The 55,657-nt window shown below is 66.0% G+C and carries 56 protein-coding genes (2 of these 56 cut by a window edge); 24 read left to right on the top strand and 32 right to left on the bottom strand.

Going from position 1 to position 55,657, the window contains the following annotated elements; genetic code table 11:
• The 3 genes in view from BLS74_RS27845 to BLS74_RS27835 are tightly spaced (at most 57 nt apart) and all read left to right on the top strand, a layout consistent with a single transcriptional unit that may run on beyond the window.
• Positions 1-425, top strand: partial view of a hemerythrin domain-containing protein gene (locus tag BLS74_RS27845; RefSeq protein ID WP_093110369.1) — the 3' portion only. The gene continues 118 nt to the left of window position 1, outside the view; 425 of the gene's 543 nt are visible here — the last part of the coding sequence; its start codon lies off the left edge, out of view; its stop codon occupies positions 423-425.
• Between the two features lie 57 nt (positions 426-482).
• Positions 483-1,490 carry a DUF6198 family protein gene (locus BLS74_RS35255; RefSeq protein ID WP_244504034.1) on the top strand — a complete coding sequence of 336 codons (1,008 nt, stop codon included), beginning with the start codon at positions 483-485 and terminating at the stop codon, positions 1,488-1,490.
• 30 nt (positions 1,491-1,520) lie between these two features.
• A complete protein-coding gene (locus tag BLS74_RS27835; protein ID WP_093110368.1) occupies positions 1,521-1,997 on the top strand; it encodes a bacteriohemerythrin in 477 nt (158 codons plus the stop codon).
• A gap of 3 nt (positions 1,998-2,000) precedes the next feature.
• Here BLS74_RS27835 and ubiM read toward each other — a convergent pair whose 3' ends face one another.
• The 3 genes from ubiM to BLS74_RS27820 all read right to left on the bottom strand — a co-directional run bounded on the left by ubiM (position 2,001) and on the right by BLS74_RS27820 (position 4,676).
• A complete protein-coding gene (gene ubiM / locus BLS74_RS27830; protein WP_093110367.1) occupies positions 2,001-3,221 on the bottom strand; it encodes a 5-demethoxyubiquinol-8 5-hydroxylase UbiM in 1,221 nt (406 codons plus the stop codon).
• A 168-nt stretch (positions 3,222-3,389) separates the two neighbouring features.
• Complete coding sequence (locus BLS74_RS27825; protein ID WP_139191759.1) at positions 3,390-3,746, bottom strand: TraR/DksA family transcriptional regulator; 357 nt, start codon at positions 3,744-3,746, stop codon at positions 3,390-3,392.
• A gap of 180 nt (positions 3,747-3,926) precedes the next feature.
• Positions 3,927-4,676, bottom strand: coding sequence for a DUF4336 domain-containing protein (locus tag BLS74_RS27820; protein WP_093110365.1), 750 nt, complete (start codon positions 4,674-4,676; stop codon positions 3,927-3,929).
• 499 nt (positions 4,677-5,175) lie between these two features.
• Between BLS74_RS27820 and BLS74_RS27815 the strand changes: the two genes are divergently transcribed.
• The 3 genes from BLS74_RS27815 to BLS74_RS27805 all read left to right on the top strand — a co-directional run bounded on the left by BLS74_RS27815 (position 5,176) and on the right by BLS74_RS27805 (position 7,819).
• Positions 5,176-5,541, top strand: coding sequence for a hypothetical protein (locus BLS74_RS27815; RefSeq protein ID WP_093110364.1), 366 nt, complete (start codon positions 5,176-5,178; stop codon positions 5,539-5,541).
• Between the two features lie 101 nt (positions 5,542-5,642).
• A complete protein-coding gene (locus tag BLS74_RS27810; protein WP_093110363.1) occupies positions 5,643-5,954 on the top strand; it encodes a hypothetical protein in 312 nt (103 codons plus the stop codon).
• Positions 5,955-6,232: 278 nt separating this feature from the next.
• Positions 6,233-7,819, top strand: a complete 1,587-nt coding sequence (locus BLS74_RS27805; protein ID WP_139191758.1) for a sialidase family protein — start codon at positions 6,233-6,235, stop codon at positions 7,817-7,819.
• Positions 7,820-8,683: 864 nt separating this feature from the next.
• On the opposite strand, the gene BLS74_RS27790 is transcribed toward BLS74_RS27805, so the two are convergent.
• The 14 genes from BLS74_RS27790 to BLS74_RS27725 form a co-directional block, all read right to left on the bottom strand.
• Positions 8,684-9,883 (bottom strand): NnrS family protein, encoded by a 1,200-nt coding sequence (locus BLS74_RS27790; RefSeq protein ID WP_093110359.1) that lies wholly within the window; start codon positions 9,881-9,883, stop codon positions 8,684-8,686.
• Positions 9,883-10,947, bottom strand: coding sequence for a hypothetical protein (locus tag BLS74_RS27785; RefSeq protein WP_244504033.1), 1,065 nt, complete (start codon positions 10,945-10,947; stop codon positions 9,883-9,885). Before BLS74_RS27785 ends, BLS74_RS27790 begins: the two co-directional genes overlap by 1 nt.
• Positions 10,948-11,033: 86 nt before the next feature.
• Positions 11,034-11,327, bottom strand: a complete 294-nt coding sequence (locus BLS74_RS27780; RefSeq protein WP_244504032.1) for a metal-sulfur cluster assembly factor — start codon at positions 11,325-11,327, stop codon at positions 11,034-11,036.
• Between the two features lie 80 nt (positions 11,328-11,407).
• Positions 11,408-11,875 carry an RrF2 family transcriptional regulator gene (locus tag BLS74_RS27775; protein ID WP_093110357.1) on the bottom strand — a complete coding sequence of 156 codons (468 nt, stop codon included), beginning with the start codon at positions 11,873-11,875 and terminating at the stop codon, positions 11,408-11,410.
• 22 nt (positions 11,876-11,897) lie between these two features.
• Positions 11,898-14,210, bottom strand: a complete 2,313-nt coding sequence (locus BLS74_RS27770) for a nitric-oxide reductase large subunit (RefSeq protein ID WP_093110356.1) — start codon at positions 14,208-14,210, stop codon at positions 11,898-11,900.
• Between the two features lie 36 nt (positions 14,211-14,246).
• Positions 14,247-14,540 carry a DUF2249 domain-containing protein gene (locus BLS74_RS27765; protein WP_093110355.1) on the bottom strand — a complete coding sequence of 98 codons (294 nt, stop codon included), beginning with the start codon at positions 14,538-14,540 and terminating at the stop codon, positions 14,247-14,249.
• Positions 14,541-14,655: 115 nt separating this feature from the next.
• Positions 14,656-14,829, bottom strand: coding sequence for a putative zinc-binding protein (locus BLS74_RS27760; protein WP_280142668.1), 174 nt, complete (start codon positions 14,827-14,829; stop codon positions 14,656-14,658).
• A gap of 18 nt (positions 14,830-14,847) precedes the next feature.
• On the bottom strand, positions 14,848-15,465 hold the full coding sequence (locus BLS74_RS27755) for a PAQR family membrane homeostasis protein TrhA (RefSeq protein WP_093110354.1): 618 nt from the start codon (positions 15,463-15,465) through the stop codon (positions 14,848-14,850).
• Positions 15,466-15,477: 12 nt separating this feature from the next.
• On the bottom strand, positions 15,478-16,377 hold the full coding sequence (locus BLS74_RS27750) for an acyltransferase (protein WP_244504031.1): 900 nt from the start codon (positions 16,375-16,377) through the stop codon (positions 15,478-15,480).
• A gap of 171 nt (positions 16,378-16,548) precedes the next feature.
• Positions 16,549-17,100: a hemerythrin domain-containing protein gene (locus tag BLS74_RS27745; RefSeq protein ID WP_244504030.1), complete on the bottom strand. Its 552-nt coding sequence runs from the start codon at positions 17,098-17,100 to the stop codon at positions 16,549-16,551.
• Entirely contained in the window at positions 17,097-17,723 is a 627-nt protein-coding gene (locus BLS74_RS27740; protein WP_093110352.1) for a nitroreductase family protein, read from the bottom strand. The genes BLS74_RS27745 and BLS74_RS27740 overlap by 4 nt, the downstream gene beginning before the upstream one ends.
• A gap of 126 nt (positions 17,724-17,849) precedes the next feature.
• A complete protein-coding gene (locus BLS74_RS27735) occupies positions 17,850-20,255 on the bottom strand; it encodes an adenosylcobalamin-dependent ribonucleoside-diphosphate reductase (RefSeq protein WP_093110351.1) in 2,406 nt (801 codons plus the stop codon).
• 296 nt (positions 20,256-20,551) lie between these two features.
• Positions 20,552-21,970 carry an oxygen-independent coproporphyrinogen III oxidase gene (gene hemN / locus BLS74_RS27730; RefSeq protein ID WP_093110390.1) on the bottom strand — a complete coding sequence of 473 codons (1,419 nt, stop codon included), beginning with the start codon at positions 21,968-21,970 and terminating at the stop codon, positions 20,552-20,554.
• A 446-nt stretch (positions 21,971-22,416) separates the two neighbouring features.
• Positions 22,417-22,935 carry a universal stress protein gene (locus BLS74_RS27725; protein ID WP_348272441.1) on the bottom strand — a complete coding sequence of 173 codons (519 nt, stop codon included), beginning with the start codon at positions 22,933-22,935 and terminating at the stop codon, positions 22,417-22,419.
• A gap of 372 nt (positions 22,936-23,307) precedes the next feature.
• Here BLS74_RS27725 and BLS74_RS27720 point away from each other — a divergent pair, with 372 nt between their 5' ends.
• The 11 genes from BLS74_RS27720 to BLS74_RS27670 all read left to right on the top strand — a co-directional run bounded on the left by BLS74_RS27720 (position 23,308) and on the right by BLS74_RS27670 (position 38,777).
• Positions 23,308-25,221 (top strand): type IV pili methyl-accepting chemotaxis transducer N-terminal domain-containing protein, encoded by a 1,914-nt coding sequence (locus BLS74_RS27720; protein ID WP_093110389.1) that lies wholly within the window; start codon positions 23,308-23,310, stop codon positions 25,219-25,221.
• A gap of 6 nt (positions 25,222-25,227) precedes the next feature.
• Positions 25,228-25,911, top strand: coding sequence for a response regulator (locus BLS74_RS27715; protein WP_093110349.1), 684 nt, complete (start codon positions 25,228-25,230; stop codon positions 25,909-25,911).
• A 164-nt stretch (positions 25,912-26,075) separates the two neighbouring features.
• Positions 26,076-27,365 carry an MFS transporter gene (locus BLS74_RS27710; protein WP_093110348.1) on the top strand — a complete coding sequence of 430 codons (1,290 nt, stop codon included), beginning with the start codon at positions 26,076-26,078 and terminating at the stop codon, positions 27,363-27,365.
• Positions 27,362-29,014 carry an MFS transporter gene (locus tag BLS74_RS27705; protein ID WP_093110347.1) on the top strand — a complete coding sequence of 551 codons (1,653 nt, stop codon included), beginning with the start codon at positions 27,362-27,364 and terminating at the stop codon, positions 29,012-29,014. The genes BLS74_RS27710 and BLS74_RS27705 overlap by 4 nt, the downstream gene beginning before the upstream one ends.
• A gap of 27 nt (positions 29,015-29,041) precedes the next feature.
• Complete coding sequence (locus BLS74_RS27700) at positions 29,042-32,860, top strand: nitrate reductase subunit alpha (RefSeq protein ID WP_093110346.1); 3,819 nt, start codon at positions 29,042-29,044, stop codon at positions 32,858-32,860.
• Positions 32,857-34,389: a nitrate reductase subunit beta gene (gene narH / locus BLS74_RS27695; RefSeq protein ID WP_093110345.1), complete on the top strand. Its 1,533-nt coding sequence runs from the start codon at positions 32,857-32,859 to the stop codon at positions 34,387-34,389. The genes BLS74_RS27700 and narH overlap by 4 nt, the downstream gene beginning before the upstream one ends.
• A gap of 2 nt (positions 34,390-34,391) precedes the next feature.
• Positions 34,392-35,087 (top strand): nitrate reductase molybdenum cofactor assembly chaperone, encoded by a 696-nt coding sequence (gene narJ / locus BLS74_RS27690; protein ID WP_212733710.1) that lies wholly within the window; start codon positions 34,392-34,394, stop codon positions 35,085-35,087.
• Positions 35,084-35,818: a respiratory nitrate reductase subunit gamma gene (gene narI / locus BLS74_RS27685; RefSeq protein ID WP_093110344.1), complete on the top strand. Its 735-nt coding sequence runs from the start codon at positions 35,084-35,086 to the stop codon at positions 35,816-35,818. Before narJ ends, narI begins: the two co-directional genes overlap by 4 nt.
• A 20-nt stretch (positions 35,819-35,838) precedes the next feature.
• Positions 35,839-36,663: a peptidylprolyl isomerase gene (locus tag BLS74_RS27680; protein ID WP_093110343.1), complete on the top strand. Its 825-nt coding sequence runs from the start codon at positions 35,839-35,841 to the stop codon at positions 36,661-36,663.
• 19 nt (positions 36,664-36,682) lie between these two features.
• The gene (locus tag BLS74_RS27675; protein ID WP_093110342.1) at positions 36,683-37,411 is read left to right on the top strand and encodes a carbonic anhydrase; all 729 of its coding nucleotides are present in this window, start codon (positions 36,683-36,685) and stop codon (positions 37,409-37,411) included.
• A gap of 157 nt (positions 37,412-37,568) precedes the next feature.
• A complete protein-coding gene (locus BLS74_RS27670) occupies positions 37,569-38,777 on the top strand; it encodes an NAD(P)H-dependent flavin oxidoreductase (protein ID WP_093110387.1) in 1,209 nt (402 codons plus the stop codon).
• 23 nt (positions 38,778-38,800) lie between these two features.
• Here BLS74_RS27670 and BLS74_RS27665 read toward each other — a convergent pair whose 3' ends face one another.
• From BLS74_RS27665 to BLS74_RS27645, 5 genes are read right to left on the bottom strand one after another with little or no spacing between them, the layout of a single operon-like run.
• On the bottom strand, positions 38,801-39,202 hold the full coding sequence (locus tag BLS74_RS27665; RefSeq protein WP_093110341.1) for a ribonucleotide reductase subunit alpha: 402 nt from the start codon (positions 39,200-39,202) through the stop codon (positions 38,801-38,803).
• A complete protein-coding gene (locus tag BLS74_RS27660) occupies positions 39,199-39,588 on the bottom strand; it encodes a cupin domain-containing protein (protein ID WP_212733709.1) in 390 nt (129 codons plus the stop codon). Before BLS74_RS27660 ends, BLS74_RS27665 begins: the two co-directional genes overlap by 4 nt.
• A 30-nt stretch (positions 39,589-39,618) precedes the next feature.
• Positions 39,619-40,263, bottom strand: a complete 645-nt coding sequence (locus BLS74_RS27655; protein WP_093110340.1) for a hemerythrin domain-containing protein — start codon at positions 40,261-40,263, stop codon at positions 39,619-39,621.
• Positions 40,260-40,703, bottom strand: coding sequence for a group III truncated hemoglobin (locus BLS74_RS27650; RefSeq protein WP_093110339.1), 444 nt, complete (start codon positions 40,701-40,703; stop codon positions 40,260-40,262). Before BLS74_RS27650 ends, BLS74_RS27655 begins: the two co-directional genes overlap by 4 nt.
• A complete protein-coding gene (locus BLS74_RS27645; RefSeq protein ID WP_139191757.1) occupies positions 40,690-40,956 on the bottom strand; it encodes a hypothetical protein in 267 nt (88 codons plus the stop codon). The genes BLS74_RS27650 and BLS74_RS27645 overlap by 14 nt, the downstream gene beginning before the upstream one ends.
• A gap of 273 nt (positions 40,957-41,229) precedes the next feature.
• Between BLS74_RS27645 and BLS74_RS27640 the strand changes: the two genes are divergently transcribed.
• The 3 genes from BLS74_RS27640 (at position 41,230) to BLS74_RS34030 (ending at position 42,486) form a co-directional block, all read left to right on the top strand.
• Positions 41,230-41,607 carry a YbaN family protein gene (locus BLS74_RS27640; RefSeq protein WP_244504029.1) on the top strand — a complete coding sequence of 126 codons (378 nt, stop codon included), beginning with the start codon at positions 41,230-41,232 and terminating at the stop codon, positions 41,605-41,607.
• A 46-nt stretch (positions 41,608-41,653) separates the two neighbouring features.
• Positions 41,654-42,127 (top strand): pyridoxamine 5'-phosphate oxidase family protein, encoded by a 474-nt coding sequence (locus BLS74_RS27635; RefSeq protein ID WP_093110336.1) that lies wholly within the window; start codon positions 41,654-41,656, stop codon positions 42,125-42,127.
• A gap of 176 nt (positions 42,128-42,303) precedes the next feature.
• The gene (locus tag BLS74_RS34030; protein WP_139191756.1) at positions 42,304-42,486 is read left to right on the top strand and encodes a hypothetical protein; all 183 of its coding nucleotides are present in this window, start codon (positions 42,304-42,306) and stop codon (positions 42,484-42,486) included.
• A 520-nt stretch (positions 42,487-43,006) separates the two neighbouring features.
• Here the strand turns inward: BLS74_RS34030 and BLS74_RS27630 are convergent.
• Entirely contained in the window at positions 43,007-43,507 is a 501-nt protein-coding gene (locus tag BLS74_RS27630) for a universal stress protein (protein WP_093110335.1), read from the bottom strand.
• Positions 43,508-43,540: 33 nt separating this feature from the next.
• Positions 43,541-44,416 carry a Rossmann-fold NAD(P)-binding domain-containing protein gene (locus BLS74_RS27625; protein WP_170855735.1) on the bottom strand — a complete coding sequence of 292 codons (876 nt, stop codon included), beginning with the start codon at positions 44,414-44,416 and terminating at the stop codon, positions 43,541-43,543.
• 137 nt (positions 44,417-44,553) lie between these two features.
• Here BLS74_RS27625 and BLS74_RS27620 point away from each other — a divergent pair, with 137 nt between their 5' ends.
• A complete protein-coding gene (locus tag BLS74_RS27620; protein WP_093110333.1) occupies positions 44,554-45,282 on the top strand; it encodes a Crp/Fnr family transcriptional regulator in 729 nt (242 codons plus the stop codon).
• On the opposite strand, the gene BLS74_RS34595 is transcribed toward BLS74_RS27620, so the two are convergent.
• Positions 45,276-45,425, bottom strand: coding sequence for a hypothetical protein (locus BLS74_RS34595; protein WP_170855734.1), 150 nt, complete (start codon positions 45,423-45,425; stop codon positions 45,276-45,278). The two genes, BLS74_RS27620 and BLS74_RS34595, sit on opposite strands and share 7 nt — an antisense overlap.
• A 30-nt stretch (positions 45,426-45,455) precedes the next feature.
• On the opposite strand from BLS74_RS34595, the gene BLS74_RS34590 reads away from it, so the two are divergent.
• Complete coding sequence (locus BLS74_RS34590) at positions 45,456-45,614, top strand: hypothetical protein (protein WP_170855733.1); 159 nt, start codon at positions 45,456-45,458, stop codon at positions 45,612-45,614.
• 18 nt (positions 45,615-45,632) lie between these two features.
• On the opposite strand, the gene BLS74_RS27615 is transcribed toward BLS74_RS34590, so the two are convergent.
• Together BLS74_RS27615 and BLS74_RS27610 are read right to left on the bottom strand one after the other, a co-directional pair.
• Entirely contained in the window at positions 45,633-48,095 is a 2,463-nt protein-coding gene (locus BLS74_RS27615) for a response regulator (RefSeq protein WP_093110332.1), read from the bottom strand.
• Entirely contained in the window at positions 48,092-49,795 is a 1,704-nt protein-coding gene (locus BLS74_RS27610) for a SpoIIE family protein phosphatase (RefSeq protein ID WP_093110331.1), read from the bottom strand. The genes BLS74_RS27615 and BLS74_RS27610 overlap by 4 nt, the downstream gene beginning before the upstream one ends.
• Before the next feature lie 467 nt (positions 49,796-50,262).
• Between BLS74_RS27610 and BLS74_RS27605 the strand changes: the two genes are divergently transcribed.
• Positions 50,263-50,736, top strand: coding sequence for an SET domain-containing protein (locus BLS74_RS27605; protein ID WP_170855732.1), 474 nt, complete (start codon positions 50,263-50,265; stop codon positions 50,734-50,736).
• Between the two features lie 379 nt (positions 50,737-51,115).
• Here BLS74_RS27605 and BLS74_RS27600 read toward each other — a convergent pair whose 3' ends face one another.
• Entirely contained in the window at positions 51,116-51,271 is a 156-nt protein-coding gene (locus tag BLS74_RS27600; RefSeq protein WP_170855728.1) for a hypothetical protein, read from the bottom strand.
• A 252-nt stretch (positions 51,272-51,523) separates the two neighbouring features.
• Between BLS74_RS27600 and BLS74_RS27595 the strand changes: the two genes are divergently transcribed.
• The gene (locus BLS74_RS27595; protein WP_093110330.1) at positions 51,524-51,868 is read left to right on the top strand and encodes a hypothetical protein; all 345 of its coding nucleotides are present in this window, start codon (positions 51,524-51,526) and stop codon (positions 51,866-51,868) included.
• Positions 51,869-51,985: 117 nt separating this feature from the next.
• On the opposite strand, the gene BLS74_RS27590 is transcribed toward BLS74_RS27595, so the two are convergent.
• From BLS74_RS27590 to BLS74_RS27575, 4 genes are all read right to left on the bottom strand, one after another.
• Entirely contained in the window at positions 51,986-52,417 is a 432-nt protein-coding gene (locus BLS74_RS27590) for a YybH family protein (RefSeq protein WP_093110329.1), read from the bottom strand.
• Positions 52,418-52,861: 444 nt separating this feature from the next.
• The gene (locus BLS74_RS27585; protein ID WP_139191754.1) at positions 52,862-53,980 is read right to left on the bottom strand and encodes a hypothetical protein; all 1,119 of its coding nucleotides are present in this window, start codon (positions 53,978-53,980) and stop codon (positions 52,862-52,864) included.
• Positions 53,981-53,992: 12 nt separating this feature from the next.
• Positions 53,993-54,952, bottom strand: coding sequence for a hypothetical protein (locus BLS74_RS34860; protein WP_093110327.1), 960 nt, complete (start codon positions 54,950-54,952; stop codon positions 53,993-53,995).
• A 354-nt stretch (positions 54,953-55,306) separates the two neighbouring features.
• Positions 55,307-55,657, bottom strand: the end of a protein-coding gene (locus tag BLS74_RS27575; protein WP_093110326.1) for a winged helix-turn-helix domain-containing tetratricopeptide repeat protein. Its footprint extends 1,413 nt past the window's final position; the window shows 351 of its 1,764 coding nt (coding positions 1,414-1,764); its start codon lies off the right edge, out of view; the stop codon is at positions 55,307-55,309.

Below are 55,657 nucleotides of genomic sequence, written 5' to 3'. Positions count from 1 at the left end.
TGCTCGAGATCGTCTCGTATCTGCGGGAGTTTGGGGACCGCTTTCACCATCCGCGCGAGGACGCCGCGTTCGCGAGCCTGGTCATGCGCGATGCGTCGCTGCGCCTCCCAATCAATCGCCTGCTGCAGGAGCATCGCGCAATCGCCGCCGCCGGCGAAGAGCTTGTGACGCGACTGCAGGAGGTCGTCGCCGATGCCCTGATCCCGCGCGAGACCGTAGAAGCGGCGGCAGCACTTTACTTGGTTTACTACCGGCACCACCTTGCCACCGAGGAAAGGGACATCTTGCCGCGCGCGGCGCTTTTGCTCACAGCGCAGGACTGGGAGATCGTCGCCGGGGCGGTCCCATCCGGTTCGGATCCATTGTTCGGAGAAGCACCGAGTCAGACCTATGGGAGGCTGCGCGAGTTGCTGGCGGCAAGATAGGCGGCGCTTCGATCCGGCGGCGAAGTTCCCTCGGACACCCGAACAGCGTCGCCCGCAATGCCCGAAGCCTCTGTCTTCGAGCACAGGGGGCGATCGGCGGCGACGCCCGGAACGGCCGCAGCAGCGCAAGACCTTGTCCTGGCGCAAGGTCACTATTCACCGCACGGGGGACACTGCTTCATGGATCAAAGCTCGCGAGTCCACGTCGCAAGGCCACACGCGCTGCTGAACGACGCGCAGGGTTTCGCGACCGCGATCCTGTTGGTCGCCCTGGGGCTGGCCATGCTTCGCAGCGCCCAACTGTTGACCGGCGGCATTCCTGGTCTGGCCTTCCTGATGAGCTATGCGACAAGCTGGCCTCTCGGCTGGACCTTGCTCATCGTGAACCTGCCGTTCATCGCATTCGCCTGGCGCGTATTCGGTCCGCGCTTCACCTGGAAAACCATCATCGTCGTCGCCGGTTTGTCGCTCGGCGTCGAAGGAATGGGCAGGGCTCTCAGCGTGCACTCGGCGCACCCACTGTTCGCAGCGATCGTCGGTGGTTTGCTGATCGGTGTCGGTTTGCTGGTGCTGTTCCGTCATGGTGCCAGCCTGGGTGGATTTGGCGTGCTGGCACTGTTTCTGCAGCGGCGGCGTGGATGGCGCGCGGGCACGGTGCAAATGGTGTGTGATGCCGCGATCGTTGCGGCGGCATTCGCACTCGTTGAACCGAGCCGTGTCGTCTATTCCATCGTGTCGGCCGTGATGGTGAATCTGGTTTTGGTGTGGAATCATCGACCGGGCGAACAAGGTCTGCCGCCACGGAGCTCACCCGCGCCACGCGAAGCGCCGTTCGGCCAGGCTCATGCGGACAAGGCTCACGCCGTCGGTGATGCGTCCGAGACCAGCATACGCCATCACTTGGCGCAGGACTCGCGGCCCGGCTCGGGCAACCGGCCCTACCAAGGCGCCAGCCCACGAGTACGGAGGTCGCTGAGAGGTGCTGCAGGTGCTGCAGGTAATGTGGGCGAATCGATTGATCAGTCGTTGACCCACATCAAGGGGCCACTCGCCAGGCGCCGGTAGCCTTGTGTCTTCAGTATCAAAGGAGATCACATGGCTGCCCTGGATCGATCCGACGCACTCTCGCTCGACTTGCCCTTCATGGACCAGGCTTGCAAGGAATTCTTCGGGCTCTTGGCGCTGGTTGACAAGGCTGACAACGCGCTGCTGCCGTCGGCCTGGCGCGACCTGGTGGAGTGCGCCGCCGAGAATTTTGCGCGCGAAGACATCTGGATGCGAACGACCGGTTACGCATCGCGCAAGGAGCACGCGATCCAGCACCGCGTGGTGCTGGGGGTCATGCGCGAAGGTGCGTTGCAGGCCGAGGAAGGAAGGCTGCTGCAGGTGCGGGAGATGGCGCATCAGTTGAGAGACTGGTATGTCAAGCATGTGCAGACAATGGACGCCGCGCTGGCCCTCCACTTGCGCAGCGCACAATTCGAACCTGCGCCCGCCGACGTGCCGGCGCAGGCCTCGCTTCCCGTGTGGTCCGCGCTGCGTGCCGCCGTGGAGCACGGTGCGACGCATTGAGCGCTAGGGAGCCGCTCCGGGCAACTGCAGGCCGCCCTGGCCTGTGAGGCGCGCAGTGATCGCCGCCTTCAGCGGTGGCAGATGCTGGGCCGCGCGAAGGATCAGCTGCCGTGCGAAGCGCTGCGGTGCGCCGGTGCTGGCATAGAGCTTCGCCACGGCATTCGTGCCGTGGTAGATCAGGGCCGAATCGCGACGATGCCTGCGTTCGTAGCCCGCCAGAACCGTGGCGGCGCCGATGTCCTGGTTGGCGGCGCGGGCTGCGCAGAGTGCGTGTGTGAGAGAGGTGATGCTTTGCAATCCGAGGTTGTAGCCGTGGGCCGTGACCGGATGCATGCCGACGGCCGCGTCGCCGACCAGCGCGCTGCGCAGGGCCGCAAAGCGGCTGGCATACGCGGCAACGAGCGGGTAGGCGAAGCGCTGCCCGAGCAGCTGCATGCGGCCCAGCCGGCCGCGGAACTGGCGCTCCACCAGGGTCGCGAACGCACGTTCGGGCAATGCCAATAGCTGCGCCGCCGCGGCGGCGTCGGTGGTCACCACGACCGACGAGACATGGCCCGCAGCGGGCAGCACCGCGAGCGTGCGTTCGTAGCCGAAGCACTCATACGCGACGTCGTCATGTGGCAGGTCGTGCTGCATCCGGCACACGATCATGGTGCGGCCGAAGTCATGCATGTCGGCCGCGATGCCGAGCTGCCGGCGGGACCAGGAGCATCGGCTGTCCGCCGCGACGAGCAGGCGGCCGCGCAGATGGTGCGGCGCGCCCGGTGAGGTGCCGAACTCAAGTTCCGCGTGCGTGGACAAGGTGCCGATGCGCAGCGCCTGCGCGCTATCCATCAGACGCAGTCCCGGGCGCTGTGCCGCAGCTGCAAAACTGACGCGGCGCAGTGCATGGTTCGGCACGATCCAGCCCAGAGCGTCGGCGCCGTGGCCGTGCGCGTTGAAGGACAGCGCCGAGTGCTGCCGATCGCCATCCATGACGCGCGCTTCCCGGATGCGCCCGATTTCTTCGGGCAAGAGGCGCTGCCAAAGTCCCAGTGCGCGCAACGTGGCCACGCTGGCGTGGGTCAGCGCGATGTCGCGTCCGTCCTCGGCCGGGGCGGCCAGGGCCTCGCGCGGCTGTGCGTCCAGCACGGTAGCGGTGAAGCCGGCGTCGGCCAGGGCAATGGCCAAAGCCAGCCCGGTCGGACCGGCGCCGACGATGAGGACGTCACGATCCTGCTGCATTCAGTTTCCTCCGTGGATGAGGAGCCGGATTGTGGGCGGCGCAGCAGCGCTCACCTTGACGGAGGTCAAGGGTTGGCGAAACGGGCCTTGGCGCCCGAAAGTTCAACACGCGGCGCTTCAGGTCGAGCGCCGTGGGCGAGGGCGAGTTTGGCTGCAATGCTCCAGCGTTCAGCGGGCCAGCCTGAACTGACAGGCGTGGCACCGGATGGCCGCCGGTTCGATCAGCATACGTTCGCGTGCGATGACACGCTCGCAATCGAGGCAAAGCGCGTAGAGGCCCAGGGAGATGCGTTGGAGTGCCTGTTCGATATCCTGCAGCGTCGGCCGACGAACCTTGACGGCAGCGAAGGCCGTGACATTGCCGACTTCCCCAGCCGACGAAGGGCAGGGCTCGGAAGCCTGCGCGTCGGGCGCATGCTCGGCGCGGCCGTCGTGCAGCTGGGCGCGTTCGCTGAGCGCCCACCGCTTCAGGATGTCCAGACGCTCGATGAAGGACTGCAGATCTTCCGGCTTCATGTGGTTCATGCTGGTGGCTCGGGATGAGGTTGACTGGCCGCCAGTATCCGGATGTCCATTCGCCCGGGATTTGATCCGCGTCAAATTCCGCTCGCCCCAAAACTCCGCGCAGCTGCCAGCGGGCGACCTTGTCCGTATCTGGCCTGACGGCGTGTGACAGGCGTCGGCCCAGGAGCAGCCCTCGGATTCTCACCTCCCAAGTTTTCCGAAAATCCGGCGGATAACCGCGTCTGCATCCACGTTGAAGCAGCGCCCATGACTGAGCAAGATGCGGCGAGGCCGCCACGCGTGAAGTTTCGCGATGGCCGCAGCTGCCTTTTTCCGCTGCAACAACAGCGGCAGGCGCATCCCGAAGAACACCTGCCCGCGTGGGTAGTACATCCCGCTCATCCTCGTGAACGTTCGCCAAGGCTCGTCCATCTTGTCCAACTCGATGTTGATGATGGCGTCCGTCACGATGAGAGATTCTGATTCCCGGTGGAAGAAGATGAATTCCTTGAAGTAGCCACCCGGAAACAGCGTTTGGTCCAGTTCGTTCCGCCATTCGCCCGGCGGGTCCAGATCGAGGTCTCTCCCGAAACGGATCTCCACGCGCCGCGCTCTGCTCCTTCTGCGTACGCCCGGCGACGCCCATGCGACGGCATCCGGAAAGGCGTTCAACCACTCCCCAATGTGGGCATAGTGGAACTGGTTGGGGGAGATCAGATGCCGGACAGTCCCGAGGTGCTCAAGCTCGTCTGCAAGCTTGCGATCGAACTTCGTCGGCGAGTGAAGGAAAAGATCGCCGTTCGAGAGGCGCACCACCGTCATGCGGGTGGTGAACGGTAGCGGCAGCCTGACGCCAGCCACGGTCAGGTATTCAAAGGGCCCGTCGACAACTCCGATGTTTGCCGCCACAGGCTTGTACACATTGATCGGCTCGTAAAGTGCTGCGCCCATGTTGCCGTCTCGGATACGTATCCTGCACGATTCTGGCAGCGCTTGACCCTGCCGACCTTCGCCTTTGGGGCCCTAAGCGGACCCTCGTCTCGGGCTCCAACCTCCGCCCCTCGACGACGCTCTGCTGTCGAAGATTTACCCTTCGGAGCCGAATGAGCTACGCACTGCGAATATGGGAAGACCCGCAGCCGGCGCATCGTCGCCCGACATGAAGAGCACGCGACGTCCGCCGCTCGTGCGGGTCGGCGGCCATCACCTCCACCAAGTCGCGAAAGCTCAGCTTGAACCACAGGTACCAGGGCTGGCCTTTGAACAGTTCGTCGGCGGCCTGCTCCTTGCGGGGTCGAGCTGCCTGACTACAATTTATAAGCCTACAGCCAAAACGCACGCACCGTTCCCGGCACAGCGCCCGGCCGAGAGCACGTGGCGGCGGGAGAACCGCGCAGGAAGGCCGTAGGGGTGTTTTTCAGGGGGCGGCCGGCCTGACTGGGAGAGCATCATGACGACAACGATTTCGAAACAGGTCTGCTTCCAGCTCGACAGCCGATTGACCGCGGCTGAAGCCGCGCTGGCGGCTGACGGCATAGCATGCCCAGTTCTCGTGGCGGTCGTTGCGGAGTTTCGGCGGAAGTTCGCGAAAACGCGGCCCGCGGTGGAAGGCGCCCCTGCCCCCGGCCAACGCGAGGCCGTATTCGAGCTTGAGCAGGCGGCCGATAGCGCCAAGTGGGCGGCTTTGGCCGACCCGGGTGCGTCCGAGCAGATTAAGCTGGCGGTCGTCGCCGCGCACGACTCGATTTGCTGGTTCAAGGCGACCGGCTGCCTGCTCGACCGGGAGTACGCCGAACAAGACCCGCTCGCCTGCTAACCTGAAGCGTCGTGGGTCGCTGTCGATCGGCGCCGAGGACGCAACCCCGAGGCGTGCGCATCAAGCGGACCTCCGCCGGCAACCTTCACCATGAGCTTGCAATGAAGAATATCCAGGTCATCGACGGCGCCGTGAATTGCGTCTACGAACTCCTTGCCGCGACTGACGAGGAGTTCTCGCTCATTTTCCCGGCTGGACAGGACGTCGCGTTCATCGATGAGGTCTACGAACGCGGGCTTGATGAAGCAACGCTCAACAGCGCGTTCAAAGCGCTATGGACACGGCGTGTAGTCAAAGCACAAGCCATGGGAATTCATGGCTTGCTGTTCTACCAATTGGACGAGAAGAAGCCAAATTACCCAAGTAGGCGAGATGAGGAAGCAGTAAACCCGGGCGGCTCCAGACTTCGATAGATGCACATGCCGGCAGCGCGCATAGCTGGCTGGCAGAAAGCTCTTCGGCAGAATGCGGCCATCACCTGGCCATCACCAGCCATTCAATGTTGGTGCCAAAAAGCAGTCGCTCAACGCCGCTCTCGACCCATTGCTGCTGTTAGCAAATTTCGAGTCGAACGCCCGCTTGGCATTCGAGACCGGCCATTGCCACCCGGTTTCCGCAGGGGGCACGCCGTTGGCTCCACGCGCGCCCACGCAGCAAGATGCCTTGACATGGCTTTCGAGGCGAGCGCACGATGTGGCCTCCTTCGATACAGCAGGAGGAAGGCATGTCACAGCTTCCATGGCTTACGCGCGGATCGGCATTCCTCGGCGCGGCGGTGCTCGGCCTGATGCTCGCCGGCGCGCCCGATGCGGCGCGCGCGCAGGTGGCGATCAGCGGTTCGAGCCTCAACCCCGACGGCGGCAACCCGAACGACCCGCTCGCCGTCACCGCGTGCAACGGCGCGCCGCAGCTCGGCGTCGTCTATCGCAATAGCGAGTCTGAACCCTACCTCGCGGTCAATCCGACCAATCCGAGCAACATGATCGCCGGCTGGCACCAGGACCGCTGGAGCACCGGCGGCGCACAAAGCCTCGGCGCCGCGTATACGTTCAATGGCGGCGCGACCTGGCAGCAGGTGGTCATTCCGTTCACGCGCTGCTCCGGCGCGGTACCCCGCTCGGCCGGCGATTTCGAGCGCGGCAGCGATCCGTGGATCACCTTCAGCCCGAACGGCACCGCGCACTACATGGCACTGGTCGTGCAAGACTCGGTCAACGAGAACGCGATGGTCGTCGCCCGTTCGACCGACGGCGGCGCGACGTGGTCGCCGCCCGTCGTCATCGCGCGCAACCCTGCGCAGGATCCCGGGCGCTCAGTGTTCCACGACAAGAACGCGATCACCGCCGATCCGTTCGATTCGCGGCTCGTGTACGCGACGTGGACGGTGTTCCGCACCGGGTTCGTGTCGCTCGTGTTCGCGCGCTCGACCGACGGCGGGCAGACGTGGTCGCCGGCGATCCCGATCGCCACGATGGGCAACGCGGCGCCTGCCCAGCAGGCCGTGTTTCGCCAGGGCGCGCAGATCGTCGTGCTGCCGAACGGCACGCTGGTGAACGCGTTCTTCCGCATCCTCGTCGATCGGGCCGCGGGTCGCGTCACGTTCGAGCAGGCGATCCTTCGCTCGGTCGACCAGGGCAAGCATTGGACGCGCGTCGACGCGCGCGTCGCCTCGTTCGCGAGCATCACCGCGGTCGATCCGGAACTCGGCATCCCCGTCCGTGATGCGCAGGAGATCCCCAACATCGCGGTCAACCGCGCGACCGGTCAGCTCTACATGACGTGGCAGGATGGCAACGCCAACACCCAAGGCGGCGCCGGCATCGTCGTCTCGCGCTCGAACGACGGCGGCGCCACGTGGTCGACGCCGGTACGCGTCAACCAGGGGACGGCCGCCAGCGTGCAGGCGTTCCTGCCGGTCGTTGCGGTCAATTCTCAAGGGCGGGTCGGCGTGCTCTTCTACGACTGGCGCAACGACGTGCTCGGCGACCCGGGGTTGAGCACCGACGTGTGGTTGTCGCTGTTCGACGCCGACCTGAACTACCTCGGCGAGCGCCGGCTCACGCCGCAATCGTTCGACATGCGGCAGATGGTCATCACCGGTCCGCGCGGTTTCTTCCCCGGCGACTACGTCGGGCTTTCGACCGTCGGCACCGATTTCGTCGCCGCCTTCACCGTTGCCAACAACCTAGGCCTGCCGGTCGTCTTCCCGCAGAACAACAACGGCGTGTTCGTCGACAGCCACGACCGCCAGAGCGTCGTTTTCGTCCGGCAGCCCTGACGATGGCCGTGTGCGAACGGTTCGGGCTGTGCTCGCGATTGGGGCGTCGCGGCAGCAGACCCGAGTCGTGGATCGGGCGCATGCATCGCGGCGCGGTCGAGGTGGACGATTTGCACGCACGGGCCCTTCGCGGCGCTGAACAGGCCGAGTTGGGTGTCGATGAGGGCCTCTGCGTTGAGCGCGCGGATGGCATCCGTTGCAGGGCTGCAGAGCTGACGATCGACCAGCTTTCGTGTTGTCGCCCACGGCCCACGATGCAGGTCCGCCCTGGAGAAATTCCCACGCCCTACGTCGACGTATGACTGCTGTACTCGGGCAGCGGTCGTTGCCTGCGGCGCCTTTGGAGCACGCGGATGATCTTTTTGGCCGTTCAGAAACTTTGACGAAGATCAGCTTCTCTTGATGTTAAAGGACCGCAACAGCCCCAACCGGCTGTTCGCGCCCGGCCGCCGGCAGTTCGTGACCGGCTCGCGCGACACGGAAGATTCAAAGATGGGTAAAAACCCGCCCGAAAATTCAACCTGTGTTGCGCAGCGGGTTCAAAGTAGCTTGGCAGATCTGCTCCCAAGTCCTTGATGCGCAACGCCTCGGGGTTTGCGTCCTCGGCGCCGATCGACAGGTGCAGAACGACACTGGCGAGGCCAGATCGACGATCGCCAGGTCCCAGCCGTGCGGGTGCTCGACCAGCCAGGTCAGGCCTCGGAGCTCGGTGTCGGCGCATCCCACGATGGCGAGGTCAGTGCAGTGGCTGAGGTCTTCCGTGAGGCGGACACGGGCCGCTGCGCTGTCCTCGGCCATGAATATGCGAAGCTTTGACATGATGCATGCGTTGGGTGGCGCGAATGCGTATGGAGGTCGGCGAGCTCAGCCAGGCTTGCCGTCCAGGCGGGGGCGGGTCAGCACGGCCCAGTAGCGCAAGGCATACAAGCCGAAGCCCAATGTCCAGAAGGCGCCGGAAACAAGCACGGCGGCGAGGGTTTGGGACGGTGCGACGAGCGGCACGAAAATCCGCACGAGCGCGGCGAGCAGCACCAGCACGAAGCAGGCGGTATCGACCTGGTCGGCGCGCAGGATTCGAGCGGTGTGACCTCGCGCCGTGCGGACCATCATCCCGATGATGAGCCCCCCGGCCGCGCCGACGGTCAGCGCGTGGGTCGCCAGCGACGGCGACACCCAGCCATGCAATGCCAACACCCGCAACGCGAGGTGCACGGGAATCCACGCGTAGGCCAGGTGCAGCACGAGAACGAGTGTGTTGTTCAGCGTTTTCCAGGGCTGCCAGAGCAGCCAACGCACGACATGCACGAGCGCCGCCGGCACGGCGATGGCTGCCACGACAAGCGACGGCAGACCCATTGCGTCGCTGATCGGCAGCGCGATCAGAGAGCCCAGCGCCACCTTCTCGATCAGGGGGTGTCGCGTCGCATTGGCGCCGGAAATGCCGTTGTTGGTGAACATCGGGATCACCCGGCCGCCCATGACCGCCATGGTGAACAGCAGGACATCCAGGGCCAACTGGATGCCGATCCATGTCGGCGTCTGGACCACGCCGAGGGCCGAGAGATGGAAGGCGAATGCAGCGCCCGACAGCACCAGCAGCAATCCAATGAAGAAGTAGTTGCGGCGGTTGCGTGCAGTCACGAGAGGGATGGCCAGCGCCACCGCGCACGCCAGCGGAAACGCCGCGTTGACGACGGCGGCCGTCCAGGCGAAGGGCGTGAGAACGAGGACGCGCCCTGCCACCCACAGCGCCGCCAGGGCGGCCAGCGGCAGTCCCACGGGCGTCGGCTGGCCCGACCAGTTGCGCCCCGCGGTGAAGAGGAAGCCGACGATCACGGCGAGGGCGAAGCCGAACAGCATTTCGTGTGCATGCCACAGCGGGCCCTGGAGGTAGGCCCCCGGCAGCCAGCCGGCGAACTGCATCGCCCACAGGCCGATGGACAGCGCGGCGAAGGCGCTCGCGAGCAGATAGAACGGTCGGAAGCCGAGTTGCCACAGGGCAAAGCCGGGCCCTTCTTGGGCCGCGGGTGGTTGCGCGCGTTTGACGGCGGTGAAGGGCGCCATTACTGGGTCTTTCTGGCGCCGGCGGCGCCGTGTTGGAGTCGCCACGCCACGGCCGCGCCGGCCACGGTGGCGGCAAAGAAGCCGATCGTCGCTGCGTTGAATGAGGCGCCGGCGGCGCGCAGCGGTTCGCTGAAGGTCCCCAGGACGAGCCGCATCAGGAGCGACAGATGCAGGGCAGCCAGCGGCAGATAGAAGAAGGCGCCGAACTGCAGCTTGACCCGTGCGATCGCCGGCAGCACGACCGGCGCGTGCCCCATCATCATGCTGACGACGAAGCCGAGTCCCAACGCGTGCAGCGCTGCGTCGCGGGTGGCCCATCCGAGCGCCGTCGTGGCCCACGCCACGCCGGCGATCCCGAGCCAGGCGTAGCCGCCCAGGAGACAGACCGCCATGTAGCGGCTGATGCCGTGCGCGAACACCGTGCGTCGCGCGACATCGAAGGTCACCAGCCACGCGGCGAGCAGCACGAGCGCCGTGCCGTAGACCAGCTCACCGGCGCGCGGCGCCACGCCCGACCATGCGGCGCCCGCCAGCAGCAGCGACAGCACGACATGCAGCGTGACGCTGGCGCTCGGGCGTCGGCGCATGAGTCGCGTCATCTCCAGGCGCTCGGCGGCGATCGTCATGACGAGAAAGGCGAACCACCAGGGAAAAACTGCATTGCCGCCATGTCCCAGCGCGAACAGAACGTTGCCTGTCACCCATGCGGCCGCGCCGACCAGCAACAGAAGTGTGTGGGCCGCGTGTTGGCGCCGCACGACGACCGCGTTGACCGCAAGGAAGGACACCGCCGCCGCCACGCCGAGCCACGCGCCGGCGGCCTGCTGCCCAAGGACCAGGCACAGCGCGCCGGAGCCCGACGCGAGCGGCGCGAGGAAAGCCGCACGATGCTTGACGGCCACTGCGCGTTCGATGCCGATGACCGTGCCCAGAAAGCCGCAGATCATGAGGGCCGCATGCACCAGCAGCACCTGGCCGGTCCAGGCGAAGGAAAGCGGATCCGGCACCGCGACGCCGAGCCGCCAAAGTCCACCCGCGACACCTGCCACCAAGGAGACGGTCACCAGCGCACCGAACACCACGCGCGCGAAGATCCATAGGCGGGATGTCGATGCCCGACGGCGGGCTCGGACGGCAGGACGTTCGGCGTTCACCATCCCATGAACCGTCTGGCGTTGGCGCTCATCCGGTCTGGGGTCCAGGGCGGCTCCCACACCAGTTCGATGCAGATCTTGAGATCGGCCGGGAGGACCTTGTCCAGCTCGAGCTCTGCATCCTCGATGATGAGGTCGATGACCGGGCAGGCGGCTGAAGTCATCGTGATCAGCACGTGCGCGGTTGTGGTGTCGACCGTGACGCCGTAGATGAGGCCGACATCGACGATGTTCATCGAGACTTCCGGATCGACGACGCGTGACAGCGCTGCGGCGATCGGCTGGCGCAAGGCTGCCGGTCCGTCGTAGGGAATGGAAGCCGCCTCGAGAGTTGCCTGCTCTGGCGTACGAGCGCGACGAGAGGAGGAGGTCATGCCGCCCCCTTGGCAGCGCGACGCACTGGGGCTTGATCGACAAAGAATATTGCGGAAAGCGCCTCCCGGTTGTGAACCAGGTCCGCCAGCGTGTAGCGATGCAGCACCGCATGAAACGCCGCCACGGCCTCATCCAGCACGCCGCGCAGACGGCACAGGCCGGTGATCCGACATTCGCCACCGCCTTCCCCGAAACATTCCACGATCGCGTTGCCTTCGGTGTGACGCACAACGTCGCCGATATTGATCGAGTCGGGCGCCTTCGCGAGCGACAGACCGCCTCCCTTGCCGCGGACGTTGGCGAGCCACCCGTGCTTGCCCAGGAAATGGACCACCTTGGTCAAGTGATGCTCCGACACCGCGAAAGAGGAGGCGATCTCGGCGATGGTGGCGCGTCGCTCCGGCTGCGCGGCTAGGTAGATCAGCACCCGCAGGCTGTAGTCGGTGAAGGCGGTGAGCTTCATGATCTCTCACGGGCAAGCCGCCTCACCGTTCGGCCACGTGGCCCGCCTGGACGGCCAGACCTTTGCGGCCCTTCAAGCGCAGCGATGTTTGCGGCGCAGATTGCGACGCTGGGCGGCGCAGCAGCCGCAGCGCGTACCCGGCGAGCAGCACCGCGCCCAGGGCGAAGACGATGTCGCCCGGAACACGCATCCAGACCAGGATCTCCATCACGCGGGAATGCACGATCTCGGCAGAGCGGGCGTACCACAAGCCTTGCGTGACGCTGGCCCAGGCCTGGTAGATGCCGGCGGGCAGCAGCGACAGGAACACCATCATGGCAAGACCGATGTTGAGCCCCCAGAACGCGGGCTTGAGCAAGCCGTCGGCGTGCAGCTCGCGCTCGTACAGACCGCGCAGGCAGAACAGCATCAGCCCGATGCCCAGCATCCCGTAGACGCCGAAGAGCGCGGCGTGGCCGTGGGCGGCGGTCATGTTGAGCCCCTGCACGTAGTAGAGCGAGGCGGGCGGGTTGATCGCGAAGCCGAGCACGCCGGCACCGATGGTGTTCCAGAAGCCGACGGCCACGAAGCACATGATGGTCCACTTGTAGGCGGCGAGCCAGGGCATGGCCTGCGACCGCCGGTAGGTCTGCAGTGCCTCGAGGCCGATCAGGGTCAGCGGCACGACCTCGAGCGCGGAGAACACGGCGCCCACGGCGATCACCGACGTCGGCGTGCCGGTGAAGTAGAGGTGGTGTAGCGTTCCGAGGATGCCGCCGAACAGGAACACGATGGTTTCGGCGATGATCGCTCGGTTGGCGCTTTCGGTGCGCACCAGGCCCAGACGCGTGAAGATGAGCGCGACGACGGCGGTGGCGAACACCTCGAAGAAGCCTTCCACCCACAGGTGCACCAGCCACCAGCGCCAGTACTCGATCATCGAGTAGTGGGTGTGCTGTCCCCAAACCAGCGAGGTGGAATAGAAGCCGCCGATGCAGGTCGCCGACAGGAACACCATCGCGATGAGGCCTCGCGATGCCGAGGGCTTGGTCAATGCCGGCCACAGCGCGCGACCCAGCAGGAAGACCCAGAAGAGCAGGCCGACGAACAGCAGCACTTGCCAGACGCGGCCCATGCTCGTGTATTCCAGGCCCTGGTTGCCCAGCCAGAAGCTGAAGTCAACGCCACGGTGCTGCAAGGTGCCGAGCCAGCCGGTCAGCGTGGAGCCGACGACGATGGCGATCAGGGCCCAGAAGAGCACATCCACGCCGAGCTTCTGCAGCTTGGGCTCGCGGCCGGACAGCAGCGGGGCGATGTACAGGCCGGTGGCCAGCCACGCGGTCGCGATCCAGAAGATGCCGATCTGCGTGTGCACCGTACGGCTGACCACGTAGGGAAGCAGCTCGGCCAGCGGAAGCCCGAAGAACGACTGCCCTTCGACCGCATAGTGGGCCGTGATGACCCCCATCGCGATCTGCAGCAGCATCAGCCCGATCACCGCGAAGAAGTACTTGCGCGTGGCCTTCATGGAGGGCGTCGCGGTGGCACCGAGCAGCGGGTCCGCCTTGGGCGGCTGCGCCTCGGCTTCGTGCCTCTGGCTGCCGTGCAGCCACAGCATGGCGGCGATGGCTGCCAGCAGCAGGACGATGCTGACCATCGACCAGACGGCCGCGGAACTGGTCATGGTGTTACCGACCAGCGGCTCGTGCGGCCAGTTGCTGGTGTAGCTCAGTCCCGTCTCACCGGGTCGGTCGGTGGCCGCAGCCCACGCTGTCCAGAAGAAGAAGGCGGTCAGTGCCTGGCGGTCGGCGCGATCGGGCAGCGTGTCCAGCGTCATGGCATATTGCTCGCGCAGCGTGGCGACCGAGCCGTCGTGGCCAAACAGGGCCTCATAGTGCGCGGCCGTTTCTCGGATCGCCTGCGCGCGTTCCAACGAAACACTGACCACACCACTCGTGCTGTCGTAGGTGTTGCGCCGCATCTCGTCGATCACCGTGGCGTCGAGCGCACCGCGTTCCGATGCGCTCAGCGCGGAGGGCTCCTTGCGGTAGGCCTGTGCGTGGCGATTCTTGAGCGCAACGGCCTCACGGTGCAGCCAGTCCGCGGACCAGTCGGGTGCGACGTAGCCGCCATGGCCCCACACGGAGCCCAGCTGCTGTCCGCCGGCCGACAGCCAGACCTGTTGGCCCCGCTGGACCTGCTCGCCGGTGAAGATCACCTCGCCGTTGGAGGCGGTGACGGATGCGGGAATCGGTGGGGCCGTCAGGTAGATCTGCACGCCCAGGTAGCCGAGTGCACCGAACGAAAGTACGAAGATGAACGCGAGCCAGCGCCACAGCCTGTTGTTGTTTCTCATGACATTTCCTTGGGTCATCGAAGAGGGGCCCGGCGTTCAGGCGCCGCCGCATCCACCGCAGCAGCCCCCGCTCGCATTGGCGGTGAAGGCCGGGATCTTGGTGATGGCAACGCGCCACACCGAGGGACCTTCCTCGAGGTAGTTCCATGCGAAGCGGTTGGGCCACTGCGCCTGCAACTGCGCGCAAAGCGGCCTGGGATCGTGGTCGTTCACGAGTTCGATGGCGTGGCCGTCGTCGAGGGCGGCGAAGGTCGAAAAGATGTGCGAATGACGAAAGCGTGGTTCCAGAACTCGGACATCGACGGTGGAGGAGAAGGCTGCAGATTTCACGGGGATTCCTTGTGGATAGCGAAGGGGCTAGAAGGTGTATTCAAGATGCATCTATGCTAGGAAAGAGCCTGCCGTGAGATGTTGATCTGCATCAAGGTCCGCATCGAAATCGAGGTCACCTGCGAGCGCCATCGGAGCGCTGCGCTGCGTCACCGGCTTGAGCGCAGATGCAGGACATCTCGCCGATGTCTCGACGGTCCAGTTGCAGTGCGGCGTGGCTCGCCAGCTGCGCGGCGCTGGAGCAGCCGGAGCACGACCAGACCAAGGGGCTTGCGGCGGGATCGTTCAAGCGACCTATCCATCATGGTCAGGCCACGTAACGCAACACCGTGTAGAAGTGACAGCCGCTTCCGGCCAGCACGAACAGATGCCACAGCCCGTGGCCGTGACGGACCTTATGGTCGGTGGCGTAGAAAAGCAGGCCGACCGTGTAGCAGGCGCCGCCGGCCAGCAGCCAGCCGAAGCCCGCCGGCGTGAGCGCCCGCCAGAGTGGCCACGCCGCTACCAACGCGAGCCACCCCATGAGCATGTAGATTGCCAGCGACACGGCGCGCGCGCCTCGGACGAGCCAGATTTCCTGGACGATGCCGGCCAGCGCCAGCCCCCACACGACACCCAGCAGCGACCAGCCCCATGCGCCACGCAGCGACACCAGCGCGAACGGCGAGTAGCTGCCGGCGATCAGCAGGTAGATGGTGCAGTGATCGAATTTGCGCAGGACATCTTTCGCGCGTCCCTTGAAGCTGTGGTACAGCGTCGAGAACAGGTAGAGCGCGACCAGCATCGCGCCGTAGATGCTGAAGCCGGTGATCTTCCAAGGGTCGCCCGCGCGACTGGCCTGCGTGATCAACCAGGCCGTGCCCGCCGATGCGAACCCGGCGCCGGCGAGATGGCTGATGCTGTTGAAACGTTCGCCGCGGTACATGCCTTGCAATGCTTATTCGCGAGCGCTGCGGCGCTCGCCCAGCAAGCGCTGGATCAGGCGGTCCTTCTCTGCCCATTGGGCCTCGACCCATTCGCGAATCCGCTGGCGGTGCGCCCGGTCGCCCGATGAATCCCCGCCCAACAGTCTGGGCGGAATGGCACATTGACGGACGTCGACGGTGACGGCCTTCACCTTGCCGCACAGCAGCGCCCAGAAGCTCGGCGTCCTCTCGGGGTAGACGATGGTCACGTCGAGCATGGCCTCGAAGCGCTCGCCCATCGTGGCCAGCGCCACGCCGAGGCCACCCGTCCTGGGTTCGAGCAGATGGCGGTAGCTGCTGTTCTGCGCGGCATGCTTGGCCGCCGTGAAGCGGGTGCCCTCGGCGAAATTGATGACTGCCGTCGGAACGCGCTTGAACTTCTCGCAGGATCGTCGGGTCGCTGCCAGATCCCCTCGATGCGCATTCCGGCCTCGGCCGCGTTTCATGAACGGAAAGTCGAGCGCCCACCAGGCCAGCCCGATCACCGGCACCCAGATGAGCTCGCGCTTCAGAAAGAATTTGAGAAACGGGATGCGTCCATGGAAGGCACGCTGCAGCACCAGGATGTCGACCCAGCTCTGGTGATTGCTCGACACCAGATACCAGCCGCGGCGACTCAGACCCTCGACGCCGCGGATCTGCCATGGCGCCGGGCACGCGGGCGCGATCCATGCGTTGTTGACGGCCACCCATCCGGCGGCCAGGGTGTTCAGGATCCGGTCACAGCCGGTGCGCACGCTGTCGGCGGGCACGAGAAATTTGACCAGCGCCGGTGGCATCATCAGAGTGAAAGCGACCAGCGTGTTCAAGCCGAGCAGTGCAGCGCTGAGGGCACCGCGCAGCAGGGCGAGCATCAGTTGGAGGGCAGACAAGGAATGGCGTGCAGAAGGAGGAGCAGGGCGGCGCCTGCGTTTGCGCAGACCTTGAGTCATTCTGCGTGGGCTGCACCTTTGACTTGTTGATCCCGCTCAACCTTCGATGGCTTGCCGGTCATCGATTGGGCGCCTCGCGCAGCAGGGCGATCGAGCCCACGGTCGGTGCCGTTAGGAGGCCGCACCGCGGCGACGCCGCATCTCCGCGCCCATCGCGTCGCGCGCGCCATCGTCGAGCAGCGCGGCCGCAGCCGGATAGGCGAGCTGCTCTTCGGCTTCGATGTGAGCTCCATACAGGCGCGTGAATGCATCGATCTCCGCTGCACTGGCCGCCGAGATTGCTTGGATCTCTGCGCGCTCGAGCCGTTCGAGGATCGCGCGCACCGTGCGCCAGCGCGCCTCCATCTGAAGATGGTCCTGCTGCAGGCGAGCGACCAGCGCGAGCATGGAAGGATCGCCGCGCACGACCAGGGTCGGGAACACATGCATCTCCTCGTCGAGATGGTGCTGCGGCGCGGCCATATCGAAGTAGCGCATGACGTCGCGGGCGGCCTGCCGCGCCTGTTGATCGGCGCCGTGACGCGCGACATGGGCGCGCAGCCGCTCGAGCAGGCCGAGGGTGCGCTGCAGGCGCTCATGGCAGGCTTCCATCATCTCGAAGGGTTGTTCGAATCCGGCCGCTGGCGATGCGATGAGAGAGGCCAGGCGCGAAGAGCGGTTCATGGCGTGGGGACCAGTTCGGAGACATAGCGCCCGAGGTCCGGCCGCGCCGGACCGGCCGCGTGGGCCAGCACGGTGCCCACGCTGATGAAGCAGAGCGGTTCCTCTTGTGGGTCCAGAGCGAACAGCGCGCGCAGTCCGGTGGATTGCAGCGCCTTGCCGGAGGTCAGTGCCGAACCGTAGCCCAGGACTGTCGCGGTCAGAAGCATGTTCTGGATGGCGCATCCGGCCGACACGATCCTCTCGGCGGCCGGAATCTCCTCGTTGTCGGGGCCCAGCCGCACGATCGCCAGCATCAGGACCGGAGCGCGAAAGGCCTTCTCGCGCGCCTTGCCCCGTTCGTCAGGCGTGGCTTGCTGCAGGGCCTGCGCGAATACATCAGCGAGGCGCCCGCGTTGCGGCGGCGGCACGATGACAAAGCGCCACGGGACCAGGCCGCCGTGATCCGGCGCCGCGGCCGCGGCGCCGAGGATCTGCTCGAGTTCGGACCGCTCAGGTCCGGGCGTGCCGAGCCGCTTGGGCAGTACCGTGCGGCGCGTGTGCAGGAGTGCTGCCAGTTGCCGTTCAGTGACAGGCGGATCAGCCAGGACGGCCGTCGCAGCGCGGGCGTCCGTATCAGGAGGCATGTCGAATTCCCCGGATGAGCATGAGAGCGGCTCGCAAGAGGGCAACGAGCGTCAGCATGGTCCGGCCGAGCCGGAAGGTCAAGGTGGCGGAAACACGCAGCAGCGTCGCGGCCGCCCGGGCCGCGTTCATCCGCAACTTCCGAGGTGCCCGCACTGCGTGCAGTAGTCGCAGCCGTCCTTTCGGATCATGGCGTGGGCGCCGCATTCCGGGCACTTGGCGCCTATCAAGGGGGAGGGTGCAGCAGCCGTCGGCGTCGAAACGTCCGGCGCCGTTGGCGCCGAGCCGCTTCGCTTCCCGATCAGTTGCTGAATCGCGTACGCAATGGCGCCGACTTCGGAGTCGTGCCACATGGGCACCTGGCTGCCATCGGCCTTCACATGATGGCCCAGACGCACGGGACCGCGGTCCCATGCCACCTTGCGCATGTCGGCGAGCGCGCGTTCGAGGAAGCCCCCGCGTGCGGCCAGCGACAGCAGCCGCATGCTCGCGGTGATCCACTGCTGCGATTCGCCGCTCTGGCCCACGGGCATGAAGAACTCGATGGCCCGTTCCCGCCCGTCGGCCAGGGGCAGGAAGGACACCACCAGATAGAGCGTCTGCCGGCCCTGCTGCGTCCAGTAATCGATCTTCTCGGCGCTGGCATTCAAGGCACCCGTCGGACGGCTCTCGATCATCGCGCGCATCGGGTCGGCCGCGGCGTTGTCAGCGCGCGAGGGCGCGCCCTCTTGCGCCGTCGGCGCGACCTCCAGCACCGACCCCAGGATGCTGTTGGGCCGGTAGGTGGCCAGTCCCTTCAGGTTGGCGGTCCAGGCGTGCAGGTAGAGTCCCTTGAAGTCCTCATAGGGGTAGTCGGCGGCCACGTTGACCGTCTTCGAGATGGCAGTGTCGACGAAGGGCTGCACCGCCTCCATCATCGCCAGGTGGCCGGCCGCGGGCATCGACAGTGCCGAGACGAAGTAGGTGGGTAGCGCGTCGGTGTCCCCACCCAGGGAACGGTACAGGCGCCAGGCGTGATCTTCAACCTCGTACTCGGAGATGCTGCCGTCGGCTTCGCGCTTCTTGCGCCGATAGGTCCAGGAGAACGCCGGCTCGATGCCGTTCGAGGCGTTGTCGGCGAACGCCAGGCTCACGGTGCCGGTGGGTGCGATCGACACCAGATGGCTGTTGCGGATGCCATGCATGCGGATCTGCTCCTGCAATGCCTGGTCCAGGCGGCTGGCGAAGGTGCCGCGCGCGAGGTAGCGCTGCGCATCGAAGCGTGGGAACGGACCCTTCTCGCGCGCCAGCGCCACCGACGCGGCGTAGGCGGCGTCGCGCAGGCTGCGTGCAATGCGCATGGCCATGGCCCGGCCCTCGGGCTGGTCATAGCGCTGGCACAGCATGGCCAACGTGTCGCCCAGCCCCGTGAAGCCCACGCCGATGCGGCGCTTGGCCATGGCTTCGGCGCGCTGCTGCGGCAGCGGCCAGAAAGTGAGGTCCAGCACGTTGTCGAGCGCCCGAACCTGCAGTGCGACGGCTTCGTTGAAGCGCTGGAAATCGAACTGCGCCGCCCCGCCGATCCCGAACGGGTGGTCGACGAAGCGCGGCAGGATGATCGGCCCGAGGTCGCAGCAGCCGTAAGGCGGCAACGGCTGCTCGCCGCAGGGATTGGTCGCCTCGATGTGCTCGCAGTAGCGCAGGTTGTTGTCGTTGTTGATGGCGTCCGTGAACAGGATCCCCGGCTCGGCGAAGTCGTAGGCCGAACGCATGATCGTGTCCCAGAGGTCTCGCGCCGGCAGGCGCCGGTAGATCCAGTGGCCGTCCAGGGCCTGCGTGGCGCCTCGCGCGATCAGTTCCGACCCCGGCTTGGCGCTGTGCACGAGCGCCCATTCCTCGTCGGCCGCCAGCGCGCGCATGAACTGGTCGCTGACCGCGACGGACACGTTGAAGTTGTTCCAGCGCCCCGGCGTCCGCTTGGCGGTGATGAACTCCTGCACGTCGGGGTGGTCGATGCGCAGCACGCCCATCTGCGCGCCGCGGCGCGCCCCTGCGCTCTCGACGGTCGCGCAGGACCGGTCGAACACGTCGATGTAGCTGCACGGGCCCGAGGCCAGCGAAGCGGTGGCGCGCACCTGGGCGCCGCGCGGTCGGATACGGGAAAAGTCATAGCCGACGCCGCCGCCACGGCGCATGGTCTCAGCGGCCTCGCGCAATGCCTCGTAGATGCCGGCGTAGCCGGCTTCATCCTGGCCTTGAATGCAGTCACCTACCGGTTGCACGAAACAATTGATCAGCGTGGCATCGAGTTCGGTGCCGGCGGCACTCATGATGCGCCCGGCCCCGATGGCCCCTGCGCGAAGGTTGGCGAGGAAGCGCGCCTGCCACTGGGCGCGTTCCCCTTCGGCCTCCACCGACGCCAGCGCGCGCGCGACGCGCGCAAACAGGTCCTCGGCCTCCTGCTCGCCGGGCTTGAGGTACTTTTCCAGCAGCACGTCGCGGCTGATGGGCTGCACCGGCAGCAACGAGCCCAAACCAAGGTCGTCGCGCTTCATACGACGGTCTTCTTGGTCGCGGCGCCCGAACGGCACGAGCCGGCGCCCGGGTCGAACAAGCGGTGCTCTTCGCGAGCGCTTGAGCGGGCATCGCCGCGCGCGCCGGGCCGCTGCGAACGGGTTGGGCTGGATATGACTGTGTGCTGGTGCACGATGGGTCTCCTGAAGGGTGCTTGAGCTCGGCGATCAGACGCTCGAGCCGCCCGTAACCCACGTCCGGCAAGAGCCGGTGGGCCGTCGACGATCGGCGAGCTGCAGGCGAGGTGCATTTGGCAGGGCGGGGTGCGACGCAGTGGCTAGATGATTCGGGAGAAGCGAGCGCGCTTGCGATCCGTTTGCAGATAGCGGTCAAAGACCATCGCCACGGCCCGTACGAAGAACCAGCCCTTGTCGGTGACCGTGAGATCGCGGTCCGTGAGGCAAACGAGGCCGTCCGCCTCCAGCTGGCCGAGAGCGGCCAGTTCGGACGCGAAGTAGTCACGAAAGGTGATCAGGTGGGCGATGTCGATCGACTCGAAGTCGACATGGCCCTGGCACATGATGGCCATGATCACCGCGCGACGCAGCACGTCGTCGCGCGACAGCGCGAGCCCGCGCACCACCGGCAGCCGTCCCTGGTTGAGATGGTCGTAGTAGTCCTCCAGGGTCTTTGCGTTCTGGCTGTAGGTGCCGCCAACCCTTCCGATCGCCGATACGCCAAGCGCGACAAGGTCGCAGTCCGGCTGCGTGCTGTAGCCCTGGAAATTGCGGTGCAGCCGACCTTGGCGTTTGGCGACAGCCAGGCTGTCGTCCGGCAGCGCGAAGTGGTCCATGCCGATGTAGACATAGCCAGCGGCGGTGAGGGCGGCGATGGAGCGCGACAGCATCTCGATCTTCGTGGCCGCGTAGGGCAATTCGTCGGCGGCGATCCGGCGCTGCGGCTTGAACCTCTCGGGCAAGTGCGCGTAGGCATAGAGGGCGATACGGTCCGGACGCAGCTCGCAGATCTGCGCCAACGTGCGGTCGAACGAGGCGGCGCTTTGACGCGGCAGTCCATAGATCAAGTCGACGTTGATGGACTGGAATTTCAGCTCGCGCGCCGAGGCGACCAGATCGAATACTTGTTGTGCCGGCTGGATGCGATGTACCGCTTGCTGGACGTCGGGGTCGAAGTCCTGGACGCCGAAGCTCAGCCGATTGAAGCCCAGCCGGGCCAGGTGGGCAAGACGGTCGGCGTCGACCGTGCGTGGATCGATCTCGATGGAACATTCGGCGCCCGGCGCGAATGAAAAAGCGTCGCGCAGCATCCGCATCAGGTCGCTCAGCCCGTCATCGCTCAGGAAGGTCGGCGTCCCGCCGCCAAGGTGAAGCTGGCTCACCGGCGTCCGTGCGCCCAATTGCGCCGCGTGCAGGGCGATCTCCTTCTCCAGGTATCCCAGGTACTCACGCGCACGGGAGGCATGCCGCGTGATGATCTTGTTGCACGCGCAGTAGTAGCACAGCGATGCACAGAACGGAATGTGGACGTAGAGGGAAATGGGGGTCATGACTGCGCTGATGCCCAGCCTTCGCTGCCGCGCCGCGGCACCGTAGTCGTCAGGGCCGAAGGCCTCGACAAAGCGGTCCGCCGTCGGATAGGACGTGTAGCGAGGCCCGGCCACATCGAAGCGGGCCAGCACGTCGGCCGAGACCGAAGACGGTGAGGTTTCGTGGGGCGGAGCCAGGACAGTGGACATCATTGCGTTCAACCAAGGAAAGGCAGGTCTTCACTGTGCCTTCGTCGCGCCGGTCGTTGGTTGATGCTTGTCAACATAAACAGCCGGACCGCTCGGCAGGAGGCATCTGAACAACGATCTGGACGAGCGCCGATGACGACGATGACGCCGAGCGACTCGGTCCGCGGCCAGACGCTGGCAGGAGAGCGGTCGGATGCGCCGTCGAGGCCATGACTGCTGCGACCGTCAGGGGCGACGTTGCGTTGTGCGCGGAGCTTGCACGCTGAAGCGCCCGCGCTGCGTGCTGCCTACGAGCAGCAGGTGGTCCAGATCAATACGGCCCCGGAGACCTCAGCTTCAGCGCTCGTTCGCAAGGGCATCCACATGGGGTTCGAGCCGGGCCCGGCAGCAAATGAATCAGCGCGCAGCGCGCCTTTGCGCTTATCAGGAAAGCGCGCGGGCCAAGGTCAGCGCAGCACCAGCACGGGCACGTCGGAGTTCGCAAGCACATGCGCGGTTTCGCTGCCCAGGAAAGCGCGTGCCAGCCCTTTTCGTCCGTGCGAGGCCATCACGATGAGATCGCTGCCGTGCTTGCTGGCGGCACCAATGATTGAATCGGCCACTCGATTCGATTTGACAGACGCCGTACTGACCCGTACGCCGCATGCCTCGGCGCGCTTCTCGAGCGCCTCGAGCATGGTCTTGGCCTGCTGAGCGCGCCGGCACCCGATGCGGTCGATCTCCTCGGCTTCGAATTCGATGGTGCCGTCCATGTAGCTCTTGGCTTGCCGTCGTACCACGGTCACGGCCCTGAGCTCGGCCTTGTGCTCCGCAGCCAGGTCGATGGCTTTCGAGACGGCCTTTTCCGCCAGCACGGAGCCGTCAGTGGCAACAAGAATGCGCTTGAACATGAACTGTCTCCTCGGAGGTTGAGTTTCTGCAGCGTAGCCCCGCGGGGGCTTTGGAGCTTGATCCAGATCAAGCATGCACCCGGTTTCAAACGCAGAATGCGGCAAGCGAACGAGCACATGGACCTGCCGACGCACCAGAGAAGGCGACGACTGAGAGGAATGGTGAGCGCGCGTCGAGCGCGCGCGCAACATAGGAATGCAGCTGTATCCGAACGAGGAGCCGATCCCGATGACTGACCGAACTCGTGAGCCTGCCTGGGCCTATGGATCCCAGCAACAAGGCCGGGATCGGTGCGTCAGCAGTGGGGCGCATGCGATGTGCAGCATGTCCCACTTGGGCCTTGCTGTCTCAAACGCCTACGCGCGTCGACTCGTCGGCCGGCCGGATCTGCTGCATCGAACGCGCTCCACTTGTGCGGCCGCTGCCGCAACGCTGACATGCGCTCGATGAACAGATCTCGGCAATGGACGCTGGGCGCCAAGCTGGCGCTGGTCGCCATGCCGTTCCTGTTGGCAGCCCTTGGCGCCATCGCGACCTTGGTCTACATGTCATGGCAGATCGAGGGGGGTGCCGCTGCGGTCAACGAAGCTGGGCGCATGCGCATGCAAACCTATCGGATGGTGCTGTCGGCTGGCGCGGGCGATGTGCGGGCGCTGTCACAGCAGGTGGCAGAGTTCGAGCGCAGCCTCCAGGGACTGCGCCGCGGCGACACCGAACGGCCGTTGTTCGTACCCTGGGACGACACCGTGCGCCAACGCTTCGCTGTGGTCGAACGCGACTGGGCCGCCTTTCGCCGGCGCCTGAACGATTCGATGGCGCCGGGCGTCGCGACCCGCCTCGGCGACGACGCCGTTGCGTTCACGTCGAGCATCGATGCATTCGTCGCCGGCATCGAGGCCCATTTGTCGCGATGGACTGCGCTGATGCATTTGCTGCAGGTCGCGATGATGGGCGTGGCGCTCATCGGCGCGGCGGTGCTGGTCCATACCGGTTACCGCTTCGTCCTGGAGCCGCTGGGATTGCTCAAGCGAGCGATTCACCGCCTCCAGGATGGCGAACTCGGCGCCCGCGTCGAGCGCACCAGCACGGACGAGTTCGGCACCCTGGCGGAGGGATTCAACAACATGGCCGAGCAGCTGCAGGCCATGTACCGGAATCTGGAAGGCCGGGTCCAGGAGAAGACGGCGCAGTTGGAGAAAGAGCGCGGCCGGCTGGAATGCCTCTATGAGGTGACGACGCTGGTCGCCAAGGCCTCGACACTCGACAAACTGGCGCAGGGGTTCACGCAGAGCATCGCGCAGATCGCACATGCCGACGGCGTCGCCTTGCGCTGGTCGGACGAGGCGAACCGTCGGTACCTGATGCTCGCCTCGCAGGGCTTGCCGCAGGCGATGACCGATGCCGAGCACTGCCTGGCGGCTGGCGATTGCCATTGCGGCTCGCCGCTGGCATCGCCGGGCGCGCGTGTCATTCCGATTCGTACCATGCAGCCCCTCCGGATGCGACATTGCGCCCAGGCCGGCTTCGAGACCGTGGTGTCCATACCGATCCGGCTGCATGAGCGGCTGATGGGTGAGGTGGACCTCTTCTTCCACGCCCAGATCACGATCTCCGAAGCCGAGCGCTCCCTGCTCGAATCGCTCACGGTCCACCTCGCGGGCGCGATGGAAAACCTGCGCCTCAACTCGCTCGGGCTGGAGGCCGCCATCTCGCAGGAGCGCGGCTTCCTCGCGCGCGAGCTGCACGACTCGATTGCCCAGTCGCTCGCGTTCCTGAAGATCCAGGTCCAGCTCATGCGCGACGCGATCGCCGCCGGCGATCCCCTGAAGGTCCAACACGTATTGGGCGAGATCGACGTCGGCGTGCGTGAGAGCTACGGCGACGTGCGGGAGCTGCTGATGCACTTCCGCACCCGGGCCAACAGCGAAGACATCGAACCCGCACTTCTCACGACGCTGCGAAAGTTCGAGCACCAGAGCGGCCTGAAGGCAAGCCTGCAGATGCTCGGCCAGGGCATGCCCTTGCTCCCGGACACTCAGATCCAGGTGCTGCATATCGTGCAGGAGGCGCTGTCGAATGTTCGCAAGCACGCCCGTGCCAGCCAGGTGTGGCTGGACGTGCAGCAGGCGCCGCAGTGGCGGCTCGAGGTGCGCGACGATGGCCTCGGGTTTCCCGACGGCCACGGCGCGCCTGACGAGACCCACGTGGGCCTGCGCATCATGGCGGAGCGCGCCGAACGCCTGGGTGCGCAGCTCGACGTGATGTCCTCGCCCGGCCGCGGCACCTCGGTCGTCCTGACCCTGCCAATGATGTCCCGCACCGGCGGCGCGGCGGCGCCACTGCAACGCCAAGTCGCCTGAATCCCCATGACCGAGCTGCCCCCGAAGATCCGCATCCTGGTTGTCGACGACCATACCTTGTTCCGGCGTGGCCTGACGGCACTGCTGCATCGCGATCCGCAGTTCGAGGTCGTCGGCGACGCCGGCGATGCGGGCGAGGCGCAGCGCCGCGCCCAGGAGTTGAAGCCCGACGTGATCCTGCTGGACAACCACCTGCCGGGCGTCACGGGCGTCGATGCCCTGCCGGCACTGCGCGAGGCCGTGCCCGCAGCACGGGTGCTGATGCTGACGGTGAGCGAAGACGAACGCGACCTCGCGGGCGCGCTGCGTGCCGGCGCGAGCGGCTACCTGCTCAAGACCATCGAGGGCGATGCGCTGGCCGCGGCGATCCGTCGCGCGATGCGCGGCGAGAGCATCGTGGCCGAGGAGATGACCGGCAAGCTGGTGGCGGCCTACTGTGATGCCGCCGCGCCGCAGCCTGCCCAGGTTGTGGAGCCCGCGGCGCCGGCGTCGCCGCTGCACGCGCTGTCGCCGCGCGAGCAGGACATCCTGCGCGGTATCGCGAACGGCCAGGGCAACAAGGAGATCGCGCGCTCGCTGGGCATCGCCGAAACCACGGTGAAGATCCATGTGCAGCACATCCTGCGCAAGCTCGACGTGAGCTCGCGCGTGCAGGCTGCCGTTATCGCAGTCGAGCACGGCCTGGCTTGATCCAGCGCAAGCGCGCGCCGTTTTCCCACAGCGCTAGTTCTTCATGAGGATGCCGGCGAGCGGCCGCATCGTTCTTGTGCCGCCCCGCGGCCCTCCCACCGAAGGATGCCGCAAGCTGCCCGCATTTCCTAAAGTCGGTTCATGAGCAACGAGCGGACTTCGTCATGAGCAAGAAGAGCCAGGCACTGGCGGTGCTGATGGTCAGCACGCTGGCATTCACGGTGTGCTTCATGGTGTGGATGATGTTCGGCGTGATCGGCATCCCGATCAAGAAGACGCTGGGTCTCAACGCCACCGAGTTCGGCCTGCTGACCGCCACGCCGGTGCTCACCGGTTCCCTGATCCGCGTGCCCCTGGGCATCTGGACCGACAAGTACGGCGGGCGCATCGTGATGGCGCTGCTGATGGCGCTCACCGTGCCCGCCATCTGGCTGATGAGCTACGCCACGGCGTACTGGCACTTCCTGGTCATCGGCCTGTTCGTCGGCCTGGCCGGCGGCTCGTTCTCGGTGGGCACGCCGTATGTGGCGCGTTGGTTCCCGAACAACCGCCAGGGCTTCGCGATGGGCGTCTACGGCGCCGGCAACTCGGGCGCGGCGGTCAACAAGTTCATCGCGCCGGCGCTGGTCGTCGCCTTCGGCTGGGCCATGGTGCCGCAGGTCTATGCCGCGGTCATGCTCGGTACCTTGCTGCTGTTCTGGATCTTCAGCGCGAGCGACCCGGCGCACCGCGTGCCGAGCCACACCCGCTTTTCGGACCAGCTGCGCGCGCTGCAGGACCCGAAGGTCATCAAGTACTGCCAGTACTACAGCATCGTGTTCGGCGGCTACGTGGCGCTGAGCCTGTGGATGGTGCAGTACTACATTGGCGAGTTCGGCCTCGACATCCGCGCCGCGGCGCTGCTGGCCGCGTGCTTCTCGCTGCCGGGCGGCGTGCTGCGCGCGGTGGGCGGCTGGCTGAGCGACAAGTACGGCGCGCATTCGGTCACCTGGTGGGTCATGTGGGTCAGCTGGATCTGCCTGTTCCTGCTGAGCTACCCGCAGACCGACTTCACCATCGTCACCATCACCGGCCCGAAGACCTTTCATCTGGGCCTGAACGTCTACGCCTTCACCGCCCTGATGTTCCTGCTCGGCATCGCCTTCGCCTTCGGCAAGGCCTCGGTGTTCAAGTACATCGCCGACGACTACCCCGAGAACATCGGAACCATCAGCGGCATCGTCGGCCTGGCCGGCGGGCTGGGCGGCTTCGTGCTGCCGATCATGTTCGGCGCGCTGGTGGACTTCACCGGCATCCGCTCCAGCGCCTTCATGCTGATGTACGGCGTGGTCTGGGTGTCGCTGATCTGGATGTACTGGACCGAGGTGCGCGGCACCGAGGTCATGGGCCGGCACGCGCACGCCTTCAGCCTCGACGGCCGCAGCGCTTCCCCTTCCTTGCAGGAACCCGCATGAACACCACCATCGACACCAAGGCTCCGGTGCGGCCCACGAGCGGCGCCGACATCGCCGACTGGCGCCCCGAGGACGAGGCCTTCTGGGCGTCCACCGGCCGGCGCATCGCCTACCGCAACCTGTGGATCTCCGTGCCCAGCCTGTTGTGCGGCTTCGCGATCTGGGGCATGTGGGGAATCATCACGGTCCAGATGCTGAACCTGGGCTTTCCGTTCAGCCAGGCCGAGCTGTTCTCGCTCACCGCGATCTCGGGGCTGGCCGGCGCGACGATGCGCATTCCGGCCTCGTTCCTGATTCGCCTCGCGGGTGGCCGCAACACCATCTTCCTGACCACCGCCATGCTGCTGGCGCCGGCCATCGGCACCGGCATCGTGCTGCAGCACAAGGACTGGCCTCTGTGGGCCTTCCAGCTGATGGCGCTGTGGTCGGGCGTGGGCGGCGGCAACTTCGCGAGCTCGATGTCCAACATCAGCACCTTCTTTCCCAAGCGGCTGCAGGGCACGGCATTGGGGCTGAACGCCGGCCTGGGCAACTTCGGCGTGACGAGCATGCAGATCGTCATTCCGCTGGTCATGACGCTCGGACTGTTCGGCGCGCTGGGTGGCGAGCCGATGACGCTCGTCAAGGACAGCGGCTGGATCTTCGGCAAGATCGCGGCCGGCACACCCACCTGGATCCAGAACGCGGGCTTCGCCTGGCTGCTGTCGCTGGTGCCGCTGGCGGCCTTGTGCTGGTTCGGCATGAACAACCTGAAGACCGTCTCGCCGAACACGGGCGGCGCGATCGTCGCCTTCCTGAAGATCATCTGGCTCTACACGCTGTCGTTCGTTCCGGCCGGCCTCGGCCTGTACCTGTACCTGCCTCCGCCCACCGGCCTCGGGGTGCTGAACATGTGGGTCGCGATGCCGCTGATCATCGTCAGCACGCTGCTGGTGCTCAAGCTCACCGCCTTCGGCCCGATGAAGGAGAACATTGCCAAGCAGTTCGATATCTTCCGCAACCGGCACACCTGGGCGTTGACGCTGCTGTACATCGTGACCTTCGGCTCGTTCATCGGGTTCTCGATGGCGCTGCCGCTGGCCATCACGGTGATCTTCGGTGTCAGTCATGTGCCCGATGCGGCCGGCGTGATGCAGCACGTGCTGAAGAACCCGAATGCGCCTTCGGCCCTCACCTATGCCTGGATCGGGCCCTTCGTCGGCGCGGCAATGCGGCCGCTGGGCGGTTGGATCTCGGACAAGATCGGCGGCTCGATCGTCACCCAGATCATCTCGGCTTTGATGGTGCTCGCCTCGACGGCGGTGGGCTACGTGATGCTGCTGGCCTACCGCTCGGCCGCGCCCGAGCAGTACTTCCTGATCTTCATGGTGCTGTTCGTGGTGCTGTTCACCGCCAGCGGCATCGGCAACGGCTCGACCTTCCGCACCATCGGTGTGATCTTCGACCGACAGCAAGCCGGTCCCGTGCTCGGCTGGACCTCGGCCGTGGCGGCCTACGGGGCCTTCATCGCACCGGTAGTGATCGGCGCCCAGATCAAGGCCGCCACGCCCGAGCTTGCCATGTACGGCTTCGCGGCGTTCTACGCCCTGTGCCTCATTCTCAACTGGTGGTTCTACCTGCGCGCCAACGCGTACGTGAGAAACCCCTGAGCCCACGAATTTTCCGGAGACCCTCCAATGAGCCATTTCCTAGACCGCCTCAGCTATTTCAGCCAGCCCAGGGAGTCCTTCTCCGGCGACCACGGCGTCACCACCGGCGAAGACCGTACGTGGGAAGATGCCTACCGCAATCGCTGGGCGCACGACAAGATCGTGCGCTCGACCCACGGCGTGAACTGCACCGGCTCGTGCTCGTGGAAGATCTACGTCAAGGGCGGCATCGTCACCTGGGAAACCCAGCAGACCGACTACCCGCGCACGCGCTGGGACATGCCCAACCACGAGCCGCGCGGCTGCGCGCGTGGCGCGAGCTACAGCTGGTACCTGTACAGCGCGAACCGCGTCAAGTACCCGATGGTGCGCGGCAGGCTCCTGAAGAGCTGGCGTGAAGCGCGCATTGCGCACGACCCGGTTGCCGCATGGGCGTCGATCGTCGAGGACGATGCCAAGCGGCGCGACTACCAGCAGGTGCGAGGCCTCGGCGGCTTCGTGCGCTCGTCGTGGGACGAGGTCAATGAGATCGTCGCCGCGGCCAACGTCTACACGATCAAGAAGCACGGCCCCGACCGGATCATCGGCTTCTCGCCGATCCCGGCGATGTCGATGATCAGCTACGCCGCGGGCAGCCGCTACCTCAGCCTGATCGGCGGTGTGTGCATGAGCTTCTACGACTGGTACTGCGACCTGCCGCCGGCAAGCCCGCAGGTCTGGGGCGAGCAGACCGACGTGCCCGAATCGGCCGACTGGTACAACTCCAGCTTCATCATCGCCTGGGGGTCCAACGTGCCGCAGACGCGCACGCCGGACGCGCACTTCTTCACCGAGGTGCGCTACAAGGGCGCGAAGACGGTGGCGGTGACGCCGGACTATTCCGAGGTCGCCAAGCTGGCGGACATCTGGATGCACCCGAAGCAGGGCACCGACGCGGCGGTGGCGATGGCGATGGGCCATGTGATCCTGAAGGAGTTCTACTTTCCCGATGGCGGGCGCGAGCGCAGCGCCTACTTCGACGACTACGTGCGCCGCTACACCGACATGCCGATGCTGGTGATGCTCAAGGAACACCAGCTCCCAGGCGGCGAAGTCCTCATGGTGCCCGACCGCTATGTGCGCGCGTCGGACTTCAACGGCAAGCTCGGCCAGGCCAACAATCCGGAATGGAAGACCGTCGCCTTCGACGAGACGGGCAAGGTGGTGCTGCCGCACGGCGCGATCGGCTTCCGCTGGGGGCCTGACGGACGCGCGGACGAAGGGCAGTGGAACCTCGAGGCCAAGGAGGCGCGCCACGGCAACGAAGTGAAGCTTCGGCTGTCGGTGCTGGAGGGCGAGCAGCCGAGCACCGAGACCGCCCGGGTCGGCTTCCCCTATTTCGGCGGCATTGTCAGCGAGCATTTCCCCGGCAACGAGCAGACCGAGGTGCTGGTGCGCACCGTGCCGGTCAGGCGCATCGCGCTCGGCAAGGCAGGCGAGCAGCGAGACGCGCTGGTGGCGACCGTGTTCGACCTGCAGGTGGCGAACTACGGCGTGGCGCGTGGGCTGAGCGGCGAGCTGGCGGCCAGCAGCTTCGACGACGACACCCCCTACACGCCGGCCTGGCAGGAGCGCATCACCGGCACCCCGCGCGCGCAGCTGATCACGGTGGCACGCCAGTTCGCCGAGAACGCGCACAGGACGCAGGGCAAATCGATGGTGATCATCGGCGCGGCGATGAACCACTGGTATCACAGCGACATGAACTACCGCGGCGTGATCAACATGCTCATGATGTGCGGCTGCATCGGGAAAAGCGGTGGTGGCTGGTCGCACTACGTGGGCCAGGAAAAGCTGCGCCCGCAGACCGGCTGGACCGCGCTGGCCTTCGCGCTCGACTGGATCCGCCCGCCGCGCCAGATGAACAGCACCAGCTTCTTCTACGCGCACACCGACCAGTGGCGCTACGAGAAGCTGGGCATGGAAGAAGTGCTCTCGCCTCTGGCCGACAAGAAGGCGTACGCGGGCAGCATGATCGACTACAACGTGCGCGCCGAGCGCATGGGCTGGCTGCCCAGCGCGCCGCAGCTGCAGACCAATCCGCTGCAGGTGGTGCGCGAGGCGCAGGCTGCCGGCATCGATCCGAAGGACTACGCGGTCCGCGCGCTGAAGGATGGCTCGCTGAAGATGAGCTGCACGGACCCCGACCACCCGGACAACTGGCCGCGCAACATGTTCGTGTGGCGCTCCAACATCCTGGGCTCCAGCGGCAAGGGCCATGAATACTTCCTCAAGCACCTGCTCGGCACCAGCAACGGCGTGCAGGGCAAGGACCTCGGCGCAGAGGAGGCGAAGCCCGAAGAAGTCGTGTGGCACGACAAGGCGCCCGAAGGCAAGCTCGATCTGCTGGTGACGCTCGACTTCCGCATGAGCACCACCTGCCTCTACAGCGACATCGTGCTGCCGACGGCCACCTGGTACGAGAAGAACGACCTCAACACCAGCGACATGCACCCTTTCATCCATCCGCTCTCGACGGCGGTGGACCCGGCCTGGCAGTCGCGCAGCGACTGGGACATCTACAAGGCCTTTGCCAGGAAGTTCAGCGAGGTCTGCGTCGGCCATCTCGGGGTCGAGCGTGAGCTGGTGCTGACGCCCCTGATGCATGACAGCCCCTCGGAGCTGGCCCAGCCCTTCGAGGTGCGCGACTGGAAGCGCGGGGAGTGCGAGCTGGTGCCGGGCAAGACCGCGCCCAACCTGCAGGTGGTCGAGCGCGACTACCCCAATGTCTACAAGCGCTTCACGGCGCTGGGACCGCTGATGGGAAAGGCCGGCAACGGCGGCAAGGGCATCGGCTGGAACACGCAAACCGAAGTGCGGCAGCTCGGCGAACTCGCCGGCTTCGTCACCGATCCCGGCGTGACCTGCGGGATGCCGAAGATCGAGAGCGACATCGACGCCGCAGAGGTGGTGCTGATGCTGGCGCCCGAGACCAACGGCCACGTGGCGGTGAAGGCCTGGCAGGCGCTGGGCAAGCAGACCGGGCGCGATCACACGCACCTGGCGATCCACCGGGAGGACGAGAAGATCCGCTTTCGCGACATCCAGGCGCAGCCGCGCAAGATCATCAGTTCGCCGACCTGGAGCGGCATCGAGAGCGAGACCGTCTCGTACAACGCCGGCTACACCAACGTGCACGAGCTGATTCCGTGGCGCACGCTGACCGGACGGCAGCAGTTCTACATGGACCATCCGTGGATGATCGCGTTCGGCGAGGGCTTTGCCAGCTACCGCCCGCCGGTGGACCTGAAGACCACCGCAGGGATCCAGGGCGTCAAGCCGAACGGCAACCCCGAGATCGCGCTGAACTTCATCACGCCGCACCAGAAGTGGGGCATCCACTCGACCTACACCGACAACCTGCTGATGCTCACCCTCAGCCGTGGCGGGCCCTGTGTCTGGATCAGCGAGGACGACGCGAAGCGCGCCGGCATCGTCGACAACGACTGGATAGAGCTGTTCAACCTCAACGGCGCCATTGCGGCGCGCGCGGTGGTGAGCCAGCGCGTCAAGCCGGGCATGGTGATGATGTACCACGCACAGGAAAAGATCGTGAACACGCCGGGCTCCGAGATCACCGGCGCGCGCGGCGGGATCCACAACTCGGTGACTCGGATCGTGCTCAAGCCCACCCACATGATCGGCGGCTACGCGCAGTTCAGCTACGGCTTCAACTACTACGGAACCATCGGCACCAACCGCGACGAGTTCGTCGTGGTGCGCAAGATGAACCGGATCGACTGGCTGGATACGCCGGTCGCCGATGAACTGATCCGCCCCGTGCAGGCCCAAGGAGAAGTCGCATGAAGATCCGCGCACAGATCGGCATGGTGCTCAACCTGGACAAGTGCATCGGCTGCCACACCTGTTCCGTCACCTGCAAGAACGTCTGGACCAGCCGCCCCGGCATGGAGTACGCCTGGTTCAACAATGTCGAGACCAAGCCCGGGATCGGCTACCCGAAGGAGTGGGAGAACCAGGACAAGTGGAACGGTGGCTGGGTGCGCAAGGCCAACGGCGCGATCGAGCCGCGGCAGGGGGCGAAGTGGAAGCTGCTGATGCGCATCTTCGCCAACCCGAACCTGCCCGAGATCGACGACTACTACGAGCCCTTCACCTTCGACTACGGCCACCTGCAGTCGGCGCCGGAGATGAAGGCGACGCCCACGGCCCGTCCGCGCAGCCTGATCACCGGCAAGCAGATGGACAAGATCGTGTGGGGTCCGAACTGGGAGGAGATTCTCGGTGGCGAGTTTTCCGGGCGCAGCAAGGACAAGAATCTGGATGGATTCGAGCAGATGCAGAAGGACATGCTCGGCCAGTTCGAGAACACCTTCATGATGTACCTGCCGCGGCTGTGCGAGCACTGCCTGAACCCGGCGTGCGTCGCGTCGTGCCCGTCGGGCTCGATCTACAAGCGCGAGGAAGACGGCATCGTGCTGATCGACCAGGACAAGTGCCGCGGCTGGCGCATGTGCGTGAGCGGCTGCCCGTACAAGAAGATCTACTACAACTGGAAGAGCGGCAAGGCCGAGAAGTGCATCTTCTGCTACCCACGCATCGAGGCCGGCCAGCCGACCGTGTGCAGCGAGACCTGTGTCGGGCGCATCCGCTACCTGGGCGTGCTGCTGTATGACGCGGACCGGATCCAGGAGGCCGCCAGCGTCGAGCACGACCGCGACCTGTACCAGGCGCAGCTCGGCATCTTCCTCGACCCGAACGACCCGAAGGTGATCGCGCAGGCGCGCCTCGACGGCATCCCCGACAAGTGGATGGAGGCCGCGCGCAATAGCCCGGTCTACAAGATGGCGGTGGAATGGAAGGTGGCATTGCCGCTGCATCCCGAATACCGCACTTTGCCGATGGTCTGGTACGTGCCGCCGCTTTCGCCGATCAGCGCCGCGGCCAACGCGGGGCATGTGGGCAGCAACGGCGAGATCCCCGACGTCAACCAGCTTCGCATTCCGGTCAAGTACCTGGCCAACCTGCTGACCGCCGGCGACACCGTGCCCGTCGTGAAGGCGCTCGAACGCATGCTGGCCATGCGCGCCTACCAGCGCGAGAAGCATGTTGACGGGCGCATCAACCATGCGGTACTCGCGCAGGTCGGCCTCAGCCAGGCGGAGGTCGAGGAGATGTACCAGGTGATGGCGATCGCCAACTACGAAGACCGCTTTGTGATCCCCACGACGCATCGCGAGTACGCGGAGAACACCTTCAATGTGCGCGGCGGTTGTGGCTTCACGTTCGGCAACGGATGTTCGGAAGGCACCAGCGAAGTCAGCCTGTTCGGCAGCGAGAAGAAGCGCACGATTCCCATCCGGGCGGAGGTTTGACCATGTTCGCACTGAACTCCCAGCGCCCGATGACGAAGAGCCTGCGCGTGCTCGCGGCGGTGCTCGGCTACCCCGATGGGCGGCTGCGCAGCGATCTGCCGGAGATGCGCGAGCTGCTGCAGGACGAGCGTGCGCTGTCGCCTTCGCGCCTTGCCGAGCTCGATGCGCTGATGGACATGCTGTGGCGTGCCGACGCCCTGGAGGCTGAATCCGACTATGTCGAGCTGTTCGACCGGGGTCGTGGCACCTCCTTGCACCTGTTCGAGCATGTGCACGGCGATTCGCGCGAGCGCGGCCCGGCAATGATCGACCTCGGGCAGACCTACGAGAAGGCCGGCCTGATCCTGGCCGAGGGCGAGCTGCCCGACTACTTGCCGGTGGTGCTGGAGTTTGTCTCCACGCAACCGGTGCGCGAGGCGCGGGCCTTCCTCGGTGAGATGGCGCACATCCTGAATGCCATCTTCGGCGCACTGCAGCACCGCAACAGTCCCTACGCGAGCGTGCTCGGCGCGCTGCTCGAACTGGCCGGCGAGAAGGCGCAACCGGTCAAGCCGCCGGCCGAGGAGGCGCTCGACGAGAGCTGGGCCGAACCGGTCGTATTCGATGGCTGCTCGTCGAAGGGCCAGGCCAAGCCTGGCCAGGCGCAACCCATTCACATCGTGCGTAAGAGCCACGTGACACAAGGAGCATCGTCATGACAGGTGTATATGGTTTTCTCTTCCAGGTCTATCCATATGTCTGCTTCATGGTGTTCGTGATAGGCAGCCTGATTCGCTTCGACCAGAGCCAGTACAGCTGGAAGAGCGACTCTTCCCAGATGCTGCGGGCCGGCAGCCTGCGCTGGGGCAGCAACCTGTTCCACTTCGGCGTCCTGTTCCTGTTCTTCGGTCACATGGTCGGGCTGTTCACGCCGCACAGCGTCTACGGCATCTTCATGAGTGCGGCGACCAAGCAGATGCTGGCCGTCGTGGCAGGCGGCATCGCGGGCGCGCTGTGCTTCGTCGGCCTGACGCTGCTGCTGCACCGGCGCGTGTTCGATCCGCGCATCCGCCTCACCAGCCATCCCACGGACATCGCGGTGCTGGTGGTGCTGTGGGTCCAGCTCGTGGTCGGGCTGATCACACTGCCGTTCTCCTGGCAGCATGCCGACGGCAGCGTGATGCTGATCCTGGCGGACTGGGCGCAGCGCATCGTCACACTGCGGCCGGTGGATGCCACGGCGCTGGCCGCCCTGCCGTGGCCCTACCAGTTCCACATCGTGTTCGGCATGACGATCTTCCTGCTGTTCCCGTTCAGCCGGCTGGTGCATGTGTGGAGTGGCTTCGGGACGGTCCGATTCCTGTTCCGATCACACCAGGTCGTGCGCAGCCGCCGGCTGAACGTGCCGGCCGGCCACAACCAGCCGCGTGAGCCCCGCGCCGGCGCATGAGCTCCAGGAGAAATACCTTCATGAATGTCGATACTGTCAATCCCGGCGCCGCGCCCCACGCCATCGCGCCCCGGGTGGCGCGCATCAATGGCGTGGCCCTCCACGGCGCGGCCGAAGCCCTGTCGATCGAGGACCTGCGTCAGCGCGCGTGTTCCGAGTTGCTGCGTCAGGCAGCCATCCAGGGCGGACTGCTGCCATCCACGGACGCGGCGCCCGGCGACGGCGTGCTCAGCGAGGCCGCCTCCCAGGCCATCGACGCCTGGCTGGAACGCGAACTGCAGTTGCCCGAGCCGTCCGAGGAAGCCTGCCGGCGCCACCATGCGGCGCACCCGGCGCGCTACCGGACGGGACAGCGCGTGCGCATGCGGCATGTCCTGTTCGCAGTGACGCCGGGCATGGACGTGGTGGCATTGCGCAACCGCGCAGAGGCCTGTCTGCTCGATGTCCGCTGCCACGACGGCAAAGCGAATGGCGGCGCCAGCGCCGGCTTCGAGCGGGCCGCCCGCGAGCTGTCCAACTGTCCGAGCGGTGAGCAGGGGGGTGAGCTGGGGTGGCTGACACCGGCCGACTGCGCCCCCGAGTTCGCTCGGGAGATCTTCGGTCATGTCGAGGTCGGCGTTCTGCCGCGCCTGGTGCACAGTCGCTTCGGCCTGCACGTGGTGGAGGTGCTGGAGCGCGAGGGCGGCGAGCCGCAGCCCTTCGAGTCGGTGCGCGGCGCGGTCGCGATGGCGCTGCGCCAGCAGACCTATGTGACGGCCCTGCGCCAGTGCCTTCAGCTGCTGGCCGGCCAGGCCACGGTCGAGGGCGTGGACCTCGATGCGGCCGAGACGCCGCTGGTCCAGTAGTCGCCGCAGGCAGTGCGCGATGCCCGACGACCTGCTGCAGCGACTCCGGCGCTTCCACGACGACTATTTTCCCGGTGTGCAGGACCGCTTCCAAAGCCTGGTGCGCGACGGCCAGCATCCGAACATCCTGTTCATCGGCTGTTCCGATTCGCGCCTCGTGCCCTACCTGCTGACCGGCACCGGGCCCGGCGAGCTGTTCATCGTCCGCAACGTCGGCGCGCTGGTGCCGCCGCACGATGGCTCCGCCGGCTACCACGGAACGGCCGCCGCGATCGAGTTCGCCGTGCTCCGGCTGGGCGTCGAGCGCATCGTCGTCTGTGGCCATAGCCATTGCGGCGGCATCCGGGCGCTGTACGAGGAGAACGTGCCGCAGGCGATCAACCTCGCGGCCTGGCTCGACCTCGCGCGCGAGGCCGTGCTGCCGGTGCGGGTGACGCCCGAGGCGCTGCGTCGCACCGAGCAGCGCTGCGTCGTGTTGCAGCTGGAACGACTGATGGGCTACCCGATGGTGCGCGAGCGCGTCGAGTCGGGCCGGCTCGCGCTGCACGGCTGGCACTATGTGATCGAGGAGGGTGAGGTCCATGTCTTCGACCTGCGCAGCGGAAGCTTCGTGCCGGCGTCCGACGCCGACCACAGCGGCACCGGCCCGTTCGACCACGCGCCGGTCGACGATGGCAGCGGCACCAGCATCTTCAACGAGATCGACGAAGCACTGGCGCCGGCGCGGCGCGGCGCGGCGCAAGGTTGACCTTCGTCAACACCACGTTCGCAGCGAAGCACTACCGTGCAGGGGTTTCAACACACACGCGGCGCGCACGCGCTTTGCCGCGGCCGCAATGACCACTGCCACCCACCTCGAGCCGATCCCTGATACCGCCGACACCGCCGACACCGCCGATCACCTGATGGCGTTGCTGCGCGAATGCGGCCTGAGACCGCTGCGTCTGGGTGAGCGAACCCTTCTGCCAATCGTCCAGGGCGGCATGGGTGTCGGCGTGTCGGCGCATCGCCTCGCCGGCAGCGTCGCCGCGCTCGGCGCCATGGGCACGATCTCGTCCGTCGACCTGCGCCGCCACCATCCGGACCTGATGGAGCGCACGCGCGACCTGCAGCCGGGAGAGGCCGCCACGCGCCATGCCAAGGAAGCCATCAACGCAGCCAATCTCGAAGCGCTGGCGCGCGAGATCCGTGCCGCGCGCGAGCGCTCGGGCGGGCGCGGCCTGCTCGCCATCAACGTGATGCGCGCGGTGGGCGAGTACGCTCCCTCGGTGACGCGCGCGCTCGAATGCGGGATCGATGCGGTGGTGGTCGGCGCCGGCTTGCCGCTCGACCTGCCCGAGCTCGCGCAGGACCACCCCCGCGCGCTGCTCGTGCCCATCCTGTCGGATGCGCGCGGCGTGCAGCTGCTGGTTCGCAAGTGGGAGCGCAGAAAGCGCCTGCCCGACGCGATCGTGATCGAACACCCGCGGCTCGCTGGCGGCCACCTCGGCGCCGCGAAGATCGCCGATCTGGCCGACCCGCGCTTCGACTTCGAGAACGTCATCCCGCAAACGCTCACATTCCTGCGCGCGGCGGGAATCGAGAAGGAGATCCCGCTGATCGCGGCCGGTGGCATCCGCCGCTTCGAAGATATCGCGCGCGTGCAGGCGCTGGGCGCCGCCGCCGTGCAGCTCGGCACGCCCTTTGCCGTCACGCAGGAGTGCGACGCGCACCCCGAATTCAAGCGCGTGCTGGCGCAGGCGCGCGAGGAGGACATGGTCGAGTTCACGAGCGTGGCCGGCCTGCCCGCGCGCGCCGTGGCAACCCGGTGGCTGAAAGGCTACCTGAAGGCCGAGGCGAAGCTGCAGAGCGTGGCGCATGTCAAGCCGCGCTGCACGCTCGCCTTCGACTGCCTGGCGCAATGCGGGTTGCGCGACGGGCTGGCCGGCTGGGGCCAGTTCTGCATCGACACTCAGTTGGCGGCCGCCCTGCGCGGCGACGTGAAGAAGGGCTTGTTCTTCCGCGGCGTGGGCGCGCTTCCGTTCGGCGACCAGATCCGCAGCGTGCGCGAGCTGCTGGCTCGGCTGTTGACGCCGCACGAGGCCGCGCCCTCGCTCGGCGTCAACGCGTCCTGAGCGGGCGGAGCGACAGCGCTCTCTCATTCGAGCTGCACCGGCTGGCCTGCGCCGTCAAAGGCGATGAAGCCGGCGATACCGCCGGACTTGATCGACTCGACCATGCGCTGCAGCGGCACTTCGGCCTGGGCGCTGGTCGGCCCGCGGCCCGCGCTGCCCGACATCGCGGCGGCGAACACGAGGTCCCAGGCCTGGCCGAACTGCTGCGACTCTTCGCGCAGCGCCTCGAAAGTGCCCAGCTCATCGGGCGTCTTGTCCACGCACATCAGCGGCGTCAGCGTGCCGCCTTGACCGGACTGGAAACGCTCGCGCTGCTCGGGCGTCGCGTCGTCCGGCAGGCCTGCGGCTGCGAAGACGAACAGCAGACGCTGCGGCTGTGCCTGTGCGCGCGCAAAACGCAGCAGGTCGTCGAAGCTTGAAATCATGGCGGGCTTTCGGCGTCCGGGAAATGGGTGAGGCGCTGGCCCCGGACGGCCGGTTGCCCCGTGTGCAGGAGGATCGTGACCAGCAACGAAGCGTCCGTCAACGCGTGCACCGCGTGCGGTTCGCCTCCCTCGAGCACCACCAGGCGGCCGGCGGCGAGATGGCAAGCGCGCGAGGGCGTCCTGACTGTCGCTTCGCCTTCCAGGCACTGCACGGTGATCGTGCCGGACACACTGTGCTGCGGTACGTCCGCGCCAGCGCGCAAGACCATGCGCATGAGCTGCAAGGCGGGCGTCTTGATCAGGCTGGTCATGACGGCCCTGGGCAATTGGTCGCCCATCGGGTTGATGTCGATCACGTCGAGGGCTCGGGCATGCGCAAGGGCCATGGAATCTTCTCAAGGGCGCACGGTGTATTGTCAATGGCGCGGCGAGAACGTCGGCAGCGCGGCGCCCGCGAAGGCTTCGAGCACCGAGCCGACACCGCCCGAATTCTGTAGCGCGCCGACGATCTTCTTGAAAAGCGGCCCGTAGGCCTCGTCGGCCTCGTAGCCTGCGAGCGGGTCGCGGTTCATCAGGAACGCCGCGTCGAGTTCGGCCCATTCGTCGGCACTGAGCACGGTCTCGGCCAGCGGCAGGATCTCGGCTTCCTCGACGTGCATGTGGTCGAGATAGAAGTCGGCGTACTGCTTCATCAAGGTCTCGAACTTATCCCGGCGGGCTTCGCACTGATCGGTCCCACTCATCATCCGAAATCCGAGCAGCGCGTGTTCGAGTTCGCGGATCGCCTGCTCGCCACGCGCATGGTCGCGGTCAAGGCGGTCGAGCACGGCGTCGGTCTGCGCGTTGCGCCCGCGCAGCTTGGGAAAGAGCAGGCGGCTCTCCTTGGGGTGGTGCAGCTTCTCCGGGAACTCGTCGACGTAGAACAGCATGGCCTGCAGCGCATCGAAGTCGGGCAGGGTGCCCCGCCGCCGGTGTTGGCCGAGTAGCAGGGTGATCGAGCGCAGCATGGCCGACAGCGCCCGATGTTCGCGACAGATGATGGTCAGGCTGGTGTGCGTCATGGCGCGGTCTCCCTAGTGTTCCGACTGTGGCGATCTGCCGCGAGCCCGCAACCCACGGCCGGATGGTCGGCGCCATGCCGCGCCTGATATCCATACCAGAGGCTCCCGGCAATGCGGTGTGCGAGGTCGTCGGCCCGTTCCTGGAGATCTGCGTTGCCCAATGCCTGCGTGGTATCGCGAAACAGTGCGAGCCAGCGGTGGAACAGCTGCGTCGTGAGCCCCGGCAATGCAACATGCTTGGGCATTGGCGCGCCCCTGTAGCGGGCGGTGCCTCTCAGGGCAGACGACCAGAAGTCCACCATCTTCGCCAGGTGCTGGTCCCAGTCGACGATACGCGATTCGAAGATCGGAGCGAGCATCGCGTCGTTGCGCAGCTTCGAATAGAAGGTATGGACCAGGCGGACGACGTCCTCTTCGGTACAAAGGTCAGGATCCGGCATGATGGAACTCGCCGCGTTCGAATGGGAGATCGTGCGCGATGGAACCCTGGTTCAGCGCTTGCCGGCCGCGGGCGGTGACCTCGAAGACCTTGGTCGGGTCCTGCCTTGTGCAGTCGTCAGGGTCGATGTGCACTGGCGGAATGAATGCCTTGACGTAGCCCGCCGCTTCCAGCAGTCGGACCTTGTCGATCTGGGACGGGCTGGCTGTCGTGAATGGAAGCTGCGCGTTCGCAATCCTCAGCCATATTTCCATGCACATCCCACACCTCCTTGAATCCTGGCGGGCTGTTCAGCACCGGCATGCAAGCCTAGCGCGGCCAAGCCGTCGCGTCTTTGATTTGAAGCAAGCTTTCTGCCGGGCATCCGCTGTGCGGATCGAATCGGCCATGGGTGGATCGCGCCGCCGCAGATCACGCTCAGCTGCATGCCGAGGCGGGCAAGCAGCCAATATCGACGGGCGATTGACCTACCATTCGCAGATGCCTCCTTCGCAGTTCCCGGCAGATCGCTCCAGAGGGCTCGCTCGTTGAAGCGGCTCGAAGGTGCCATCGCAAGGCTGCTCTGGCGGGTGTTGGCCTTGGTACTTGTCGCTCTGGGCCTGCTCGGCGTCTTTCTACCCGTTCTGCCGACGGTGCCATTTCTGCTTGCGGCCGCCTGGGCGGGCGGACGCGGCTGGCCTGCGCTTGAGCATTGGCTACTCGACCACCCGCGCTACGGCGAGTCCATCCGGCGCTGGCGACAGGAGGGTGCGGTGTCACGCCGCGCGAAGTGGGCCGCGAGTTGGATGATGTTCTTTAGTACGGCCGTGCTGCTCGTCACCAACGCGCCGATCGTTGTGAAGGTCGCCGCGCCGCTCCTCATGGCGGTGATTGCGATCTGGCTGTGGAAACGACCCGAGCCGTGAACGCGTTGGCCGCAGCGGTGGCGCGGTCTGCCGACGGCAACGATTGATGTACGTCAATGCGGGCTTGGGGAACGGCATGTACCTGTCCATGGGCAACGTGTTGGCCAATCCGAAGGTCGGCATCCTGTTCATCGACTTCGAGAAGCCCAACCGTCTGCGGATCAGCGGTGAGGCGTCCGTGATGAGGGATGACCCGTTGATCTCCGAGTACCCGCAAGCCCAGTTCGTGGTCCGGGTTGCCGTCAGCGAGATCTTCCTGAACTGTCCTCGGTACATCCCCAAGCTTCAGCGAGTCTCGCGTTCGCCGTTCGTGCCCGCGCCAGGGCGGGAAACGCCGTTTCCCAACTGGAAGCAGATCGACTTCGTGCGCGATACCTTGCCGGAGCGAGATCGTCGCAAGGCATTGGAGATGCCGGCGATCGACATCACGGACTACATCAGAACGATCGAACGATCGAACGATCGAAGAGTCGCAACGCTGCACTGCTCATGGCCTAGCGTTCGCTGCGGAAAGGGATGAAATTCGGCCTTGGGCCGACCTTCAAGGCCCGTCGCTTTACTGAAGCCAGCCTCAGCGGAGGTCTAGCGCTTTTAGGTCACGCGCCGATATCTTCAAGCGCGAGCCGTATGGACAGTTGAGCACTGTCGATCGTCTCCTTCAGAGTGAAGCCAAAGTGAAACCGGTAGTAGTGCCAGGTGCTGCTGCATGCGTTCAAGGGTGCGCTGCCCGAGCCAGCTCGTGTCCTCGTGCTGGATGTGCCGGCCACGGCCGAGGGATTTTTCAGGGAGATCGATCGGGAGGTCAAATCTCCGTCAGACCACAGCAAGATCCCGGAGATCGGCCGGCGTCACCAGATGCGGTTTCATGCACCTGGTTGACACCGGCTCAAGCGCACCAGGAGCTGGCGCCACCCAAAAGCGTCAAGGGCGGGCCGCTGCAGTCGCTGATGAGCCAACGCGGTGGCTGACGTGCGCGTGCAGCGCGACGGCAGAGCCTCCGGCGCACGCTACGAGCGCACCGCTGGACACCCGAGCTGCTTCATGCAGGTGAGCGAACTCACCCGGCGGGTGCACAGCGACGCCGCATAGCAGGCGTCGCCTATGGACGGCGAGGACCCAGGTACTTGCCTCCCAATCTGTCTGCGGGGCCGGCACCACTCCAGGCCTTGTTGTACGTATCTTCTCGATGTCCGCGTGCACGCGCTCGGCAGTTCATCCATGTTGTCACGTCGCATCGGCAAGGAGGCGGGAACGTCCGGTGTTGGGCCTGCAGCCGAAGGTCAGAAGGTTCCGAGCGGTCGCAACGCGCGGTGTCGCACCGACGGGAAGTGCAACCAGACGGCAGTGAAGGTGAAACGGTACGCCGGGGCTGAGACAGTCGAGCCAGCCATCGGTCTCGTCACTCGAATGCAAGCGCTGGCGCGAGAGCTGTCTGTTGCCTTGTCGAGGAGCGCTTGTCGACAGTTTCTTCGACCGGCTCGGGAACCAGCATCACGGGAACTGTTGACGTTCGCAGGAAGCGCTCTGCATCGCTGCCCATCGCCCACCGCCCGCAACGCCCAGGCGTGCTCAGAACAATGAGGTCTGCCGGCCACATTCTTGCTTCGTATGCGACAGCGTCGGCGAGGGGTGTGGCAAAGTCGCTGTACAGCATCACATCCGCATGCACGCCGCGAGCCTCGGCAGCTTTTTTCGCTGCTTCAAGGATCTCCCGTCCCCAATTGTGCAGCGTACCCAGCCAGGTGTCCGTGTCGGTGGATCTGCGTGCGAGCGAGAGATCGTCCACCACGTGAACCAGCCGCAGCAGGCCCCTGGTGGTCCTTGCGATATCGATGGCCTCGTCCAAGCTTCTTTTGGAAGCCGGACTCCCGTCGATGAGAACCAGAATCCGTTTGTGCATGGCGAGTTCCTCTTGAGCGAGGTGAAGGAGCCATCAGTATCGAAGGAGCGAGGATTCGTGCCTTGATATGGCGCAAGAACCGGCGCGGGAGGACCCCTGAGTCCGGGCCGCCGCGAGCGCGCCCGAATTGACTTTGACGATCGTCTCGAGCAGTTCGGTTTGCATCATGCAGCGATGGTTTTCCGAACACCGAAGCACGTCCAGCGGGCCGGCCGGCCCGCACAGCGACCAGTGGGGACCATGGGTCGCATCGACCACGAAGGTCGCGTCCTCCGATCCCGCTTGCGGGCGTTCTTCGGTGCGCATCTCGAAGCCCATCGCCCGCGCAGCCGGCAGGAAGGCGCGTGCCCGCGCCGTCGTGGGGTCGCCGAGGAACCGGATCGATGCGCCTGGCGCAGGCCGATGCTCGCAGAGCGTCATGAGATCCGCCAGCGCCTTTGCCGGATGATGGTCCAGGCCCAGTCCCTCGTAGACCGGGACGCCCGCCTCCTGCTCGATCTGGCGCACGGAGGCCGGAGCCAGCGTTCCGCAGTCGATGGCGTCGTACATGCGCCCCAGCATCCGGGCCAGGCCGCGAAGATCGTCCTTTGCCGACGCCGAGCCGGCGGGATCGGTGAACCGGACTTCGGAAACCCGCGCGCCCAGTTCCTGCGCGGCGCGATGGAGGGCCGACGTCTCCTCGCCGGGCGGGGTGTCGAGCAGCAGCGCCAGGTTCTTGCCGTGCAGCGGCTTGCCGATCGTGCCAGCTCGGGCGTCCTCACGCAGGCGCCGGGCGGCCGCAAAGATCGCCAGGATGTCTTCCGCGGCCGGCGGCTCGCCGGCGCACCCGCGGTGAGAAGGAATGGAGAGAACGGATTCCACATCAGCGAAGGTATTGCCTGCTGCGATCGAGGCCTTGATCGCCGTCAACAATCCGTCATCCTGCAGCCGTCGATACCGGCCGGATACCAAGCATTCACCCACTGTTACCGAGGGGGCGACCGCATTGGCGCTGCTGTTGCAGTGGCCTTCTAAGCTTCAAGCCATCGATCTGCGAGGAACAAGTGATGACCGAAGCGACATGCGCTCCCCAAGACAACCGGCGTGCCGTCCGGCGCATCTCCGACATGCTGCAACTGCTGCAGGACAGCCTGCCGATCCAGCGGCGCATCGTCCGCGCAGGCGACACGGTCTACCAGGTGGGACAGAAGTTCGGCTGCCTCTACGTCGTGAACTCGGGCTTCTTCAAGATGGTCAACCTCTCCGGGGAGGGGCGCGAACAGGTGGTCGGCCTGCACTTCAAGGGCGACTGGCTGGGCCTCGACGGCATCGCGGCGGGCCAGTACGGCTGTGACGCGGTCGCGATGGACACTGGCGAGGTCTGGGCCATCCGCTACGACGCGCTGCTGCAGGCAGCCCTTCGCACGCCCGCGCTGCTGACCGCGCTGCATGAGGCCATGAGCCGCGAACTCACGCGCGATCACGATTCGATGCTGTCCTTGTGCACGCTGCCCGCCGACGCCCGCGTGGCCGGTTTCCTGCGCTACTGGGCCGACGCGCTCGCACAGCGCGGCCTGCGCACCGACCAGATCACGCTGCGCATGACGCGCGCCGAGATCGGCAACTACCTCGGCATGACGCTGGAGAGCGTGAGCCGTGCGCTGTCGCGACTGGCGCGTGGCGACGTGATCCGTTTCACCGAGAAGGGTCGGCGCGACATCCATATCCCGCAGGTGGAGGCGCTGACGGGCTTCATGCGCGCCGTCGCGCCGCCGAGCGTCGTGGCGCTTCACTGAGCAGCGCTCAGGACCCGCGCACGCTCGAGTTCGCTGCGCGTGTAGGGCTTGCGCGGCAGGTCCCAGCCCAGCGGCTCGTCGAGCAGTCCGCTCGAATAGCCGAACATCAGCAGCATCGGCAGGCTGGGCAGCCGCGTGCGCACAGAACGTGTCTACAAGCTCGAGATCGGAAAATGGCGCTCTACCGCGGTGAAGGTCCGTATTGCGAGCGCATCCATGAGGCGGCGCTTGTCAATTTCGGTTTCCCGTGGAGGCGCGACCGCGCCATTCCTTCACAACCCGGATCGTCGTCCGGAGACAGCGTGACTGGCGAATGCGGCAAACGTTTTTGAACGGAAGGGACTTGCCCGTCAAGACGTTCCCTTGCGCCCCTCGAAATAAGCGGCCAGGCGCATCCGTTCCTGCTCGAACGCCGACATACCGGCGAGGACCGCCTTCCAGTCGCCTATGCGGCTGGCGCGCTCGATGTTCTCGCATGCGGCCGCGAACGCGAGCGCCCCGACCATCTTGCTGGCGCCCGCCATGCGGTGGGCGAACTGGGTGACCTGGGCAACGTCGTCGACGGCCACCGCCTGCCTGAGTCCGGCCGAGTCGTCCTCGCAGGTTCGCCGGAAGGCCGCAAGAACCTCGCCCACCATCGACGCGTCGCCACCGCATGTCGCCGTGAGGAGCGCCTCGTCGATCGGGCTGACGCAGGGGGCGGCCTCCGGGCTTGAGCCGGCGGGAGCGGCGGGCGGCGAGGGGGCCTGGGGAAGCGGCAGCCATCGATCGAGCTTTTCGATCAGCTGCGCCAGTTCCACCGGCTTGACCAGGAAGTCGTCCATGCCGGCGGCGAAGCAGGCCTCGGCCTCCCCCTGCAGCGCGTTGGCGGTGCAGGCGACGATCGGCACGCGCTCGCGCCCTGCGTCGGATTCCAGAGCGCGGATGCTGCGCGCCAGTTCGTAGCCGTCGATGTGGGGCATGTGGCAGTCGGTGATGACCAGCCCGAAGCGACCCGACTTCCACATCTCCAGGGCCTGGACGCCGTCATCGGCGGTCTGGGCGGCATAGCCCAGCGTTCGCACCTGGCGCAGCAGCAACATGCGGTTGACGGGGTGGTCATCCACCAGCAACACCAACGTTCCTTCCGTCTCGGCCTGCGCGGTGCCGGGAGCCATGCGGCGCATGGCCGTGGCCGCCGGAAGAGGGCGTGCGCTGTCGGCGTCGCTGCCTGGCGGGGGCTCGGCGACCGGCAGCGACAGTTCCAGGGTGATCGTCGTGCCCTTGCCCGGCGCGCTTTCCAGGCTGATCGAGCCGCCCATCATCTGCGCCAGCTGCCGGGAGATGACCAGCCCCAGGCCAGTGCCACCCGGTCGCCGCCGCGCCTCGTCACCGTCCGCCTGGCTGAACGGCTGAAACAGGCGCTGCTGGTCTTCAGGCGAGATGCCGATGCCGGTGTCCTTCACCTCGAAGCGCAGGTTGTCCTGTCCGTCTGAGCGCCCCAGCCATTGCACGTTGATGTCGATCCAGCCCTCGGAGGTGAACTTGATCGCGTTGCTGACGAAGTTGTTGAGGATCTGGCGCAGGCGCACCGGATCGACCCGCAGCGCCGCACTGATGCGCGGGTCGACCATCCGCCGGACGATCAGGCCCTTGCTGCTGGCATTGCCCAGATAGATGCTCTGCACCTCCTCGATCAAGCGCTTGATCGAGACGACTTCGGGGCGGACCTCCAGCTTGCCGGCCTCGATCTTCGAGAAATCGAGGATGTCGTCGATGATGCGCAGCAGCGACCGGCTCGATTCCCGCACCAGCCCGAGCGTCTCGCGCTGCTCGGCGTCCAGCTCGGTCAGGCTCAGGAGTTCCAGCATGCCCAGCATGCCGTTCATGGGTGTCCTGATTTCGTGACTCATGGTGGCCAGGAAGGTGCCCTTGGCGCGGTTGGCGGCTTCCACCTCCGAGCTGCGCTGCGCCAGGGCCGCATTCAGCCGCTCGATTTCACGCTCCTTCTTCTTCCTCTCCGTCACGTCTTCCGTCATGGTCAGCACGTAGCGCGGCTGGCCGGCCTCGTCGAGGATCGGGATCTTCTTCGCGTGCAGGACGTGCACGCTGCCATCGCGCGTATGCAGGGTCCCCTCGGGGATGTCCACTTCCCGGCCGAGCGCCAGCGCTTCCTTGTCCTTGGCCGTGAAGAAGTCGGCCTCCTCCTTGGAACTGACGAACTCGTAAGCCGTCTTGCCCAGCAACTCCTGCTGGCTGCGCCCCGTCATCTCCTCCATGCTGCGGTTGACGCGGACGACCTTCAAGTCGGCGGCGTCCTTGACCATGACCTGATAGGGAATGTGATGGATCACCGAGTTCAGGAACGCGTTGGCTGTTTCCAGTTCGGCGGTGCGCAGGCGCACGCGCGCCTCCAGGTCGGCGTTCAGGGCACGCAGGTCATCTTCCACCCGGCGCAGCGCCGCTCTCTGCCTTTGTTCGGCGAGCGCGCGCCGAATCGAGAAACCCAGGCGCCGCAAGCGCTGCTTGAGGACGTAGTCCGTGGCGCCGGCCTTCATGCAATCCACCGCCTCGTCCTCGGTCAACGCAGTGGCAATCACGATCAGCGGAAGCTCCGGCTGCTGCTGCACCTGGCGCAGCAGCTCCAGGCCGCCGACTTCGTAGTCGGACAGCACCAGGTCGAAAGTTTGCCGCTGCAGGGCGGAGACGAAGTCCTCCCTGGTTTGCACCCACACGGTGTCACAGCCAAGGTTCTCGTCTTGCAGCCTGCCCCGGATGCGCTCCGCATCGGCCGGGTCGTCCTCGAGATGCAGCAATCGAATGGCAGCGGTCATCTCGGCCCGTCCTGTTCGCCACGCAGCGACTCGACGACGTCCCTGAACTCCTCGCGGTTGCGCTCGCTCAGCGCGGAGAGGGCCTCGTGCGCCTGCAGGATCCGCTTCTGCACCACGGCCTGGTCGCCCCCCGTACCCAGCGCGTAGAGCTCGGGCGCGGCGGGAATGTCCTCGCGCATCGCGGCCAGCACCTGCTGCATGCTCAGTTCCTCGAACAGGGCGTGCACGGCCGGTGTCACCCCCGCGAGCACCACGCCGCCCCGGGCGACCAGCTCGTGCACCGTGCCGAGGCAGGTGCTGTCCATGTACTCGCAGCCGGAGAAGTCCAGCACCAGGGGGCGTCCCCCGTCCAGCACGGCCAGGGCCGTTTCATGGAAGGCATCGCAATGCATCCAGCTGGCCCGGCCGCGCAGCGCAAGGTAGGCGGCATCGACTGTTTCGCCGTAGAACACCGCCTCGCCCTCGGGCCGCGGGGCGCCGGAAGCGGCAGCCGCGGGGAGCTCGGCGCCATTGTCGAACGAGGAGGCGCCCGCGTGCGCGTCGATGAGCAGGATGGTCACGTCATCCCGGTCCGCTCCCGCCGGCGCGTCACCGTGAAGCTGCGCCATCGCGTCCTGCGCACTGGAGAGCGGCTTGGCGAGCACCTGCTGCAGCAGTTCCAGCTCGCGCTCCGACCCGGAGGGCAGGAGCCCGTCGGTGTAGAGGAGGATCCGGTCGCCCGCCAGGAGCTGGAGACGCTCCTGCGCGAAGTGCGCGTCCGGCGCCAGCCCGAGCGCGGGCCCCATGCGGCGGATCAGGCGCGTTTCCTGGCCCTCGCGCGCGTGCAGCACGGGCGGATGGCCCGCGGATGCCAGCGTGAGGCTCGCGTCCGACGTATCCAGCAGGCCGAAGACGGCCGTCAGGAACAGTCCCGGCGCGGCGTGCGTCTCGCAGATCGAGCGGTTCACCGCGGCCAATACCTCCGCCGGCGGCAGCGCGAGGCCCGTCGCCGGGTCCACCAGGACCAGCCGCTGCTTGAACAGCACCGAGAGCATTGCCGAGGTGACCCCGTGGCCGGTGGCGTCGGCCAGGTAGAAGGCGAGGTGCCGCTCGCCCAGCCGGACCACGTCGTAGAGGTCGCCGCCCACATGCTGCCCCGGGCGGTAGACCGCCTGGATGCAATAGCCCTCCATGGGGGGCGGGCTGCGCGGCAGCAAGGCGCGCTGGATCACCTCCGCCCGCTCGAGGTCGCGGCGCAGCACCGCGGAGGTCTCCTGAAGTTCGCAGACCTTGCGCTGTAGCTCCCGGTGCAACCGCTCGCGTTCAGCCAGCAGTTGCCGCCGCTCCAGCGCGTTGCGCACCGCAACCCCCATCTCTTCCGAGCGCGGCGACTTCGGCAGGAAGTCGAACGCCCCCAGCCGGATCGCGGCCACCGCCGAGTCGAAGGTCTCCAGCCCCGAAAGGACGATCCACATGGTGTCCGGCACTGCCTCGCGTCCCCAGCGCAGCAATTCCAGGCCGTCCATGCGGGGCATCATGATGTCCGTCAGCACCAGGGCGACGTCCGGGTGCTCCCGCAGGACCTCCTGCGCCGCGATTCCGTCGGCAGCCTCCAGGACCGGAGCGCAGCCGAAGCTTTCCAAAGCCAGCTTCACCATCAGTCGGGCCACCGGCTCGTCGTCTACCACCAGCGCGACGGGAGGGACAGGGTCGAGGTTCATCACATCCCCTAGCAGCGAGTGTGCCGTGCAAGAAGGAATTCTCCGAGCCGGCGGGCGCGATGGCAAGCCACTGACGCACAGGCAGCGGCGCCGCGATCGCGTTCGGATGTGGCAGCCGGCATCAGCGCGGGGCTGCCTCGAGAAGGACGGCAGAAGGGGACGCGCCAACGATCGTCATCAGCCGCTTGACATCAGATCGTCGGGTGCGCGCCGCCAGCGAGCCGCTACGAAGACTTTGTGCTTGAGGGCAGGAGCATCCGAATGGATGTGCATGATTGGCTGGCGAGGCGGCTGCCGAAGGGGTCTCTGCTCAATTGAGTTGGGGTCATGAGCGGTGCCGGGAAGTTCGCCTCAAAAGGGCGTCTCGATCGAGACGCCTTTTTTCTTGGACCTCAGCTTGTGAAAATCTGCTCGGCGCTCGTTCGCGGCCTGGGCAAGTCTGGGCTCCACCTACAATTTCCATCCGCATGGCAAAGCTTCGCAAACACACATCTCCCACCCCTTGTGTCAGGGTGGCGCCCAGTGGCGTCCACGGCCTGGGCGCCTTTGCAACGCGCGCGTTGCCCGCCTTCGCATTGCTGGGCCTCTACGAAGGCCGGCGCTACTCACCGCAGGAAGTCGCCGCCAGAACCTGGGATGATCAGCTCACTTACCTGTTCACCTTGTCCAATCAGGAAACCATCGATGGTGCCAAAGGCGGCAATGGCACTCGTCACCTGAACCACGCCTGCGACCCGAACTGCGAGGCGGTCGAGGAGTACGACGACGCAGGCCAGGTACTGCTGAAGTTCCAGACAATCGTCCCTGTAGAGGCAGGGGACGAGTTGTTCATCGACTATTGCCTGACAGCGGATGACGGCTCGCCGCCCTCAGACTATCCCTGCCGTTGCGGCTCTTCGAATTGCCGTGGCACGATGCTCGCCCCTGTCGAAACCAGCTGAATCCGGCGATCTGTCTGCCGACGCGCAGGTCATTGCCCGCGAGACCGCGCGACATCAAAAAGCTTCCGAACCCCGTTCCAGCGCACGCTGAGCGGCAAGCAAGTGCACTGCCACGCAGCCTCGCATCCGCTCTTCGTCCTCGTCGAAGTGCGTGAACGAAGGCCGGTCCTCAAGGTGTCATGGGCATGCCGCCGACCATGGGCGCAGCCATTCGAGTCATCACGCCCGAGCCGGTTGCGCTACCGCACATGATGGGGGGTCAAGCTTCCTCCCCTTGGCGCGTCCCGGGGGGTCACCTGCGGCGAGCAGCAAAACCGCCTTGGCTGAATGACGGCAGCGAGCTCGCCCCGTGGCGGGAACTTCGCAAAGTCTGAGGACCCTAGATTTCCTTCAAAACCTCTGCGCCCGGCGCCGTCATGCTGGGTTTGAACTCGGTCACATCCTTCCGAGCACCTGCGTTCTGCACGAAACGGTCAGCCTCGAGCTCCTTGCGCTCGCCTGAACGCGCGAGGATCACGCCGCCCTTGCGGGGCACTCGAGCGCAGCGTGATGAAGGCGCCCGGCCGCCAGGCGCAGCGTCCGCGCATCCTGAACCTGGAGGCGGTCGACACAGCAATAGGCATGAGTCCTTTCAGGGCGCGTCGGTGATGCCTCATGGAAGTCTTCAGCCGGCGCGCCAGTGCTTACTGAATGCGCCATACCCATGCGACGCGCGCCTTGGCGCGCGGGGTCGAACTGACAATCGTGCGCGACAATCTGCGCCGCGACTCGCTGGTAACTTTGACCCATGGACCTCACGCTACAGTTCGTATCTCTGGACGGCTTCACCCGGGCTGATTGCCCAACCGAGGATGACGCGTCGCTTGTGTTTCCCCACGTGGCGATCACTGAGCGAAAGATCGCCGGCGTCCACACCGCGATGCTGCAGGCCTCCGATCACCAGAGTTGGGGAGGGCAGTTCGTCCGGTACATCCGCACTGTCTACCAAGCGCAGGGAAGCTCGCCTGCCGCAGCTGGACGCTGCACCGTGTACGGATTTCCTACCGAGGGCGATCGCGACGCATTCTGCGATCTGACCAGAGCAACCCCTGGCAAGTTCTTGCGAGCCATTGCCCAGAGGCATTCGGCCTGAGTATCCGCTGCTCCAGTCAGGTCACAAGTGCGTGAATTCATTGCAGCCCTACTTTGCGTTTGCCCCAGATTCACGGACTCCCGGCTTAACAGGACGCTCAGACCCGCCTACATGGGGTTATCGGCTGATGACCGACGATGCCGGCCTCGGGGTCGTGATCGGGTCAGCGTGCCGATGAACGAGCTTCCACGCACCCTGCTCCAACCGAAATAAGCTGGTAACGCGTACTGCGACCGCGACGAGTTCCTCGGCACCTCCAACCTTGGTTCGGCCGCGCTCTACCTCGACAACGCACGCGAGTCCGTCCGAAACATATTTCGCTACGAGTTCGACGCCGGTGCCCTCTCCGTCGCGGTAGTGCGACGCGGCGCCCTCCAGGGTTGCCTCAACCTGCTTCCGACCGCGCGCGTACGGGCCGAATGGATTGCCCAGAGTCACGTCTTCCGTATGGGAATACAGCGCCTTGTAAAGGCTAGGGTCGCCTTTTAGGATCGCGCTCAGAGCAGCGTGGCTCTGTTCAATTGCACTGTCGAGGTCATCCGACTTCATTTCACGACCCCTGTGTGAAGGCTTGCCTCGGTTGTTCGGCTACCCCCCGAAGCATTTTGCCAAGCGGATCGCGATTCGACGACCGCTCTTGTGCAAATCGCCCGTCCAGGTCGATAGACCGAATGACTGGGGATGGCCGAACTCGGTCTAGTTCCCCGGAGCTCCATGGAAGCCGACCTCGCGAAGAAAAGCACCAACGCGAGGCCGACGGCCCCGGGACTCAGCCCCTCCTGACACCGCAGGATCGGAGCAGCAAATGCTGGACCTCAGATGCCGATGCTCGAGGGACTGATGACATTCGGTACGCACCTGCCCCGCGTCGCAAAGTTCTTTTCTCTTGGTGCACACCCCGATGTCAGTTTTTCGATTGCGGGACTCCAACGCTGGGTCAGGATTGCATGGAAATCATCAGCGCATCCCAAGGCACTACCTGGTGATGTCGCGTCAAGGTTTTCCTTTGGGCCTTCCCACTCTCTGGCTGATTTCCTGGCCGGCCGATTGAAGGATCATGTTGCGCGGATACTGTGCTGCGTACTGGTTGGAGGCCGAGACCAATCCCGCGGCCGGCGAGCCGAGGCGCGCGGAGGACAGAATCGAGGATGCCTCGGGCATCAACAGATAGGCCGTGATCTTGCGAGGATCGGTTCCGGGCAGGCTCAGTCTCGCAACGATCACGGCATCCACGTCGGTCCCCTGGGCGAGGCTTTCGATTTGGGCGCTGGCGCGCAGCCAGTGGGCGTATCTCACGGCATCGGTGAGGCCGAAGTCTCCAGTGGCGCTGGCAAATCGGGGCTCGCTCTTGGCGAGCAATTGCCCGATCTCATTCACCGAGCGGGTGGAGTAGCCCTTCAGGATCTTCGGATCGTCATGGATCGAGCCAGCCAGAATGTCGGCGGCATAGGAATTCGCCGAACTGCGGATCGCCGATAAAAGTTCATCCTGCACGCCCACAGGAGCCAGCCGTGCCATGTGGGCCAGTTCGCCGTAGTAGTCGTCCGCACTCAGGACGTGGGTTTCGAACGCGCTCTTGAGCAGCGCATCCGATCCCGGCAGATAGCCGATGCGCGAGAAGCTCAATGCGGCCGATCGCGCGACCTCCTTGTTCTTGTCGCCGATCAGGCTGCGCAGATCCAGCAGGATGTCGGCGTTGTAGCCGGTCGCATTGTCCGACGAGTACAGGCGGCCCAGGATGCGGGCCAGCGCAATCTTCTCGTCGTCGCTGATCCCCGCCTTCAGCAGCGCGCGCGCAGCCAGAGCCGATCGAGAGGTGAGCGGCACGCCCTGCGCGAAGATTCGGTCGAGCTCATTGCGTCCCTCGATGCCGGGCTTCGGGACATACGAGGCCAGGGAATTTTGCGAATCCTCTTTGCCCCTGGCGGCCCCGATCGCCGCCGCGTACCTTGCGGCGGCTGTGGACGGGCCGCCTCGATCGTCCCGGTGGAGTGCGGGCGCGGATGTACTTGGATACGACGCCGTCGACGCAACAGGTGGCGTCTTGAACCACCCCCAGATGATCCCGGCCAAGGCGATACCCGCGACTGCAAGGAGACCGGCCTTTTTCATGCCTGCCGCGCCTCAAAACCAGCCCTTCATGGTGTTGAAGAGCCTCGACGGCAGCATGACGCCGCTCTTGAGATCGCGATTGCGGTCCAGCCAGATTTGCGGAACCGGGTAGATCGACGGAATGCCTTCGTCATCGGCCGTCTTTTCATACAGATTCACGATGAATGTGTCGCAGCGGTAGAGGCCCCGTTCGGCCGGACGGCCCCACATCAGCGGCTTGGCGCTCGTGTAGTGTTGACCGTAGGTGTAGTCGGCGCCGATGAGGTACGCCTGAAAGGCACGCTTGACCAACGCCATCCTGGCCCGCACATCCTCGAAGTCACCCGCTTGCAGGCACGCCGTCCTGAAGCATTTGTTCAGCAGGTGGTTGGGATTGTTGGGAGAGGCCGTGCCCCAATATGCCGAACGCGCCTTGAAGCTGGCCAGGGATTCGTACTGGATGGCATTGCTGCCCTCATTCAGCACCTCGACGACGACACTGCCGTCGAACATGCCGGTGTGTCCCAGCGAACCCAGGCCGGAGATCGACAGGTCGCGCCCAACAACGTCGCCGGCCCATTGGGGATCGCCGGCGACGAGGTCAGCGCCGATGTGCCAGAGCGCTCTGCCGTTGCCATAGATGACCAGGTTGCCGTCATCCTGTGCTGCCAGGTACGCACCCGGGTTGCCGCTCGTTTGCGAGTTCCAGAGCGCCGCTCCGCTGCTGGTATACACCACGAGATTGCCATCGCCCTGCATTGGGGCGAACGCGCCGGGACTCTGCGTCTGGCTGTTCCAGCGCGGGGTCCAGTCAGATGTCCGGTAGTAGACAAGGTTTCCATCGCCCTGCATCACAAGGACGTAGCGGCCGTTGTCGGAACTGATGGATTGTCCAGGTGAAAGCGCTGTGTTGGGCGCCAGAATGCCGGCGCTGGTGAGACATGCGATGAGGGCCAGCGCGAGGGCACCCAGTGCCCGAAATAACGTCGCCATCACAACCCCCCCCGGGCATGGCTGCCCGCGCCGCGTTGCAATGCACCAGCGCGGATCGTCAAGGCGCTGGCCCCGGTCCCGCTTGTGAAGTGCGCCCAAGTGGGGAAGGCATTGTTCCGCGAAAAGCTGGCGTCCGCAAGCGCGACCGAGGGCAGATCAAATGGGCGGGCTGATCAAGGAGGCGGGAATCACTCCATGACCGTTCGCGCGAACATATTTTTTAGAGTGGACCCCGAAGGCATCCTCCGACACATCTGTTGGAACGTCTGCTACCCACTGACCCGGCCAGGCCCGATCAGGCTGCCCACGCTCAACTTTGACCGTCAAACCGCTGCTTGATCGGCCGCTGAAGCGCTATCTGCTATCGAAGGGCCGCACCGTCGCGACAATCACGTCGCGCCCAGCCACGAAATCCGGCTGCGTCGCCGGCCACATCGATGTCGCCTGGGTCAACGCGAACGTCGGATGCCGTGCGCGGAAATCAGCCCACACGCGGCGCGCCTCCTCCGACTGCCCGTCACGCTCCAGCGACGCGGCCAGCAGCAGCCAGTAAAACGGCAGGTGAGGCAGGCCACCGACGGTGAGGCGCGCCCGCTCGGCCGCCTCGGCGTAGCGCCCCTGCATGAAGCGGTTCATGCCGATCAAGCCGTGCCAGATCGGCACGCGCGAGTCGCGCGGGCTGATCCGCAAGGCGCGCTCGCAGGA

Source organism: Variovorax sp. CF079, assembly GCF_900101545.1.
In the GTDB taxonomy this organism is placed as follows: Bacteria; Pseudomonadota; Gammaproteobacteria; order Burkholderiales; family Burkholderiaceae_C; genus Variovorax.
Note: the sequence above shows the minus strand (reverse complement) of the source record. Positions and strands in the feature narration are given on the sequence as shown.

Excerpts from the sequence above, each read along its gene's own strand:
- BLS74_RS27595 (WP_093110330.1), top strand. The coding sequence starts at position 51,524 with ATGGACCTCACGCTACAGTTCGTATCTCTGGACGGCTTCACCCGGGCT.
- narI (WP_093110344.1), top strand. The coding sequence starts at position 35,084 with ATGACAGGTGTATATGGTTTTCTCTTCCAGGTCTATCCATATGTCTGC.
- BLS74_RS27810 (WP_093110363.1), top strand. The coding sequence starts at position 5,643 with ATGAAGAATATCCAGGTCATCGACGGCGCCGTGAATTGCGTCTACGAA.
- BLS74_RS27720 (WP_093110389.1), top strand. The coding sequence starts at position 23,308 with ATGAACAGATCTCGGCAATGGACGCTGGGCGCCAAGCTGGCGCTGGTC.
- BLS74_RS27735 (WP_093110351.1), bottom strand. The coding sequence starts at position 20,255 with ATGAAGCGCGACGACCTTGGTTTGGGCTCGTTGCTGCCGGTGCAGCCC.
- BLS74_RS27665 (WP_093110341.1), bottom strand. The coding sequence starts at position 39,202 with ATGATTTCAAGCTTCGACGACCTGCTGCGTTTTGCGCGCGCACAGGCA.
- BLS74_RS27740 (WP_093110352.1), bottom strand. The coding sequence starts at position 17,723 with ATGCCTCCTGATACGGACGCCCGCGCTGCGACGGCCGTCCTGGCTGAT.
- BLS74_RS27615 (WP_093110332.1), bottom strand. The coding sequence starts at position 48,095 with ATGACCGCTGCCATTCGATTGCTGCATCTCGAGGACGACCCGGCCGAT.
- BLS74_RS27635 (WP_093110336.1), top strand. The coding sequence starts at position 41,654 with ATGTACGTCAATGCGGGCTTGGGGAACGGCATGTACCTGTCCATGGGC.
- BLS74_RS27630 (WP_093110335.1), bottom strand. The coding sequence starts at position 43,507 with ATGCACAAACGGATTCTGGTTCTCATCGACGGGAGTCCGGCTTCCAAA.
- BLS74_RS27670 (WP_093110387.1), top strand. The coding sequence starts at position 37,569 with ATGGCGTTGCTGCGCGAATGCGGCCTGAGACCGCTGCGTCTGGGTGAG.
- BLS74_RS34860 (WP_093110327.1), bottom strand. The coding sequence starts at position 54,952 with ATGGCGACGTTATTTCGGGCACTGGGTGCCCTCGCGCTGGCCCTCATC.
- BLS74_RS27655 (WP_093110340.1), bottom strand. The coding sequence starts at position 40,263 with ATGACGCACACCAGCCTGACCATCATCTGTCGCGAACATCGGGCGCTG.
- BLS74_RS27660 (WP_212733709.1), bottom strand. The coding sequence starts at position 39,588 with ATGGCCCTTGCGCATGCCCGAGCCCTCGACGTGATCGACATCAACCCG.
- BLS74_RS27755 (WP_093110354.1), bottom strand. The coding sequence starts at position 15,465 with ATGTACCGCGGCGAACGTTTCAACAGCATCAGCCATCTCGCCGGCGCC.
- BLS74_RS27835 (WP_093110368.1), top strand. The coding sequence starts at position 1,521 with ATGGCTGCCCTGGATCGATCCGACGCACTCTCGCTCGACTTGCCCTTC.
- BLS74_RS27805 (WP_139191758.1), top strand. The coding sequence starts at position 6,233 with ATGTGGCCTCCTTCGATACAGCAGGAGGAAGGCATGTCACAGCTTCCA.
- BLS74_RS27675 (WP_093110342.1), top strand. The coding sequence starts at position 36,683 with ATGCCCGACGACCTGCTGCAGCGACTCCGGCGCTTCCACGACGACTAT.
- BLS74_RS27745 (WP_244504030.1), bottom strand. The coding sequence starts at position 17,100 with ATGAACCGCTCTTCGCGCCTGGCCTCTCTCATCGCATCGCCAGCGGCC.
- BLS74_RS27605 (WP_170855732.1), top strand. The coding sequence starts at position 50,263 with ATGGCAAAGCTTCGCAAACACACATCTCCCACCCCTTGTGTCAGGGTG.
- BLS74_RS35255 (WP_244504034.1), top strand. The coding sequence starts at position 483 with ATGCCCGAAGCCTCTGTCTTCGAGCACAGGGGGCGATCGGCGGCGACG.
- BLS74_RS27825 (WP_139191759.1), bottom strand. The coding sequence starts at position 3,746 with ATGAACCACATGAAGCCGGAAGATCTGCAGTCCTTCATCGAGCGTCTG.
- BLS74_RS27815 (WP_093110364.1), top strand. The coding sequence starts at position 5,176 with ATGACGACAACGATTTCGAAACAGGTCTGCTTCCAGCTCGACAGCCGA.
- BLS74_RS27620 (WP_093110333.1), top strand. The coding sequence starts at position 44,554 with ATGACCGAAGCGACATGCGCTCCCCAAGACAACCGGCGTGCCGTCCGG.
- ubiM (WP_093110367.1), bottom strand. The coding sequence starts at position 3,221 with ATGCAGCAGGATCGTGACGTCCTCATCGTCGGCGCCGGTCCGACCGGG.
- BLS74_RS27645 (WP_139191757.1), bottom strand. The coding sequence starts at position 40,956 with ATGGAAATATGGCTGAGGATTGCGAACGCGCAGCTTCCATTCACGACA.
- BLS74_RS27590 (WP_093110329.1), bottom strand. The coding sequence starts at position 52,417 with ATGAAGTCGGATGACCTCGACAGTGCAATTGAACAGAGCCACGCTGCT.
- BLS74_RS27610 (WP_093110331.1), bottom strand. The coding sequence starts at position 49,795 with ATGAACCTCGACCCTGTCCCTCCCGTCGCGCTGGTGGTAGACGACGAG.
- BLS74_RS27715 (WP_093110349.1), top strand. The coding sequence starts at position 25,228 with ATGACCGAGCTGCCCCCGAAGATCCGCATCCTGGTTGTCGACGACCAT.
- BLS74_RS27700 (WP_093110346.1), top strand. The coding sequence starts at position 29,042 with ATGAGCCATTTCCTAGACCGCCTCAGCTATTTCAGCCAGCCCAGGGAG.
- BLS74_RS27775 (WP_093110357.1), bottom strand. The coding sequence starts at position 11,875 with ATGAAGCTCACCGCCTTCACCGACTACAGCCTGCGGGTGCTGATCTAC.
- BLS74_RS27725 (WP_348272441.1), bottom strand. The coding sequence starts at position 22,935 with ATGCTTGATCTGGATCAAGCTCCAAAGCCCCCGCGGGGCTACGCTGCA.
- BLS74_RS27680 (WP_093110343.1), top strand. The coding sequence starts at position 35,839 with ATGAATGTCGATACTGTCAATCCCGGCGCCGCGCCCCACGCCATCGCG.
- narJ (WP_212733710.1), top strand. The coding sequence starts at position 34,392 with ATGTTCGCACTGAACTCCCAGCGCCCGATGACGAAGAGCCTGCGCGTG.
- narH (WP_093110345.1), top strand. The coding sequence starts at position 32,857 with ATGAAGATCCGCGCACAGATCGGCATGGTGCTCAACCTGGACAAGTGC.
- BLS74_RS27770 (WP_093110356.1), bottom strand. The coding sequence starts at position 14,210 with ATGAGAAACAACAACAGGCTGTGGCGCTGGCTCGCGTTCATCTTCGTA.
- hemN (WP_093110390.1), bottom strand. The coding sequence starts at position 21,970 with ATGTCCACTGTCCTGGCTCCGCCCCACGAAACCTCACCGTCTTCGGTC.
- BLS74_RS27820 (WP_093110365.1), bottom strand. The coding sequence starts at position 4,676 with ATGGGCGCAGCACTTTACGAGCCGATCAATGTGTACAAGCCTGTGGCG.
- BLS74_RS34590 (WP_170855733.1), top strand. The coding sequence starts at position 45,456 with ATGGCGCTCTACCGCGGTGAAGGTCCGTATTGCGAGCGCATCCATGAG.
- BLS74_RS27790 (WP_093110359.1), bottom strand. The coding sequence starts at position 9,883 with ATGGCGCCCTTCACCGCCGTCAAACGCGCGCAACCACCCGCGGCCCAA.
- BLS74_RS27650 (WP_093110339.1), bottom strand. The coding sequence starts at position 40,703 with ATGCCGGATCCTGACCTTTGTACCGAAGAGGACGTCGTCCGCCTGGTC.
- BLS74_RS27705 (WP_093110347.1), top strand. The coding sequence starts at position 27,362 with ATGAACACCACCATCGACACCAAGGCTCCGGTGCGGCCCACGAGCGGC.
- BLS74_RS27710 (WP_093110348.1), top strand. The coding sequence starts at position 26,076 with ATGAGCAAGAAGAGCCAGGCACTGGCGGTGCTGATGGTCAGCACGCTG.
- BLS74_RS27585 (WP_139191754.1), bottom strand. The coding sequence starts at position 53,980 with ATGAAAAAGGCCGGTCTCCTTGCAGTCGCGGGTATCGCCTTGGCCGGG.